Raw genomic sequence first — 57,424 nt, 5'->3', positions numbered from 1 at the left:
GACAGCGGCCTGATCGTGCCCATCGGCGAATGGGTGCTGCGCGAGGCGTGCCACCAGGCAGCTCTGTGGCGGCGCCAGCTTCGCCCGGACTTCATGATCTCGGTGAACGTCTCCTTGCTGCAGCTGGAGGATATGCATTTCGCCAGCCTGGTGGAGTCGGTGCTCGACAGCACCGGCCTGCCGCCGTCGGCGCTGGAACTGGAGGTGACCGAAACGCTGGCACTGCGCCAGTCGCCGCAGATCGAGACCAACCTGGCCCTGCTCAAGACGTTGGGGGTACGCATGGCGATCGACGACTTCGGCACGGGGTATGCCTCGTTTAGTTACCTGCGTCGTTTCCCGGTCAGCAAGATCAAGATCGACAAGCAGTTCCTCGACCAAGTGCCCACCAATCCGCACGACGCCAGCATTGCCCGCATGATCATCACCATGAGCCATGCGCTGGGGGCGGAAGTAACCGGCGAAGGCGTGGAGAACGAGGCCCAGCTGGCCTTCCTGGCGGAAGCCGGCTGCCACTATGTTCAGGGCTACCTCTTGAGCCGTCCGCTCGACGTCTCCACCATGACCCACTACCTGACGGTTCATGCCCACCGTAGCCAGCGCCAAGGCGGCCCCACTGTCAACGGCAGCGTTGCATCGATGTGACATCGTGCGCCGCAGCAACGGGCGCGGTGTAGAGTGATTGCTTTACCAAGACGTCAGCCTCGACGACACTGGTGCCACAGGGAAGTCTGTAAGGAAGCGTTGCCTGGTCGCCGGCCCCCACCGTACGAAGCGCCAAGCTACACCTGGAGAAAACGATGGAGGAGGGGTGGTACGCCGCCCACACACAAAACAGTATGCCAGACGGGGGCCGGCGGCTTCTTTCCCGCAGCGGGTTTCGGTATCCTTGGCCGAACCCTTAGCGATCCTTTCCCATGCCTATCGCACCTTCTTCCCCACGCGTCCTGATCCGCTACTGCACCGGTTGCCGCTGGTTGCTGCGCGCCGGCTGGATGGCACAAGAGCTCCTTGTCACCTTCGAGAAGGATCTGGCCGAAGTGGCGCTCGCACCCGGGACGGGCGGCGTCTTCCGCATCGAGCTGGACGGTGAAGTCCTGTGGGACCGCCACGACGACGGCGGCTTCCCCGACCTCAAGCTGATCAAGCAGCGCATCCGCGACCGCGTGGCCCCGGAACGGCAGCTGGGGCACAGCGACCGCCCGGTCTGACCTTTCCTTGCCCGGCCTGCCGTTGTGACCAGGAAAATCATCCACGTCGACTGCGACTGCTTCTATGCCGCAGTGGAAATGCGCGATAACCCCGCCTGGCGCAGCATACCGCTGGCCGTGGGTGGCCGCCCCGATGCACGCGGAGTCATCGCCACCTGCAATTACATTGCCCGCCGCTATGGGGTGCGTTCGGCCATGTCTTCGGCACAAGCGCTCAAGCGTTGTCCGCAGCTGCTGATCGTGCCGGGCGACATGGCTCGCTACCGCGAAGCCAGCGCGCAGGTGACGGGGATTTACCGCGACTACACCGATCTGATCGAGCCCTTGTCGCTGGACGAGGCGTATCTGGACGTAAGTGGACAACCCCATCTGGGCGGCAGCGCCACGCTGATGGCGGAGGAGATCCGCCGCCGCATCCGGGAGGAGGTGGGCATCACCGCCTCTGCCGGCATTGCCCCCAACAAGTTTCTGGCCAAGGTAGCGAGCGACTGGAACAAACCTGACGGCCAGCTGGTGATTCGCCCGTGTGACGTGGCCGCCTTCGTGGCGGCCCTGCCGGTGGGCCGCATCCATGGGGTAGGGCCGGTTACCACGCGCAAGCTCAACAGTCTGGGCATCCTCACCTGCGCCGATCTGGCACGCTGGTCACTGGCCGACTTGGTGCGGGAGTTCGGACGCTACGGCGAGCGGCTGCATGCGCTGGCGCGGGGAGAGGATGACCGGCCGGTGAACCCCTCCCGAGTACGCAAGTCGGTGAGCGTGGAAGAAACCTATCCGACGGACCTGCCCGATCTTGAGCACTGTCTGGCCGAGTTGCCGCCCCTGATCGACCGACTGCGGGCGCGGCTGGTGCGGGCCGGGGAGCCGGCAGTGCGGGGGCTGGTGGTCAAGCTCAAGTTTGCCGATTTCACGCAGACCACGGTGGAGCAGTCGGCGCAGGGCGTGGAGCTGGCCAGGCTGGCCTGCCTGCTGGAAGCGGGTTATGCCCGGCAGGCGCAACCGGTACGGCTCTTGGGCGTAGGGGTCAGGTTGGCCGAAGAGGGCCAGCTGCCGAGGCAGCTGCCACTGTTCGACACCCTCTAGCGTCAGCCGTTGTGACCGGCGAGCAGCGTCGCCAGTTGGGCATCGCGGTCCGCCCAGGCGCGCGCCACGCTCGGGCGCTGCCGCAGCTGGTCGAGGTAGGCGGGCAGCCCCGGCAGCTGAGCCACCAGATCCTGGCTGCCGAGGCGGCGCGAGGCAAAGGAGAGCGCCGGTAGAATGGCTGCGGCGGAGATGTCCGCATAGCCGAAGCAGTCGCCGGCCAGCCAGGTGGATTCACTGGCACGGCGGCGTACCATCGCGGCCAGTGCCCGCTCGATGCCGGCCAGCGCTGCACCACGGCTGTCCTCGGACAGGGGTGCCTGGAACAGCAGGTGGTCGATCAGCGGTTTGCAGCTGCCAAAGGCGTACTGGTCCAGGAGCGTGGCCAGCTCGCGCGCCCGGGCCCGGCCGTTGGGGGTGGGCGGCAGCAGACTGGCCGTGGGGTAGGCATCTTCCAGCCATTCCAGGATCACCGTCGACTCCGCAATCGGATGGCCATTCACCTCCACATAGGGAATCTTCCCCATCGGGCTCTTGGCGAGAAAGGGCTCCTCCTGCGAGGGGGGCGCCAGCACCTCTTCGTAGTTCACGCCCTTCTCGATCAGCGCGATCTTGACCTTGTTGTAGAACGGGGAAATCGGGCTGCCGTACAGCGTGATCATGAAGCCTCCTCTGAACCGGCGCGCATGAACGCCGCTGGCGCCGATTATGCCATCACTTTGCTGCGGCCTGCGCCATCGACTGCGCCCGTGCCTGCAGCAGCTTCTGGATGATCGGTACCGCTTGGCGTGCGGCTTTCTCGCCTTCACGGATGGCCTGGCTGCGGGCCTCGAATGCGGCGGAGCCGATGTTCTGCACCTGTGGCCGGATGGTTACATCGGCCTGGCGCAGTTCCTGTACCAGTGCAGACACGTTCATGATGTTGAGGCTCTGGTCGAGGATGGTGAGGAAGCCGGTGGCGGCACCCGCCCGCGGCCGCGCGCTGATGTCCACCGCAATCACGAAGTCCGCGCCCATCTCACGTGCCGCCGACACCGGCACCGGGCTGACCAGGCCGCCGTCCACATACTGGCGCCGTCCGATCAGCACCGGCTGGAACACGTTGGGGATGCTGGCCGATGCACGCACCGCCTGTCCGGTGTTGCCGCTGCGGAACACCACCTTGCGGCCAGTGTCCAGTTCGGTGGCCACCGCGCCGAACGGCTTTTTCAGTTTTTCGATGGGACGGTTGCCCACCTCACGGTTGATGAAGCCGGCCAACCGCTCCCCCTTGATAAACCCGCGCGAAGAAATGACCAGGTCGGTCAGGTCGGTTTCGTCCAGCTGGGTGGCCTTCTTCTGCAGCGCCAGGCCACTGTAGCCCGAGGCGTAAAGGCTGCCCACCACGCTGCCGGCGCTGGTGCCGGTGACGATGTCCGGATAGATGCCGTTCTCCTCCAGCACCTTGATCACCCCCACATGGGCGAAGCCCTTGGCGGCGCCACCGCCCAGTGCGAGGGCCACTCGCGGCTTGGGCAGCGGCTTGGGCGCTGGTGGCGGCATCTGCGGAGGAAGGGTAGCGGTCGTCGGGGCGGCGGGGACGGTGGTGGACGGCGGAGTGGGCGAGTGGGTTGCACAGGCAGCCAGCCCCAAGGCCAGGGCCCAAGGTGCAAGGCGTACGGCTAAGCGTTTCATGGATCGTGTTTTGAATGTCGGAAAAGGAAAACCGGGTCCTACCGCACCCGGCCCGTCCAAAGGTTGGCCGAAGGGGCCGCCCCCGGTAAATCAGTCCGCGCGTGGCGGCGTGCTGCGTTCGAACTGGATCACCTGGCTGCCATCGGGCAGGCGATCGGCCTTCTTCGGTTGGCCGCGCCAGGCGTGTCCGTAAACGACCTCGTAGGTGGCCGGAAGTTTCCCATCGCGGCGGAACGTTTCATACGCCGCCTCCACCCGTTGCCAGGCATGCTTGCCCATCAGGCCGCGCTTGCGCCCGGCGGTGGCGTTGTGTGCACCGATCGCCTTCAGGTCCTGCATCACCGCGCGTGCCGTGTCGTAGGTGAGCACCAGTTTCTCCATGTCCATGACCGGCAGGGCAAAGCCGGCCCGTACCAGCGCATCGCCCAGATCGTGCATGTCGATGAAGCGGTTGACATGGGTGGCCGCGTCCAGACCACCGAACGCGGCATTGAGCTCCATCAGCGTGTCCGGACCCAGCGTGGAAAACATCAGCAGGCCATCGGGCTTGAGCACGCGCCGGAACTCGGCAAAGACCGTGTCCGGCTCGTTCACCCACTGCAGGGCGAGGTTGGACCAGATCATGTCCACGCTAGCGTCGGCCAGCGGCAGGGCCTCCAGGTCGCCGCACACCTGCCAGGGCGACACGCGGCCCAGCAGACGTCCAAAGAAGCCGGCCGATTCAGTCTGCTTGCTGCGCGAGGCCAGTAGCATGCCCGGGGCCAGGTCCAGTTCCACCACCCGCGCGTCCGTGTAGCGCTGGCGCAGGGCGGCCGCGCCATAGCCGGTGCCGCTGCCCGCATCCAGGATGCACAACGGGGTGGTCTTGATCATTTCCAGCCGCTCGGCCATGCGATCGGATACTTCGCGCTGCAGGACGGCCGCGGAATCGTAACGGCGTGCCGCCCGGTCGAAGGAAGCGCGCACACGCGCCTTGTCAGTGTAGAAGTCTTGGCTCATGCAAAAAGGTCCAGATGGGGGGCGAGTGCGGCAATGAAGTCGGACTCGTGTGAAAGGAATGGGGCATGCGAGGCCTGAGCGAACAGGTGCAGCCGGGCATCGGGCAGCGTGTGCGCCAGCCAGCGTGCTGCGCCGGTGGGAGTGATGGCGTCCCTGGCCCCAAAGAACAGCCCGGTGGGACAGGCGATCTCGGGGGCCACGGCACGTGCATCCGCTTCCAGCAGGGCCTGCAGCGCTGGCATCAGGCCCTGCGGTCGACCGTGTGCAAACAGCAGGGACTGCATCGCCTCCAGCGTCTGCCGGGCGTGCGGGGCCCCCAGCGTCTGCAACGCCAGGAAGCGGCGCAGCGTTCCCTCGAAGTCGGTAGCAAGGTTATGACCTACGGTTTCGATCGCCTCGCGCGGCTGGGCGTGGGGCCAATCGGCGCTGCGCACGAAGCGCGGGCTGGTGGCTACTAGTGATAGGCTGCGCACCGTATCCGGATGGCGGGCGGCCCAGTGCTGGGCCACCAGCCCGCCCAGCGACCAGCCCACCACCTGCACAGGCAGAGGGAAGGCGAGCGCCAACTGATCGGCGATCCGGGCGATATCGAAGGTGGCTTCGGCGGGGGTGTGGCCGTGGCCAGGCAGGTCCACCAGATGCACGGTCAGCCCGCTGTCTGCCAGGTACCGGGCCAGTCGGCTGAACACGCCACCATGCAGGCCCCAGCCATGAAGGAAAACGACGTCCGGGCCACGCCCCAGCGTTTCGGTATGCAGCATCATGCCCTGTCGCGCGCGGCTGGTTTCTCCAGCAGCGCAATGCGGAAGAAGCCGTTCAGCCCGGCGGCCTCCTCGTGGACCAGATGCAGGCCGGTCTGCGCCACGATGTCGGGCAGTCGCCGGTTGATGTCGGTGGCGATGAGGCGGGTTACCAGGTTGGCCGAAGCCCGCAGCAGCCCGGCACGGCGGTTTTTCTGCAGGAACTTGTCGAACACGATCGCGCGGCCTCCGGGCCGCAGTACCCGCTCCACCTCCCGCAGGCAGGCTACCGGATCGGGGACGACCGCCAGGATGAGATGCAGCGCGGCGGTGTCGAACCCGTTATCGGCAAAGCGCAGCGCCTGCACGTCCATCACTTCGGCCTCGACCGGCTGGCCCAGCCGACGCGCCCGTGCGCGCAGGCGGTCGATCATGGCCGGGCTGATGTCCACCGCGTGTACCTTGCAGGCACGCGGGATGAACTCCAAGTCCAGGCCGGTGCCGGCGCCCACCAGCAGCAGCGGTGCATCCGGACGCGGCGCCAGCAGCTGCAGGGCACGCCTGCGCTGCGGAGCGAAGACCCGCGCCAGGCCATCGTAGAACGGCGCATACAGCGAGTAACGCCAGCGGTTGAAGCGGGTGGCCAGGTCAGGCATGGGCCATCCGCTCCGGCGTGCCCAGCCTAGCCCAGTCGATCTCGTCGGCCGGCGCTGGCCGCCCGAAGTAATAACCCTGCAGCTTGGCGCATCCCATATTGGTTAGCCGAGCCACCTGCGTGGCGGTTTCCACGCCTTCGGCGACCACGTCCAGCCCCAGCGCGGCGGCGAGCGCGAGGATGGCCCGCACGATCGCGGCCGACTCCTCCTTGCGGTCCACCTCGAACACGAAGGACTGGTCGATCTTGAGCACGTCGAAGCGGTAGCGATGCAGGTAAGAGAGCGCCGAATATCCGGTGCCAAAGTCGTCCAGCGCCAGTCGCACCCCCCGCGCCTGCAGGCGCTGCATGACAGTGGCGGCGGTGTCCGGCACGTCAATCAGCGCGCTTTCGGTCACCTCCAGATGCAGCATGGACGGCGGGAGGGCGTACTCGTCGATCAGCGTTTCCAGCCACTCCACCAGTCCTGTGTCGTGGAAGTTGGCCGAAGACAGGTTGATGTGCAGGGTGATGTTCTCGTCTACCCGCCCTTCGCTGCGCCACGTCGCCAGCTGGCGGCTGGCGGCGCGGATCATGTAGCGGTCCAGCCGCGTGATCAGGCCGCTCTCCTCCGCGATCGGCAGGAACAGGGCCGGACAGAGCAGACCGCGCGTGGGATGGCGCCAGCGTACCAGGGACTCGAAGCCGACCAGCCGGCCGCTGCAGGCGTCAACGAAAGGCTGGAAGTACGGCACCAGCTGTCCGTCCTCTTCCAGAGCCCGACGCAGCTCGGTTTCCAATGCCAGCTGGTCGGCCTGGTCGAGGCGCAGTTCGTGGTTGAACAGCGTGTAGCCGTGGCGGCCCTGCTGCTTGGTACGGTACATCGCGTGGTCGGCATCGCGCAGCAGCTCTTCGGCATCCCGGTAGTGTTCGCGATCCGCGATCACCACCCCGAGGCTGGCGGTGGTGAAGACCTCGCGCCCTGCGAGGATCACCGGCCGGTCGAATTCCGCCACGATGCGGCGGGCAATCTGCTCGCACCCTTCCAGGCTGTCCACATCGAAGAGCAGTACGGCAAACTCGTCACCCCCCAACCGGGCCAGGAAGTCCCCATGCCGCAGGCAATGGCGGATGCGGTTGCCTGCCTCGTGCAGCAGGTGATCACCAGCCAGGTGGCCCAGAGTATCGTTGACCAGCTTGAAACGGTCCAGGTCGATGAACAGCACCGCAAAGCGCGGACCGTGCGCGTGCAGAAATGCATCCCACGCGCCACGCAGCGTCTTGGCGAAGAAGGTGCGGTTTGGCAGGCGGGTCAGCGGATCGTGCTGGCTGTCGAATTCCAGCTGGGCATTGGCAGCGTCCAGTTCGCTGGTCCGGTCGCGCACCCGCTGCTCCAACTCGTTGTAGGCCACCTGCAGTTCTTCCAGCGCCCGCACCCGGGCCAAGGCGGTACCGATGTTGTTGGCCACGTATTCCAGCACTTCCTGGTCACGGTAGGTGTAGGCGGTGCGGGTGTCATAGCTCTGCACCGCCAGCACGCCTAGAAGGTCATTGCCACAGTAGAGCGGCACTCCCAGCCAGCTGTGTGGGGCTGGGTCGGCCTCTTCATGCGCCAAGGGGTTGTGGCTGCCGCGCTCGATCAGCAGGGCACGCCCGCTGTGCAGCACGCGCTCGATGCGGCCGCGCCCGGGGGGGCGCGGCGTGAGCAGGCGTGCCTGGGCATCGGCGCAATAGGGAAAGTGGATGAGGTTGGCCGCGCTGTCGTAGAGCGCTACGACACAGTTGCGCGCATCCACCAGCTCGGAGAGCAGGCGGTGCACCCCAGCCAGGAAGGCCTCCAGCGACAGGCTGGTGTTGGAGAGCTCGGCCACCCGGTAAAGCACGTTCTGGAACTGCTCGGCGCGCTTGCGCTCGGCTACCTCGGCACGCAGGCGGGCATTAACGCCTTCGAGCTCGGCCGTTCGCTGCCACACCTGGCGCTCCACCTGATGGCGGTAGAGCACACGATCCAGCGCGAAGCCGATGTGGCGGGCAATGAACAGAAAGCGTGCCTGCTCGCGCTGGGTGAAGGGCTGCCGGCCGTCACGGCTGGTGACCGCCGCGCCGATGACGGCACCGGAGGCCGCATACAGTGGCACACCCATCCAGTGCGCCGGCACGTGCCCGGGCAGAACCATGCCCTGCTCCTTGGCCAGGCTGCGCAGCTGAGCCGCGCCCAGCACCAGCATGTCGCCTTGACGCATCAGGTAGACGGTGGGGGATCCCGGGGGCTGGACGGCATAGGGTTCGGCCGCCGGGGTCTCCTGACCGGTTGCATCGATGTAGATGGGATAGCGGACCTGGCCGCTGTCCTCGTCGTAGAGCGCCATGTGAAAGTGCGGCGCATCCAGCATGCGTGCCATCAGCTGGTGCAGCTGGGCCAGGAAGGGTTCCAGCGCCGCGCACTCCCCTGCCAGGCGATTGATGTCCAGCAGGGTGTCGTGGGTGAGCCGGTTGAGCGTCTGCTCGGCGTACAGCCGTGCGGCTTCGAGGTGGCCGCAGAAGAGCGCCGCCACCTGCGACAGGCAGGCCGGCGCCTCGCCTTCCCACACCAGCCAGCCCAGACGGGTGCTGCCTGCCACGAGCGGCAGTGCCCCGAAGCCGGTTGCAACCGCCACACCACTTTCCAGTGACTCGGGCAGGGGCAGGTCGGTCTGAGGGCCGCTGGCATGTAGCCGCTGCCAGAGGCTGCCCAGCCGGGCCCAGACGGCCACGCTGGCCAGTCCGCTTTCAGCCAGCAGCACTTCTGCCGCCTGGCGTGCGGCATGTTCGAGCGAATGGATGTGTTCGGCCGGGCTGTTCATGGATTTATCATAGTCGTTGTTGGCCGCTGCGTCGGCCTGTGTGTGCGCCCCGTTCACAACAGGCTCTGGTGCAGCGCTTCGGCCAACCTTTCTATGTCTTCCGGCCGGTGTGCTGCAGACAGCGAGATCCTCAGTCGCGCTGTACCCTCCGGTACGGTGGGTGGACGGATGGCCGGTACCCGGATGCCTTGGGCCCTCAGCCGCTCCGCGCATGCCAGCGCCTGTGTGTTGGCCCCAATGATAAGCGCTTGTATCGGACTGCGCGAAGGAATTAGTTGCATTCCTAATGAATGCAGCCGCTGTTGCAGGTGATCGATGTGGCCGGCCAACTGCTGCCGGCGGTCGTCCGCGTCAGCGATCAGGGCCAGGCTTTCCGGTACCGCATGGGCCAGAGCAGGGGGCTGGGCAGTGGTGTAGATGTAGGTCCGTGCGGTGTTGACCAGCCAGTCCACCAGCAGCCGGCTACCGCCAACGCAGGCCCCGTAGAGGCCGGCGGCCTTGCCCAGCGTGGCCAGATGGATCAGGCGCGGACTTTCCAGCCCTGCGCCTGCCAGGCTGCCTCGTCCCCCGCCCCGTATTCCGAAGCCGTGCGCATCGTCCACATACAGCCAGGCATCGTGGCGCTCGGCCAACGCTAGCAGTGCCTCGAGCGGGGCTTCGTCGCCGTCCATGCTGTAGATGGCATCCACTGCGATCAGCCGGCTGGCGGCCGGGGTGTTCTTCAGCAGGTATTCCAGATGGTCCGGGTCGTTGTGGCGAAAGCGGCGGAAGGTGGCCCGTGACAAGCGTGCCGCGTCGTTGAGTGAGGCATGGTTGAGCCGGTCCCCGAACACCGCATCACCGCGCCCGGCCAAGCTGGTGATCACGGCCAGGTTGGCGCTGTATCCGGAACCGAACAGCAGCGCAGCTTCGTGCCCGGCATAGTCGGCAAAGGCGGCTTCCGCCTCTGCGTGGGCGCGGCTGTGGCCCGCCACCAAGTGCGAGGCGCCCGCGCCGCTGCCGTAGCGTGCCAAACCCGCCTCGATCGACGCAGCCAGCCGCGGGTGTGCCGCTAGGCCCAGGTAGTCGTTGCTGGCAAACGCCAGTGTGGGCGCACCGTCCAGCTGGCAGGCGGGTTGCTGTGGCCCGTCAAGCAGGGGGCGCCGTCTGAGGCGCCCTGCCTGTTCCAGCGCCGTCAGGCGGCTGCCGAGTTCGGAAGGGGTCATGCGACATCTTTCGCAGGTTGGCCGAAGGACCGCTCCGACGCAGGCTCAGAACGGCGAGAGGTCGAGTTTTGCCATGAGTGTGCGGTCAGCGTCCACTTCGGGGTTGCCGGTGGTCAGCAGCTTGTCGCCATAGAAGATGGAGTTGGCGCCTGCCAGAAAGCACAGCGCCTGCATCGCCTCCGGCATTTCGCGTCGGCCCGCCGACAGGCGGATGAAGCTGCGTGGCATCGTCAGGCGGGCCACCGCCACGGTACGCACAAACTCGGTCCAGTCCAGCGGCTCTGCCCCTTCGAGCGGTGTGCCGCTGACCTTCACCAAACTGTTGATCGGTACGGATTCCGGCTGTGGGTCGAGGTTGGCCAGCTGGGCGATCAACCCGGCGCGGTCGGTGCGGGTCTCGTTCATGCCCACGATCCCTCCGCAGCACACGGACAGGCCCGCACTGCGCACCTTGCCCAACGTGTCCAGCCGGTCCTCGTACTCGCGGGTCTGGATGATGTCGGCGTACTTCTCGGGCGCGGTGTCCAGGTTGTGGTTGTAATAATCGAGGCCAGCCGCCTTCAGCTTTTCCGCTTGGCCGTCCCGCAGCAGGCCGAAAGTGGCACAGGTTTCCAGCCCCAGCGCCTTCACTTCGCGAACCATGGCCAGCGTGGCCTCAAGATCGGCATCCTTCGGCCCCCGCCAGGCCGCACCCATGCAGAATCGCCCGGCGCCGTTGGCCTTGGCTGCCCGTGCAGCAGCTATCACTTCTTCCACCGTCATCATCGGTTGGTTTTCCACCGGCGTGTCGTGATGCACCGACTGCGGACAGTAGCCGCAGTCCTCGGGGCAGCCTCCGGTCTTGATGGACACTAGCGTCGAGAGCTGCACCTTGCTCGGATCGAAGAACTGTCGATGGATTTCGGCGGCACGGTATACCAGCTCCATGAAGGGCAGCGACAGAAGCTGCTCAACCTCTTCGGCACTCCACAGACCACTCTCCGGATGGAAGGTGGCTGGGGACTGGAAAACCATTGGGGACGATTGCATGATGGCTCCTGACAGGGAAAAGGGCTGTGCAATACACATCTATATAAAGAGTCGGAGGCATCGTGCCGTGAAGGGGTTTTTGCTGTCAAATATTGCTGGCATTGTTGTTGACAAGTGCTCTTTTTTTGAGCAAATTTGTGTGCTCTGCAAGTCATCACCCGCCCCCGGCGGACTCTGTCCGGCCTGTCTAGATATGCTTCCGCGTCACCCACAGAACCGTTGTCGGCACTGCGCGCAACCCATGCCCGCTCCGGGGGTGTGCGGCCATTGTCAGCGCCATCCGCCGTCCTTCGATGCCCTACACGTTTCATGGCAGTTTGGCTACCCCCTTTCCGGACTCATCCATGCTTTTAAATACGGAAAACGGCTGGAGCTGGCAGGGGTGTTGAGCCGCCTGATCGTGCCCCCAGTCTGCGAAAAAGGCTTTAAAATCGACTGGATATTCCCTGTTCCATTGTCAAAAGAACGACTTGCCGAGCGTGGGTTCAACCAGAGTGAAGAGCTGGCTCGGGCGCTCGCTGGTACAATGCAGATCCGGTTTTCGGCCAACATCTGTTGGCGAAAACGCAACACTCCCTTCCAGGCACAGCTCGAACGTGCCGAACGTTACCGAAATGTGAAGGATGCATTTGGCGTAAAACGCCGTCTGGACGGGCTTGACGTGCTGCTGGTGGACGATGTCGCCACGACGGGTGCTACCCTCTCAGCCTTGGCCGAAGCGGTCAAAAAACAGGGTGCAAGACGGGTCGAGGCATGGGTGCTCGCCCGCGCATGAACGCCGTTTACTTGACCAAATTTTTGATTAATTGAAACAATCCCCTCCGCCAACGATGTTCACAGTTGTTCTTTTTCAGCCGGAAATTCCGCCCAACACGGGCAATGTGATTCGTTTATGTGCCAACACCGGCTGTGAACTGCATCTGGTCAAGCCGCTGGGCTTCCCGCTGGACGACGCCAAGCTGCGCCGTGCCGGACTCGACTACCACGAGTACGCGCCGCTGGTCGTGCATGAAGATTGGGAAGCCTGCCTGCAGGCCCTGGCTGGCAGACGCATCTTTGCTGCCACGACCAAGGGTTCGGTAAGGCATGACCGGATTGGCTTTCGCCCAGGTGATGTATTCCTGTTCGGCCCCGAGTCTCGGGGTCTGCCCGACGCAGTGCTGGAAAGCCTGCCAACCGGGCAGCGCGTCAGGCTGCCGATGCGGCCTCACTCGCGGAGCATGAATCTCTCCAACGCCGTGGCCGTGACCGTCTTCGAAGCCTGGAGACAGAACGGGTTCGATGGGGGGAGCTGACAGTTCACGAGGTTGGCCAACAGCATAAGGGAAGTTCAATGCAGACTTTTTTCCGATGGCTGTGGTTGATGTTTGTCAGTCTCACGCTGGTGGCGTGTAGCAGTACGTTCAAGACCGCTAGCGCAAGCAACCAGTCCAAGAAGACCGCCGCACGCAGCGGCGCGTATTTCCAGAACGACGGTCCGGCCGACCACATTCCGGTAAATCTGGATCTGGTCCCGGATGCCGTTCCGCAGCAGGAGGCGCTGATCCGTTCGGCCAACCTGCCGTATTCGGCCTTGGGCGAGCGGTATCGCCCTGTCACCGACGTCAAGGACTACGAGGTCAAGGGCAAGGCCTCGTGGTATGGCAAGCAGTTCCACGGTCGCAAGACCTCGTCGGGTGAACGCTATGACATGTTCGCCATGACCGCCGCACACCCCACCCTGCCGATCCCGAGCTACGCCCGGGTGACCAACCTCCGGAATGGCAAGTCGGTCATCGTGCGCATCAACGACCGCGGCCCGTTCCACAAGAGCCGCATCATGGATCTGTCGTACGCGGCCGCCTACAAGCTGGGTTTCATCAGCCAGGGCAGCGCCCCGGTGAAGGTGGAACAGGTACAGCCGGATGAGGGTCGTGACCTGATGGTGGCCAAGCCCGCTGCCGAATCGCTGTTGAAGACGGTGGAAGCGCGCCCGCTGCAGAAGGCGTCGCGCTACCTGCAGCTGGGTGTGTTCGCCAAGCTCTCCAATGCAGAAGCGCATGTGCGCAAGCTGGTTGAGCGCCTGGATGATACCTATGACGACAAGCTCGGTATCGTCAACCGTGACGGGGCCTATGCCGTCCGCCTGGGGCCCTTCCCCTCCGATGACGCCATGCGCACCGTGGCCAAATCCCTCGCGGTGGAAACGGTGGCAATGTAAGCCTCGCTTCCCCGCTACAGAAAAAGCGATGCCTGAGGCATCGCTTTTTTTCTGCTGCCCCGTCCTGGCTTTGTGGAAAAGAAAAAGCCCCCGGCGGATACGGTAGTGACCGGGGGGCAAAAGGCCTTCGAACAAGGCACCCGCTCAGGGAGGTAGCGGGAGGTGAATACACCTGAAGGTTAGGTCAGTCGCTGTCCGGCAAAGTTCCGTCTGGCTGTGTGCCCGCTAGGCTTTCTCCATCTTCGGCCTGGTTTTCCGGCAGGTTCAGCGTGGCCAGCCAGTGCCCCACTACTTTTTCCACCTCTTCCGTTCCCTGCTTTTTCAGGCTGGAGAAGAGTTGCACCGATACCGACGGATAGGCCGACAGTTCGCGCTTTACGGCTGCCAGCGTCTTCATCTGCTCCTGCCGCGATAGCTTGTCGGCTTTGGAGAGCAGGATGTGCAGCGGTCGGCCGGTCGCGCCGAAGAATTCCACCATCTTCCAGTCCAGCTCCCGCAGCGGATGACGGATATCCATGATCAGCAACAGTCCGATCAGGCTCTGGCGTGTCTGCAGGTAGCGTCCGAGCAGTTCCACCCAATGGGTGCGGATCGCCTCGGGCACCTCTGCGTAGCCATAACCGGGCAGGTCAACCAGAAAGCAGGCATCGCCGAGTTCGAAAAAGTTGATATGCTGGGTACGACCGGGCGTCTTGGAGACGAACGCCAGACGGGTCCGGTTGCACAAGGTGTTGATCGCGCTCGACTTGCCGGCATTGGAGCGGCCCACGAAGGCGATTTCCGCCCGGGTGGGGGGCAAGTCCTTGAGATGATTGACGGTGGTATAAAAGCGCGCGTTCTGAAAAATAGACATAGTGGTAAGGTCGAAGGCAACTGGTATAGAATAACAGGTTTGAAATTGCCACTTTTACAGATATTTACGCAATCTCTCTCAAGGAGCGATCATGAAAGGTAAGAGGCTGTTGGCGCTGGCTGCGGCTGTCCTGGCCGGCAGTGCGCTGGCTGCAACACCGGCCGGCAAGACCGCCGATGTGGCCAAGGGCAAACAGATTGCCGAGCAGGTATGTGCGGCCTGTCACGGAGCGGACGGCAACAGCGTGGCTTCGGCCAACCCGACGCTGGCCGGCCAGCATCCTGCGTACCTCTATGCGCAGCTGCAGGCATTCAAGGCTGGGGTGCGCAAGAACCCGATCATGATGGGCATGGCCGCTCCGTTGTCCGAGGACGACATGCGCAACGTGGCTGCCTACTTCGGCAGCCAGAGCGTGAAGCCGCGCGAGGCATCCGACAAGTCCCAGATGGATCTCGGTCGCCAGATTTACCGCAGTGGCAACCCGCTCACCCGTGTGCCGGCCTGTATGGCCTGCCACGGTCCGGCCGGCAAGGGCATCCCCGTACAGTTCCCGCGCCTGGGCAGCCAGCATGCTGCCTACGTGCTCAAGCAACTGAACGACTTCAAGGCCGGGACCGAGCGCAAGAACCAGACCATGGCCGAGATCGCGTCGCGCATGAGCGATGCCGAAATGAAGGCTGTGGCGGAATACATCTCGGGCCTGCGCTGAGCGCAACTTTTGTGCCCGCCTGCGTTCAAAAGGGAGGCCCCCCGGCGGGCTTCCCTTTTTCGTTCTGAAGAAACATGACTCCATCACGCCGCCAGCCTGGGCTGGCCTACAAGGTCTACGAACTGCTCAGTTCGATGCGCTTTGCCATCGGGCTTCTGACCATCATTGCCATCGCTTCGGTGATCGGCACCGTCCTCAAGCAGAACGAACCCTATCCCAACTATGCCTTCGAGTTCGGCCAGTTCTGGTTCACAGCCTTCGAATGGCTGGGGCTGTACGACGTCTACCACTCGGGCTGGTTCCTCACCATCTTGGCCTTTCTGGTGGTCTCCACCTCGCTGTGCATCGTGCGCAACGGCCCGGGCTTCCTGCGGGAGATGAAGAGTTTTCGCGAGAAGGCTTCGGATACCTCGCTGGAGCTGATGAAACATTCCACGCTTGTGGCGGGCGAGGTCGACCGCGAGGCAGCAGGACGCTATCTGACCGCTCAGGGCTTCCGTCTGCGGCCAGGCGAGCGGGAGGATGGCTGGGTTCTGGCTGGCAAGAAGGGCGCGGCCAACAAGCTGGGTTACTTCTTTGCCCACATCGCGCTGGTGGTGATCTGCATCGGCGGGCTCATGGATGGCAACCTGCCGCTGAAGCTGGGCGAGCTGTTCGGCACGGTGGTGCCCGAGACTCGCGATCTGCCGCAGTCGCAGATTCCCGCCCACAGCCGATTGGGCAGCGGGAACCTGTCCTTCCGGGGTAATGTGACCATCGGCGAGTCGCGCAGCGCCGACGTGGTGTTCCTCAACAGCGGCAAGGGCTATCTGGTTCAGGAACTGCCCTTCATCGTCACGCTCAAAAAGTTTCACGTCGATTACTACAGCAACGGCATGCCCAAGCTGTTTGCCAGCGACATCGTGGTGACCGACAAGGCCACCGGCAAGGAGACGGCCGCGACCGTCAAGGTGAACCATCCGCTTGTCGTCGACGGCGTGGCCATCTATCAGGCAAGCTTCGGTGATGGTGGCTCGCCTCTGGAGTTCAAAGCCTGGAATCTGGCGGCTCCGCAGGCGCAACCGGTCAAGCTGGAGGGTACTTCGCTGGCCACCCAGCCCCTGCGTGTCAATGGCCAGAGCTATGCTCTGGAGTTCGGCGAGCTACGGGTGTTCAACATCGAGGAGATGGGGGGCAAGCCCCAGTCCGCGAGCCGCAGCCTGGCCGAGCGGATGCACGACGCCCGCGAAGTGAAGCAGGAAAAGAACCTGAAGAACCTCGGCCCCAGCATTACTTTCAAGCTGCGTGATGCCCAAGGCCAAGCGACCGAGTTCCAGCATTACATGGCGCCCTTCCAAGAGGAGGGGGCCAGCTACTTGGTTGCAGGCATGCGCAGCCAGGTGTCCGAGCCGTTCCAGTATCTGCGCCTGCCGCTGGATGCAGACCAGTCGTTGGCCACCTTCATGCGCCTGCGCTCCGCCCTGCTGGACCCGTCGCTCTACGACGAGATCGCCCGTCGCACCGGCGCGCGCGCGCGTGCTGGCAACGCGATCAGCGCCCAGATGCAGGGCGAGTTCGAGAACAGCGTGAAATGGATTCTGGCGCGGTTTGCCCAGGGCGGATTTGTCGCACTGGAGAAGTTTCTGGACGAGCGGGTGCCTAAGGAGAAGCGCGCGGAAGTGGCACAGACCTATGTGAAGATCCTTCAGGGCACGGTGCCGGATGTGATGGCCGTGGCCAATGCCCGTGCTGGCCTTCCCCCTCCACCCAGCGACAAGGCCACCTACCGTTTCCTGCTGGATGGTCTGGTAGCTACCAGCGCGCTCAACGATTATCGGGCGCCGCTCTTCCTGCAGCTGGAAGGCTTCCAACAGGTGCAGGCCTCCGGCTTGCAGCTGACGCGCTCACCGGGCAAGACGCTCGTCTATCTCGGGTCGCTGATGCTGGTGATCGGCATCATCCTGATGTTCTATATCCGTGAAGTGCGCATCTGGATCCGGGTGCGCAACGGAGAAACCCGCCTGGCTCTGACGTCCAACCGGCACAACCGGGATCTGGACGCGGACTTTGCCCGGCATGCCAAAGCGCTGCAACAGCTCGTACGAGGTGCATGATGGAACTGGCTTCTACTACTTTCGATCCCAAGCCGCCCTTCTACCGGCAGTTGCGGCTGACTGACTGGCTGTATGCCCTGCTGGTGCTGTCGGCGGCAGTCTTTACCTTCTATCGTTACGGCAGTTACTTGGATGGGTACGAGGCCGGCATTCTGGCCGGCAGCGCGATCGGCCTGATCGGGCTGGGATGGTTCTGGAAAGCCTGGCGCTGGTACTTCCCGCTGTCCGGTCTGGTGGCTTTGGCGGCCATTGGCCTCTATCAGGGCGACCTGGGGCGTGCACAGACGGCCTTCGGGCTGAAGTACCTGCTCTCCAGCCAGTCGTCGATCATGTGGATGTGCACGCTGTTCTTCCTAGCCACCCTGCTTTACTGGATGGCACTGCTGCAGCGCTCCGAGCTGTTGGGGCGTATCGCGGCCGGATTGACCTGGAGTGCCTCCGTGGCGGGTCTGGCGGGTATGTTCACGCGCTGGTATGAGAGCTACCTGATCGGCCCGGACATCGGGCACATCCCTGTCTCCAACCTGTATGAAGTGTTCGTGCTGTTCTGTCTGATCACGGCGTTGATGTATCTTTACTACGAAGCCCGTTTTGCCGCGCGCCAGATGGGGGCCTTTGTGCTGCTGGTGGTGTCGGCTGCGGTCGGCTTCATCCTCTGGTACACCTTCGATCGCCAGGCTCACGAGATTCAGCCGCTGATTCCGGCGCTGCAGTCGTGGTGGATGAAGATCCACGTGCCGGCCAACTTCATCGGTTATGGGGCATTCGCGATTGCGGCCATGCTGGGCGTGGCCGAGCTGATGGTAATGCGCGGCTGGCTGGCCAGCCGCCTGCCGCCGGCCGAGGTGCTGGACGAGGTGATGTACAAGGCGATTGCCGTGGGCTTCCTGTTCTTTACCATTGCCACCATCCTTGGGGCGATGTGGGCGGCGGATGCCTGGGGCGGATACTGGAGCTGGGACCCGAAGGAAACTTGGGCGTTGATCGTCTGGCTCAACTACGCAGCCTGGCTGCACATCCGTCTGGTGAAGGGCTGGCGCGGTGCGCCGCTGGCATGGTGGGCCGTGGGCGGGTTGTTCGTAACCAGCTTCGCCTTCCTGGGCGTGAACATGTTCCTCTCAGGATTGCATTCCTACGGCACGCTCTGAGGCTTCGGCCAACCCTGTTGATGATGCCCCCGCTACGCGGGGGTTTTTCATGGGCGGTCGCGCACCGGGGCAGGGGGCCGCCGTTCCGTGGCCTCCGGAGGGCCGAACAGTACCTGCACGACTTCGCCCAGGCGGCGTGCCCGTATCAGGTCGTGCAGCAAGGCGCGCCAGGCGTGAAAGGTGACGATGAGGGGATTGTGGCTGTTCACCGGCGTCACGGTGCCATAGCGGCAGGGCTCACTGTCGCACTCATCGACGTAGGTACCGAACAGTCGGTCCCAGATCACCAGCACGCCGGCGTAGTTGCGGTCGATGTAGCAGGGATTGCAGGCATGGTGGGCGCGATGGATGGAAGGTGTGTTGAACACCTTTTCCAGCCAGCCCAGCCGCGGCACAGTCTGCGTGTGTACAAAAAACTGGAAGGCCAGATTGAGTAGCACCACCCCCACCACCTGCTGCGGCGGAAACCCGAGCCAGGCAAGCGGCAGCCAGAACAGCCACATGCCGGCCACCGGATACATCAGGCTCTGGCGGAAAGCGGTGGAAAAGTTCATCCGGGTCGAGCTGTGGTGCACGCTGTGTGCCGCCCACAACCAGCGCACACGATGGCTGGCACGGTGAAACCAGTAGTAGAGAAAATCCTGTGCCAGGAACAGCAGCAGGAAGCTGGCCCAGCCAGGCGCGAGCTCCAGCAGGCGATGGTGTTGATACACCCAGGCGTACACCGGCAGCACGAACACCCAGGCCAGCTTATCCGCGCCTTGATGCAGTAGCGCCAGTGCCGCATTGCACAGGGTGTCGCGTAAATCGTAATAGGCAAGCCCCCGCCGTTGGCACCACCACGCTTCCCAAGCGACACACAGCAGGAACACCGGCGCCAGTGCCAGCAGCAGCCACTCCACGTTCATGCCCATCCCTCTCTCCTCGCGCGTTTCCCGATCGTCGCCGGGTTAGAGCTCTGACTCTATGGTAGGCGGGGGCGTGAGGTAAGGCAACCGGGATGGCGCACTCAACGGCGCTGGTGGGCGATGCTCATCAGCATGCCCATGCCGATGAACAGGGTGACCGTGGCGGTGCCCCCGTAGGAAACAAACGGCAGCGGCACGCCCACCACTGGCAGGATGCCTGCCACCATGCCCATGTTGACGAAGGCGTAGACAAAGAAGGACAGGGTAAGCGCCCCAGCCATCAGCCGTCCGTAGAGCGTGGGCGCACGCGCTGTGATGACCAGCCCACGGCTGATGATCAGGAGGTAGAGCAGCACGAGCACGATGTTGCCGACAAGCCCGAACTCTTCCGAGTACACGGCAAAGATGAAGTCGGTGGTGCGCTCCGGGATGTAGTCCAGATGCGTCTGGGTGCCGTTCAGCCAGCCCTTGCCCCAGGGGCCCCCCGACCCGATGGCGATCATCGACTGGATGATGTGGTAGCCATCCCCGAGCGGATCCTGCATCGGGTCGATCAGTGTCAGCACACGCTTGCGCTGGTAGTCGTGCAGCATGTTCCACACGATCGGCAGGCTGGCGGCAAAAGCCACCAAACCCGCCAGAATCACCTTCCACGATAGCCCGGCAAAGAAGAGCACGAAGAAGCCGGCCGCCATGATCAGGGTGGCCGTGCCCAGATCGGGCTGCTTGAGCACCAGAAGGCCCGGCGCGGCGATCAGGGCACAGGCAATCAGATAATGCCACCAGCGCAGCGATAGCTCGAAGCGCTGGAAGAACCAGGCCAGCATCATCGGCAGGGCGATCTTCATGATCTCCGAAGGCTGGATACGCGTCACTCCCAGCTCCAGCCAGCGGGTGGAGCCGTTGACGGTCACCCCGGCAAAGTGCACCGCCAGTAATAACAGCAGCCCCAGCGCATAGATCGGGGGAGCGAAGTTCATCAGCGTGTGCGGGCGCGTGGAGGCTACCAGCCACATCACCACCAGTGAAAGTACGGTGTAGACGAGCTTGTTGTCGATCTTCTGGAAGGTCTGGTCTGAGGCGGAGTAGAGCACGAACAGGCTGAGCACGAAGATCAGGCCCAGCAGCAGCATCAACCAGCCGTCGAGCGGTTCCTTGATGAGGTACCAGAGGCGCTTAACCAGCGAGGCTTGCATGGGAGGCAGTGTCCTTCTTGTCCTGTTCGGCCGGTTCGGGCGGCAAGGTCTTGAGCTGACCCTTCAGTTCGGGCGGCACCACACCGGTTAGGTAGAAGTCGCACAGGGCGCGCGCGATCGGTGCGGCGGCGGCGGCCCCGAACCCCGCATTTTCGACGATCACCGCCAGGGCGATCTGTGGTTTTTCCACCGGGGCGAAGGCAATAAACCAAGAATGGTCGCGGTACTGTTCGGCCAGGGCAGCGGCGTTGTACTTGGCCCCCTGGCGAATCTGCACCACCTGTGCGGTACCGGTCTTGCCGGCCATGGCATATTTGAGGCCTACGCCCAGGCGCCACGCGGTGCCGCCGGGGCGCATTACGGCGGCCATGCCTTCTTTCACCACGCCGTAGTAGCTTTTCTTGAACGGCAGGGTCCGCAGCGGGTTGGGTTCCACACGCCGGATCTGCCCGGTCTTGGTGTCGACCACTTCCTTCACCAGGTGCGGCTTGTAGACCACGCCATCGTTGGCAAGGATGGCGGTGGCGTTGGCCATCTGCAGCGGCGTGTAGGCGTTGAAGCCCTGACCGATGCCGACGCTGACCACGTCCGCCGGATACCAGCGGCGTACCTCCTCCCGGCTCTTGGCAAAGCGCTTGGCCTTCCATTCCTTGGACGGCAGGACGCCGCGTGCCTCGCCGTCGAGGTCGATGCCCGTCAGGCTGCCCAGTCCGAACTGGCTGACCAACGGATGGATGCGGTCGATGCCCATATCCCACGCCACCCGATAGAAGAAGGTATCGCTGGAAACGGCGATCGCTTTGCTCAGGTTGATCGCACCGTGGCCGCTGGGCACGCTGTCCCGGAACTGGTGGTTGGAGCCGGGCAGTGTAAAGTAGCCGGGAGCCGGCAGGATCTGGCCGGGGGTCAGCGCACCCGACTGCAGGGCTGCCATGGCCATGAAGGGCTTGAAGGTCGAGCCCGGCGGATACACGCCGCGCAGTGCGCGGTTCACCATCGGCTTCTGCCAGTCGGTGTTGAGCGTGTTCCAGGTCTGCGGATCGATGCCGTCGATGAAGAGGTTGGGATCGAAGCCGGGCTTGGACAGGAAGGCCAGCACACCGCCAGTTTGGGGGTCGATGGCTACCACGGCGCCACGACGTTGGCCGAAGAGCTTGTCCGCCAGTTCCTGCAGCCGGATATCCAGCGCCAGCTTGAGGTTGTGCCCGCTCACAGGCGGAGTGCTGCGCACGCTGCGGATGGCGCGACCGGCGGAGTCGGTCTCGATTTCCTCGAAGCCTGCCTGTCCGTGCAGCACGTCCTCGTAGATTTTCTCCAGGCCGGTCTTGCCGATGTGTGTGGCCCCGCGGTAGTTGGCCGTCTTTTCCTCTTCGGCCAACCTTTCCTTGTCCTTGGGGTTGATGCGGCCGATGTAGCCCAGCACGTGGCTGGTGAGCTCGCGGTAGGGGTAGTCACGGAAAAGCTGCGCGTTCACTTCCACCCCGGGGAAGCGCCAAACGTTGGCCGCCAAGCGTGCGGCTTCTTCGTCAGTAAGCTTCAGTTTGAGGGGAACCGCCTCGAAATCCTTGCTTTCCGCCAGCATCTTGCGGAAGCGGCGCATATCACGCGGCGTGATCTCTACCAGCTCGCCCAAGGCGTGTACCGTGGCCTCCAGGTCGGCGGTCTTGCTGGGCACCACTTCCAGCGTGTACGACGAATAGTTCTGGGCCAGCACCACCCCGTTGCGATCGTAGATCAGGCCACGGCTGGGCTGGATCGGTACCAGCGAGATGCGGTTGTTCTGGGCCAGGGTGGAGAAATGGTCGTGCTGCAGCACCTGCAGCCACACGAAGCGCGCCACCAGCAGGGCAAACATCAGCAGGATGAAGGCGTAGACCACCAGCAACCGCAACTGCAGCTGGCTTTCTTCGGCCTGGGCGTTCTTGAGACGGCTGGGGCGCATGGGCGGTCAGGCGGTGTGCTGCCGGTAGGGCAGCAGCAGCAGCTTGGTCAGAAGCGGCCAGAGCAGGATGCCGATCACCGGAGGCAAGAAGTAGCTGAACCCAATGAAGGCCGAACCGGTCAGCAGTCGGGCCAGCATCATGATCAGCTGGTTGGCAAACAGCAGCCCGCCGACAGCCAGCGCCTGCTGCCCCAACGTGAACATCACCAACTGGCGCTGGCGCTTGAGAGCGAAATAAGCGGTCAGGCTATAGGCCAGGGCGTGCTGACCGAAGAGGCCGGCCGTGGCCACGTCAGCGATCAGGCCAACGAAGAAGGCGGTGCCGACGCCCACCCGTCGCGGCTGGTTGATGACCCAGTAAAGCAGTACCAGCCCGATCAGGTCCGGTAGCCAGCGGGTGGAGCCGGCCGGAAGCGGAATCAACTCCACCAACAGCCCCAAGAAGAAGGTGAGCGCGATGAAGCGGCGCTTGACCGGCTTGAGCAGCTCATGCGGGCGATCCAGGGCCATCATTTCCTCCTGTGGCCTCGCCCGGCCGCTTCGGCCGCAGGCGCGGAGGCCGCCGGGCGTGCCGGCATGTCACTACGTGTCTGCATCACCAGCACAAAGCGACTTTTCTGTACCCCGGCCAGCGGCAGCACCGTCAGGCGGGCAAAGGCCGAGCCCGTGTTGCGCTCCACGTGGACCACACGGGCCACTCGCAGCCCCGCCGGGTAGACACCGTCGATGCCGGAAGTGACCAGTATGTCGCCGGTGTTCACGTCGGCGTGCGCGGGTAGGAAGCGCAGGTCCACCCCCCCTCCATAGCCGTAGAGAATCGCCCGCACCCCGGTGCGCTCGATCATCACCGGTACCATCAGGCTTTTGTCGGTGATCAGCGTTACCTCGGCCGTCAGCGGCTGGGTGCGCGTCACCTGTCCCAGCAGTCCGTCCCCGTCCACTACTGGTTGCCCCGCGCGCACAGTGGCGTCCTGGCCCTTGTCGATGATGAGCTTGTAGGAGAAGGGGTCGCGCCCGGTGTAGAGCACTTCTGCCATCTGACCCGCGCCGGGCATGCGGTCGCGCAGGGCATTGAGGCTGCGCAGCTCGGCGTGCTCGCGCTCCAGCGTCCTCAGCCTGGCCAACTGGCTGGCCATGGCCAGCTCCCGGGTGCGCAGGGCATCGTTCTCGAGTTTGAGCGTGGTCTGGGTGGTAAAGAAATCGCTGGCGTGGCGGGCTGCGGACACCGGCAGGTTGACGGCCCATTGCAGCGGATAGAGCACCACCGACAAGCCTTCCCGTGTGCGCTCCATCAGGCCGAAGCGGCTATCGCCGATGAGCAGGGCCAGCGACAGGAAGGCGCAGAGTGCGGCGCGCGCGCCAGGGCGCGGGCCGTGCCGGAAGAAGCTGGGCGAGTTGGCGAAATCCATCAGGCAGGCCGCCGCGCCTTGCGGCACGGCGGTACGGCAGGCGGGTTAGGGAACGTTGGTGAAGATCGTGCCGATCTTGCCCAGCTTGTCGAGGGCCTTGCCCGAGCCTCGGACCACGCAGGTGAGCGGGCCTTCGGCCACGAACACCGGCAGGCCGGTCTCTTCGGCCAGCAGACGGTCGATGTCCTTGAGCAGTGCACCGCCTCCGGTCAGCACCATGCCCTTGTCAGCAATGTCGGCACCCAGTTCCGGCGGGGTTTGCTCCAGGGCGATCTTCACAGCGGACACGATCTGGTTCAGCGGCTCGGTCAGCGCTTCCAGAATCTCGTTCGACGAAACGGTAAACGAGCGCGGAATGCCCTCGGCCAGGTTGCGGCCCTTCACTTCCATTTCGCGGACCTCGGCGCCCGGGAAGGCGGAGCCGATGGTCTTCTTGATTTCCTCTGCAGTGGTTTCGCCGATCAGCATGCCGTAGTTGCGACGGATGTAGTTGATGATGGCTTCGTCGAACTTGTCGCCTCCCACCCTTACCGAATTGGAGTACACCACCCCGCCCAGCGAGATTACGCCCACTTCGGTGGTGCCGCCGCCGATGTCCACTACCATCGAGCCGGTGGGCTCTTCGACCGGCAGGCCGGCGCCGATGGCGGCCGCCATCGGTTCCTCGATCAGCTCCACGCGCCGCGCGCCGGCAGCGAGGGCCGAATCCTTGATCGCGCGGCGTTCCACCTGGGTGGACCCGCAGGGGACGCAGATCACGATGCTGGGGCTGGCGGTGAAGAAGCGGCTGGGCGAAACCTTCTTGATGAACTGCTTGAGCATCTGTTCGGTGACGGTGAAGTCGGCGATCACACCATCCTTCATCGGACGGATGGCCTGAATGCTTCCCGGGGTGCGGCCCAACATCTTCTTGGCCTCGATGCCCACCGCCAGGATGGACTTTTTGTTGGTGGGGGAGTCGTGATGAATGGCCACCACGGAAGGCTCGTCAAGGACGATGCCCTTGCCACGCATATAGATCAGGGTGTTGGCGGTGCCGAGGTCGATGGCGAGATCGTTGGAAAAGTAACCGGTGAGCGAACGAAACATTGGCGATCCTGGGTTCGGTTGCGCGGGGTGGGCTGGCGTCCCGGCCCCGGGAATATCGGGTCATCACCCGCTGCCGGACGCCCGCCGAAAGGGACGGCGCCGGCAAGCGTTGCGCATTGTCGATCTTGGGTGAATCAAACGGCCTATGATACCCTATAAAACTTGAAAAATTAACGGTTTTGACGAGGTGTTCATGTCCCTGACGCATCAGGATGTGGCACGCATCGCCCGGCTGGCCCGCATCGCGGTCACCGAAGACGAAATCGCGGCCACCAGTGAAAAACTCAACGGCATTTTCGGACTGATCGAGGAAATGCAGGCAGTGAATACCGACGGCATTGAGCCCATGGCGCATCCGCAGGACGTGTTCCTGCGACTGCGCGAGGATGCCGTGACCGAGCCCAACCGCCGCGAGGCCTTCCAGTCGGTGGCCCCGCAGGTGGAGAAGGGCCTGTTCCTGGTGCCGAAGGTCATCGAATGACACTGAGGGGGCCGGTCTGGATTGGTTCCCGACGCGTGCCTCTTCGGCCAACCCTTTCCGGGCGCTTGCCTGTCGGCAGGTGCCGTTCTTGCGGAAGTCACCCTACATGATCAATGCCACTCTCAAGGAGCTGTCGCGCCACCTCACTTCGGGTGAGGTCACGAGCGTGGAGCTTGCCACCCAGTATCTGGACCGCATTAAGGCGCTGAACCCGGCGCTCAATGCCTTCATCACCATCGACGGCGAGAAGACGCTGGAGGAGGCGCGTGCGGCCGATGCTGCGCGTGCGGCCGGCGAGGCCGGCCCGCTCACCGGCGTACCGCTCGCCTACAAGGACATTTTCTGCCAGGAAGGCTGGAAGACCAGCTGTGGTTCGAGGATGCTCGACAACTTTGTCGCGCCCTACAGCGCCCATGTGGTGGAGCGCTGCCGTGCCGCGGGCATGGTGACGCTGGGTCGCACCAATATGGACGAGTTCGCGATGGGCTCGTCTAACGAGAACAGCTACTACGGTCCGGTCAAGAACCCCTGGGACTTCAATGCCATTCCGGGCGGCTCGTCCGGTGGTTCGGCGGTGGCAGTGGCCGCACGGCTGGCTCCGGCCGCGCTGGGGACGGATACCGGTGGCTCGATCCGCCAGCCGGCCAGCCATTGCGGCGTCACCGGCATCAAGCCTACCTACGGCACCGTCAGCCGCTATGGCATGGTGGCGTTTGCCAGTTCGCTCGATCAGGGCGGGCCGATGGCCCAGACCGCGGAGGACTGCGCGCTGCTGCTGAACGTGATTGCCGGCTTCGACAGCCGCGACTCCACCAGCCTCGAGCGCGCGCCCGAGGACTACACCCGGTCGCTGGAGCAACCGTTGACCGGGCTGAAGGTGGGGCTGCCACGGGAATATTTTGCCGAGGGCTTGTCCGAAGACGTGGCCCAGGTCGTGCAGTCGGCCATCGATACGTTGCGACAGCTAGGTGCCGAAGTAGTAGAGGTCTCGCTGCCCAACACCCGTCTTTCCATCCCGGCTTACTACGTCATCGCACCGGCCGAGGCCAGCTCCAACCTCAGTCGCTACGACGGTGTGCGCTATGGCCACCGTGCGGCCGAGTACAGCGATCTGGTGGACATGTACGAGCGTACCCGGGCCGAGGGCTTCGGCGACGAGGTGAAGCGCCGCATTCTGGTAGGCACCTATGTGCTCAGCCATGGTTATTACGATGCCTATTACCTGAAGGCGCAGAAGATCCGCCGCCTGATCGCCGACGACTTCCGTAAGGCGTTCGAGCGCTGCGACGTCATCTTGGGGCCGGTGGCCCCCACCGCCGCCTTCGACATCGGTCAGCTGGCGGATGACCCGGTACAGATGTACTTGTCCGACATCTACACGCTATCGATCAACCTGGCTGGGCTGCCGGGCATGAGCGTGCCGGCTGGCTTTGCGGGTAACGGTCGTCCGGTAGGTCTGCAGATCGTGGGCAACTACTTTAGCGAAGCCAAAATGCTGAATGTGGCCCACCAGTTCCAGCTGGCCACCGACTGGCACGCGCGCCGTCCGGTGCTGTAAGGGCAGCCCAAGGCTGCAGTCGCATCACACCAGGGTTGGCCGAAGGCTTCGGCCAACCCCGATCCGCAAGCATAAGGATTTCTCCACCATGAAATGGGAAGTCGTCATCGGTCTTGAAGTGCATGTGCAGCTCAACACCGTTTCCAAGATCTTTTCCGGGGCCAGCACGGCGTTCGGCGCCGAGCCCAATACACAGGCGTCCGCCGTGGAGCTGGCCTTTCCGGGTGTGCTGCCGGTAATGAACCGGGCAGTGGTGGAAAAGGCCATCCGCCTGGGGTTGGCGCTGGACGCCACCATCAACCGCAAAAACGTGTTTGCGCGAAAGAACTACTTCTATCCCGATCTCCCCAAGGGCTATCAGATCAGCCAGATGGAGCAGCCGATCGTCGAGCACGGCAGGCTGGCCATCCAGGTCGGCGAGGCTGAGAAAGTCATCCGCGTGACGCGCGCCCACATGGAAGAGGATGCCGGAAAATCCCTGCACGAAGACTTCCACGGCATGACTGGCATCGACCTCAACCGTGCTGGTACGCCCCTTCTGGAGGTGGTGTCCGAGCCGGACATGCGTTCGCCGGAGGAGGCCGTCGCCTACGCCCGTGCGCTGCACACGCTGGTGACCTGGCTGGGCATCTGCGATGGCAACATGCAGGAAGGCAGCTTCCGTGTGGATGCCAACGTCTCGGTACGTCCCTTCGGCCAGGCCGAGTTCGGCACCCGACGCGAAATCAAGAACCTCAACTCCTTCCGTTTCCTTGAGCAGGCCATCAAATACGAGATTCAGTGGCAGATCGACACGCTGGAGGATGGTGGGCGTATCCAGCAGGCCACTGTGCTGTTCGATCCGGATACCGGCGAAACCCGCATGATGCGCAGCAAGGAAGACGCGCACGACTACCGCTATTTCCCCGACCCGGATCTTTTGCCGGTGCACATCAGCGAGGCGCAGATCGAGGCTGTTCGCGCGGCGATGCCCGAGCTGCCGGACGCGATGAAAAACCGTTTTGTCGCGCTGTTCGGCGTGTCGGCGTATGACGCCGCCCTGCTGACCACCAGCCGCGCTACTGCCATGTTCTTCGAAGCGGTCGCCAGCGCCAGCGGTCAGGGCAAACTCGCCGCCAACTGGGTCAACGGTGAGATTGCCGCCCGCCTCAACCGTGAGGGCAAGGATATCGCCGAGTGCCCGATCAGTGCCGAGCGGCTCACCGGCCTCATCGTCCGCATCGCCGACAACACCCTGTCCAGCAAGCTGGCCAAGCAGGTGTTCGACGCGCTGTGGGAGAGCGATCTCTCCGCCGACGCCATCATCGAACGCGACGGCCTCAAGCAGGTGTCCGACACCGGGGCCATCGAGAAAATGGTGGAAGAAGCCATTGCCGCCAACCCCAAGGCAGTGGAGGAATTCCGTGCCGGCAAGGAAAAGGCGCTCAATGCGCTGGCAGGCCAGGTGATGAAAGCTTCCAAGGGTAAGGCCAACCCGGCCCAGGTGCAGGAAATCCTGCGCAACAAGCTCGCCGGCTGACGGGCGCTGCCCCCTCCCTCCGGGCGGGCCGATCCTCACGGGTCGGCCCGCCTGTCTTTTTCCCGCCACGAGCGGGCGACGCTTTTGGTTCCAGCGGCGTCGCCCTGTGGAAGAGCCCGTTTCGTCCGAATTCACAGGTGACTTTTAGTGCGGCTTTTAAGTAACTGATTTTAATCGTTTTTGAGCAGATGCTTATGCACTTAAGTCTTTGTCGCAAAAGGTGAAACGCCTTCTGAGCCGTGTTGACCGCCCCGGGCTTCTTTCATATAGTGGCGGGAAGTGGGGAAAAGTGGGTAAAAGTGGGGCGTAAGCCTCGTGTCTACAGGGCCATCTTGGGCGTTCATCATGTTTGGCGGTGTCAGCAGTCTGTCGCTCGATAGCAAGGGGCGCCTGGTCATTCCGGCCCGGCAGCGCGAGGTATTGCTATCGACACTTGGCCCGCGCGTGGTGGTGACTTTGGAGTCCTTCGACCATCTGCTCATTTACCCCGAACAGCACTGGAAACCCGTACTCGAGCGACTGCTCGCCCTGCCTGCCGGCAACCCCGTACTGAAGAAATACCAGCGTCTGGTGATGGGTTATGCCGAGACACTGGAAATGGATGGAGCCGGGCGCATTCTGCTGCCGGCCGGCCTGCGCGACAAGGTCCGGCTGGGGCGCGATCTGGCCTTGGTGGGGATGGGTAACCGTTTCGAGCTGTGGAATGCCGCTGATTGGGAAGCTCAGACCGACGAGGCGCTGGCGCTTGATCCGGCCGAACTTGCCGCCCATCTCGGAGATTTCACGTTGTGACGCAGGTTTCATTCGAGCACCGCACCGTGCTGCTGCACGAGGCGGTCGAGGCGCTTGCCATCCGGCCCGACGGTCTGTACGTGGACTGTACCTTTGGCCGGGGCGGGCACAGCCGCCTCATTCTGGAAAGGCTTGGGCCGCAGGGACGGCTGGTGGCCTTCGACAAGGATCCGGAGGCCGTGGCCGTTGCTGAAACGCTGGCCCTGGCCGATCCACGCTTCTCCATCGTACACGCCGGTTTCGAAACGTTGGCCGAAGCCCTGAGCGGCCGCGGCATCCGGCAGGTGGACGGCATCCTGATGGATCTTGGTATTTCGTCCCCGCAGATCGATGACGGTCGGCGGGGGTTCAGTTTCCGGTTCGATGCGCCGCTCGACATGCGCATGGACACCAGCCGCGGCCAGACGGCCGCCGAATGGCTGGCGTCGGCCGAAGAGGCCGACATAGCAGAGGTGATCAAGACTTATGGTGAAGAGCGGTTTGCTCGCAAGATTGCAGCAGCCATTGTTGCGCAGCGCTGCATCAAGCCCGTCGAGACCACGCGCGAGCTCGCCGTCCTCGTTGGGCAAAACGTCCGTACTCGCGAACCGGGCCAGGACCCCGCGACGCGGACCTTCCAAGCCATCCGGATCTTCATCAACCGTGAGCTGGAAGAGTTGAAGAATGTGCTGCCCGCAGCCGCCCGATGCTTGGCCGAAGGGGGCCGCCTGGCAGTGATCAGCTTTCACTCGCTGGAGGATCGGCTGGTGAAGCATTTCCTGCGTGATGCCTCCACCACCGACACGCTCCCGGCATGGGTGATGGTACGGGCAAGCGACTTGGCGCAGCCTCCGCTCAGCCTGGTGGGCAAGGCGGTGCGCGCCAGCACAGAGGAGGTTTCGGCCAACCCCCGCGCCCGCAGTGCGATCATGCGCGTGGCAGAGCGGACCGCCGCCCCGTGGCCGGAGACCCAGTCATGATGCATCGGCTGAACGCCATCCTGCTGATTATCGCCATCGGCTGTGCCTGGGCCGTGGTGACGTCCCAGCACGTGGCGCGCAAGCTGTACGGTGACCTGGAGCGCGAGCAGAAGTCCGCGCACCAGCTGGAGGTGGAGTATGGCCAGCTGCTGCTCGAACAGAGTACCTGGGGCGCGCACGCGGTGATCGAGCGGTCGGCCACGGCCCGCTTGGGCATGCATGTGCCCGATCCGGTGCAGATCCAGGTAGTGACACCCAAGGGAGGCACCTGATGCGCGCCTATTCCCTCAACCAGCGGACTCCGCCTGCAAGCCCGGCCCTGCGCATGACGCCCGGCCGGGTCAAATGCGTTCTGCTGGTGCTGGGCGTGCTGTTCCTGGCCCTGATCGGTCGGGCGGTGTACCTGCAGGTGGTGCAGCAGGACTTCCTGCTCAACCAAGGTGAGGCCCGCTTCCGGCGTGCCCTGGTGCTGGAGGCGAACCGGGGGGTGATCACCGATCGGAACGGCGAGCCTCTGGCCCTGAGCTCGCCGGTGCAGACCATCTGGGCGAGCCCCGCGGACATGGAGCCGGTGCCTCCGGCCAAACTGCGCGAGCTGGCGCGCCTCCTGGAAATGTCTCCTGCGGACATCGCGGCCAAGCTGTCGGACCGCAAGCGCGAATTTGTCTATCTCAAGCGCCAGATCAGCCCCGAGCTGGCCGAGCGAGTGGTGGGCCTGGGTATTCCCGGCATCGCCAAGCAGCAGGAGTACCGCCGCTTCTATCCCGCTGGCGAGGTCACGGCCCACCTGATCGGCTTTACCGGTGTCGACGGCAAGGGCCAGGAAGGCGTGGAACTGGCACGCGAGAAGATGCTGGCTGGCAAGAACGGCCGTCGCGTGGTGCTGAAGGACCGCCGTGGTCACATCATCGAGGATGTGGCCGCCATCGAGAGCCCCAAGAACGGGCAGACCCTCACCCTCTCGATCGATCACCGTATCCAGTATCTCGCCTACCGCGAGCTGAAGGCGGCCGTGGAGGAAAACAAGGCCAAGGCCGGCAGCGTGATCGTGCTCGACGGGCGCAGCGGCGAGGTGCTGGCCATGGCCAACGTGCCCTCCTACAACCCCAATAACCGCAAGGAACTCGACTTGGAGCGCCGGCGCAACCGCGCGGTAATCGACCAGTTCGAGCCGGGGTCGACGATGAAGCCCTTCCCGGTGGCGATGGCGATCGAGGCGCGCAAGGTGACACCGCATACTTGGATGGACACCCGGCCTTACATGATCGGTCCGGCCACCGTGCGCGATACCCACTCGCAGCCCAGCATGGACGTGACCACCATCATCCAGAAGTCCAGCAACGTCGGGGCTTCCAAGATGGCGCTGATGTTCCCGCCGGAAACGATGTGGCAGTTCTACGATGCGGTCGGCTTCGGCCGCGGCCCACAGTCCGGTTTTCCGGGCGAGGCCAGCGGCCGGCTGCGCAACTGGAAAAGCTGGCGCCCGATCGAACAGGCCACCATGTCCTTCGGTTATGGCGTGTCGGTGAGCCTGCTGCAGCTGGCACGGGCTTACACCATTTTCACGGACGATGGCCAGTTGCTGCCGGTGTCGTTTACCCGCCTCAACGGTGCCATGCCGGGCAAGCAGCTGATCCGGCCGGAAACAGCGCGCCAGATGCGCGAAATGATGATGACCGTGACCCAGGCTGGTGGTACGGCCACGCGTGCCCAAGTGCTTGGCTTTAACGTGGCCGGCAAGTCGGGCACCGCACGCAAGCTGGTCAATGGCAGTTATGCCGCCAACAAGCACGTGGGCCTGTTCGTGGGTCTGGCACCGGCCACCCGCCCCCGCCTGATCGTGGCGGTGATGGTGGACGAACCCACGGGTGGCAGCTATTACGGCGGTACCGTGGCCGGCCCGGCCTTCGCCAACATCATGGCTGGCAGCCTGCGGATTCTCGGGGTGGAACCCGATGCACCTTCTAACAATACATTGCTACCGGTAAGTGACATGCCGGAAGTACGGGAAGAAACATGAAAAGCCTGTTGACGTCGCTGCCGCCCTGGGACATGGCGGCGCTTGACGCTTTTGGCGCGAACTTCAAGCGCGTGGAGTCCGACAGCCGTCGGGTGCTGCCGGGCGACATTTTCCTGGCCTGCCGCGGTGAATATGCCGATGGGCGAAACTACATCGCCGAGGCTCTGGCCAAGGGCGCGGCCGCCGTGCTGTGGGACCCGGCCGACGGCTTTGCCTGGAAAGAAGAGTGGGCAGTGCCGCATCTGCCAGTGCCTGATCTTTCACAGCGGGCCGGCCTCGTGGCTGCCCACCTGTACGGCTATCCCAGCCGGGACATGGCGGTAATCGGCATCACCGGCACCAACGGCAAGACTTCCATCTCGCACTGGCTGGCGCAGGCCTTCTCGCTGCTGGGCCAGAAGGCAGCGTTGATCGGTACGGTGGGCAACGGCTTCTACGGTGCCCTGACCGAAACCACCCACACCACGCCCGACCCCGTCACGGTGCAGCAGAAGCTGGCCGAATACCGTCGCCAAGGCGCGCGTGCGGTCACGATGGAGGTCTCGAGCCACGGCCTGGACCAAGGTCGCGTGAACGGTGTGAGCTTTGCCACCGCCGTGTTCACTAATCTGACCCGAGATCATTTGGATTACCACGGCTCGATGGAGTCCTACGGAGCGGCCAAGGAAAAGCTCTTCCATTGGGAAGGGCTGAAGCATGCAGTCGTCAACGCCGATGATACTTTTGGCCGTGAACTGGCCGCTCGGATCGACCGCAGCCGCACCCAAGTGATCACCTACGGCCTGGAGCAGGGCGACGTGCGCCCGCTCAGCCTTTCGGCCAACCTGGACGGCCTGCAACTGGAAGTCACCACGCCGTGGGGTACGATCAGCTTGCGCAGTGCCCTGCTGGGGCGCTTTAACGCCGCCAACCTGATGGCCTGCCTGGCGACGCTGTGCGCCAATGGCGTACCGCTGGCCGAAGCTGCCCGGGTACTGGGTCAGATCCAGCCTGCACGCGGACGGATGCAGCGCATCGGTGGCGCCAACGAGCCGCTGGTGGTGGTGGATTATGCACACACCCCGGATGCGCTGGAAAAAGCCCTGTCCACCCTGGCGGAAATCCGTGCGGCCGATAGCCGGCTCTATTGTGTGTTCGGTTGCGGCGGCGACCGCGACCCGGGCAAACGACCGATGATGGGGGCGATCGCGGCGCGCATCGCGGATGTGGCCGTGGTTACCAGCGACAACCCGCGCACCGAAGATCCCCTGGCCATCATCGAGCAGGTGCGCGCCGGCATGCAGCGTACCGGGCATATCGAAGTGGACCGCGCCCGGGCCATCCACTGGGCGATCCGCGATGCCCGGTCCGGCGACATCGTCCTCATTGCCGGCAAAGGGCACGAGGAGTACCAGGATGTGGCGGGTGTGAAGCGTCCGTTCTCCGATTTCCGTGTGGCCGAACAGGCTCTCACCGAGTGGGAGCGCCATTGATGATGCGCCTTTCCGATGTGGCCCGCTGGACGGGTGGCAAACTGGTCGGCACCGATGCCGAGGTCGTGCGGATCGTGACCGACAGCCGTGCGGTGGAGCCGGGTGACCTGTTCGTCGCGCTCGCAGGCGAGCGCTTTGACGCCCACGAATTCGTGGCCGACGTGCTGGCCCGCGGGGCGGCAGGTGTGGTGGTGCGTGAAGGCGCAGCGGTTGCTCACGGCGCGTACGTGGAGGTGGGCGACACCCGCCTGGCGCTGGGCCGGCTGGCTGCGGGCTGGGCGGATACGCTGTCGGTGGTGCGCGTAGGGGTGACCGGCTCCAACGGCAAGACCACCGTCAAGGAGATGCTGGCCGCCATCCTCTGCGCTCACGCCGGCAACGAGGGCGTGCTGGCCACCGCCGGCAATCTCAACAACGACATCGGCCTGCCGTTGACGCTGCTGAAGCTGCAGCCGGCACATCGTTATGCCGTGCTGGAAATGGGCATGAACCACAGCGGCGAGATCCGCTATCTTTCGCGTCTGGCGCGGCCGCAGGTAGCGCTGGTCAACAACGCCATGCGCGCCCATCTGGGGCAGTTTTCCGGCGTGGAAGCGATTGCCCGCGCCAAGGCGGAGATCTTCGAAGGGCTGCCTGACGATGGAGTGGCCATCGTCAATGCCGACGACCCTCATGCCGGGCTCTTCCGCGAGGCTGCCGGCAGCCACCGCATCCTCACCTTCGGCCTGGGCAGCGGCGACGTGACCGCGCGCGACGTGGTGCTGATGGAGGATTCCAGCCGTTTCCTGCTCGTCACCCCCGAAGGGGAGTGCGACGTGCATCTGCCCTCTCCGGGCGAACACAACGTGCGCAATGCCCTGGCCGCCGCAGCCGTGGCCAGCGGGCTGGGGGTGCCCCTGCGGGCCGTAGCCTCCGGGCTCGGTGTCTTCGGCGGCGCCAAGGGGCGCTTGCAGCGTCGCAGCACGCAGCGGGGTGTGACGGTGATCGACGACAGCTACAACGCCAACCCCGATTCGATGAAGGCCGGTCTGGCCGTGCTCGGCCGCGCCATGCCGCCGCGCTGGTTCGTGATGGGCGACATCGGCGAACTGGGCGAAACCGCGCCGGCCCTGCATGCAGAAGTAGGTGTGTTTGCGCGCGAGCAGCATGTCGACGTCCTGCTCGCTCTGGGTACGCTGAGTGCCGAGGCCGTGGCGGCCTTTGGCGAGGGCGCCCTGCATTTCGACAGCATCGAGGCGTTGAATGCCCATCTTGATGCGCATCTGCCTGCCGGTGCGACCGTACTGGTAAAAGGGTCGCGCTTCATGCGCATGGAGCGGGTGGTGGACCATCTGCTCGCAGCAGAACAAGAAAACAAAGTGGGAGTTTGAACAAGTGCTGCTCTGGCTGGCTGGTTGGCTTGGCGAATACGTCCGGGCCTTTAATGTTTTCAACTACGTCACCCTGCGCGCGGTGATGGCCACGCTGACAGCGCTGACCATCTCACTGCTGATGGGGCCGTGGGTCATCCGCAAGCTGACCGAACTGAAGGTGGGGCAGGCCGTTCGCAACGACGGCCCGCAGACGCACCTCATCAAGGCTGGCACCCCGACGATGGGCGGCTCGCTCATCCTGCTGTCCATCGGCCTGACCACCCTCCTGTGGGCGGATCTGGCCAACCCGTACGTCTGGCTGCTGCTGGCCGTCCTGTTCGGTACCGGCGCGCTCGGCTTCTACGATGACTGGCGCAAGGTGGTTTACAAGGACCCGAACGGTGTCTCGGCCCGCTTCAAGATCGTATGGCAGTCCTCCATTGCCATTGGCGCGGCGCTCTTCCTGATCCTGACCGCCCGGCTGCCCGCCTCCACCGAGTTCATCGTGCCTTTCGTGAAAAACATCGCCTATCCGCTAGGCGCGGTCGGTTTCTGCGTGCTGACGTATTTCGTGATCGTGGGCACTTCCAATGCGGTTAACCTCACCGACGGGCTGGATGGGCTGGCGGCCCTGCCGGTGGTGCTGGTGGCAGCCGGCCTGTCGATCTTCGCCTATGTGGCCGGCCACGCGGTATTTTCCAAGTACCTCGGCCTGCCGTTCATCCCGGGGGCGCATGAAGTAGTGGTGTTCTGCGCCGCCATCTGCGGGGCCTGCCTGGGATTCCTGTGGTTCAACGCCTATCCGGCGCAGGTGTTCATGGGTGATGTCGGCGCACTGGCCCTGGGCGCGGCGCTGGGAACGGTAGCCGTCATCGTGCGCCAGGAAATTGTACTGTTCATCATGGGCGGGCTGTTCGTGGTGGAGGCCCTGTCGGTCATGATCCAGGTCGGCTCGTTCAAGCTGACCGGCAAGCGAGTGTTCCGCATGGCCCCGCTGCACCACCACTACGAACTGAAGGGCTGGAAAGAGACGCAGGTGGTTGTGCGCTTCTGGATCATCACCATGATGCTGGTGCTTGCCGGCCTCTCCACCATCAAGCTGCGCTGAGGCCGAGATGAACCTTGCCGAACGCCACATCATCGTCGTCGGGCTCGGAGACACCGGGCTTTCGGCCGCGCGCTGGCTGCTGGCGCAGGGCGCGCGCGTGACGGTGGCCGACAGCCGCACTACCCCGCCCAATGCCGACAGGTTGGCCGAAGCGCTGCCGGGCGTGGCACTGCGTGCCGGGGTGTTTGCCGACAGCACCTTCAGCGATGCGGACATGCTGGTGATCAGCCCGGGGGTGCCGCTTTCGACACCGTCCATTGCCGCCTACCGCCAGCGCGGCGGCGAGGTGGTGGGGGATGTCGAACTCTGGGCGCGGGCTACGCGCGGCAGTGGCGCCCGCGTGATCGCGATCACCGGTTCCAACGGCAAGACCACCGTCACCAGCCTGGTAGGGCATTTGTGCCAGTCCGCCGGGCTGGACACCGTGGTGGCCGGCAACATCGGTCTGCCGGTGCTCGATGTGCTGCTGGAGCGGGCCGGTAGCCGCCAGCCAGATGTTTGGGTCCTCGAACTGTCGAGCTTCCAGCTGGAAACCACCCGCAGCCTTGCGGCCGATGCCGCAGCGGTGCTCAACATCTCCGAAGACCATCTGGACCGCTACAACGACCTCCTGGACTACGCGCATGCCAAGACTGCCATCTTCAGCGGCGAGGGCGTGCAGGTGCTTAACCGGGACGATGCCTTCTGCCGGGCGATGGTACGCGCCGGCCGCCCCGTACGCTGGTTCTCGTTGAAGGACCGCACCGCCGATTACACCCTCCTTGAGGAGGACGGCTGCCACTGGCTGGCCACCGCCAGCGGCGAGCGCCTGCTTGAGGCCGGGGCGCTGCAGCTGCAGGGCCTGCACAATGCGGCCAACGCCCTGTCGGCCCTGGCACTGACCGAGGCCATCGGTCTGTCGCGCCCGGTGCTGCTGGCGGCACTGTCTACCTTCCGGGGGTTGCCGCATCGCGTGGAGTTCGTGGCAGATGTGGCAGGGGTCACTTTCATTGACGACTCCAAGGGCACCAATGTCGGCGCGACCGAGGCGGCGCTCAACGGCATGACCCGCCCGGTGGTGCTGATCGCCGGAGGCGACGGCAAGGGGCAGGACTTTTCGCCGCTGGCGCCGGCCTGTGCACGCATCGCCCGGGCCGTGGTGCTGATCGGCCGGGATGCCCCGCAGATCAAGGCCGCGCTCGCTGACAGCGGCGTGCCTCTGGTAGAGTGCGCCACCCTGGAGGACGCCACCCGGCAGGCCGCAGGGTTGGCCGAAGCCGGAGACGTGGTGCTGCTATCACCGGCGTGCGCCAGCCTGGACATGTTCCGCAACTATGCCCATCGCGCCCAGGTATTTATCGACACCGTGCGCAGCCTGGAAGCGGAGACCGCACCATGATGGTCAACAGCGCCCGCCGCTACAGCCCAATCACCGCGCTCGATGAAGCGCTGGCCTGGGCGATCGCGCTGCTGTTGTCGATCAGCCTGGTCATGGTGTATTCGGCCTCGATCGCTTATGCCGAAGCGGATGCGGGCACGCACAACCGATACTTCTACCTGATGCGCCATGTGCTGTTCATGGCCGTGGGGCTGGGCGTGGCCTACGGGGTCTTCCAGTTTCCCACCGCTTTCTGGCAGAAGAATGCAGGCAGGGTGTTCCTGATCGGCCTGGTGCTGCTGATCCTGGTGCTCATTCCCGGGATCGGCAAGGTAGTCAATGGCTCACGGCGCTGGATCTCGCTGGTGGTTTTCAATCTCCAGCCCTCGGAGATCATGAAGTTCGCCACCGTGATCTATGCCGCGGACTACACCGTGCGCAAAAGCCACAAGCTGCACAGCCTGAAGGAAGGCTTCGCGCCGATGTTCATGGCGATGGTGGCGGTAGCCTTTCTGCTGCTGCGCGAGCCGGACTTTGGTGCGCTGATGGTGGTGATGACCATCGCGATGGGCATCCTGTTCCTGGGTGGCATCAACCTGCGCATCTTCAGCGGGCTGGCGGTAATGGCCGTGACCGCGGTAGTGCTGCTGATCGTACTGTCACCGTACCGGCTCAAGCGGGTGCTGGGCTTCATGGACCCGTGGGACGACCCCTACGGCAAGGGCTACCAGCTCAGTCACTCGCTGATCGCCTTCGGGCGGGGCGAATGGTTCGGTGTTGGGCTCGGCGCCAGTGTGGAGAAGCTGTTCTATCTGCCCGAGGCGCATACCGACTTCATCATGGCGGTGATCGCCGAGGAGTTTGGCTTTGCGGGGATCTGCCTGATTGTGGGCCTGTATGCCTGGCTGGTGCGCCGTGCGTTCCACATCGGCATGGAGGCCCGCAAGCTGGAACGGTATTACCCCTCGCTGCTGGCGCAGGGCGTGGGCATCTGGCTGGGCATCCAGGTGTTCTTCAATATCGGTGTGAACATGGGCCTGCTGCCGACCAAGGGGCTGACGCTGCCCCTGATGTCGTTCGGGGGATCGGCCATGGTGATGAATCTGGCCGCGGTAGCGCTGCTGCTTCGGGTGGATTGGGAAAACCGACGCATCATGCGCGGTTACAAGGTATAGCAGTACCTGCGACGGACCGGGCACGATCGCCCGGACGCGAAGAACAGGCAGCCCGAGGCTGCAGGACGAGAGAAGCATGGCAACGAAGACGGCGATGATCATGGCAGGCGGGACCGGGGGGCACATCTTCCCGGGGCTGGCCGTGGCCCGTGAGCTGACCCGGCGCGGCTGGAAGGTGTTCTGGCTGGGGGCGGAAGGCGGCATGGAAACCAAGCTGGTCCCCCAGCATGGGCTGCCGATCGAGACAGTGCGGATCGCCGGTGTGCGGGGCAACGGGTTGCGGCGCAAGCTGGCCATGCCTTTCCGCGTGGCGACGGCCCTGATGCGCAGCGGGTCCATCATCCGGCGCCACCGCCCCGATCTGGCCATCGGCTTTGGCGGTTACACCGGCTTTCCCGGCGGCGTGATGAGCCGCTGCCTGGGGTTGCCGCTGGTAGTGCACGAACAGAACTCCGTGGCCGGCCTGACCAATCGCCTGCTGTCACGCATCGCCAGCCGGACACTGTATGCCTTTCCCGGCGCATTCGACCAGACGGATGGCCTGGTGGGCAACCCGGTGCGCAGCGAAATCGCTGCGCTGCCGACGCCGGAGACGCGTTTTGCCGGGCGTAGCGGGCCGTTGCGGTTGCTGGTGGTGGGCGGCAGCCTGGGCGCCAAGGTGTTCAACGATCTCGTGCCGCAGGCGCTGGCCCGACTGCCCGAGAGCACCCGCCCGCTGGTGACGCATCAGGCTGGCGCCAAGCAGATCGAAGCGCTGCAGGCCAACTATGCCGCAGCGGGTGTCGCGGCCGACTGCCGTGCCTTCATCGACGACATGGCCGATGCGTATGCCAGTGCCGATCTGGTGATCTGCCGGGCCGGTGCGTTGACGGTGGCGGAGCTTGCCGCTGCCGGCGTGGGCAGCCTGCTGGTGCCCTATCCGCATGCGGTGGATGACCATCAGACCGGCAATGCGCGCTATCTTGCCGCGGCCGGTGCGGCGGAACTGGTGCCGCAGGGTACGCTGAGCGCCGAAGGGTTGGCCGAAACGCTGCGCACCCTGACGCGGGCGCGCTGTCTGGAAATGGCCGTGGCCGCCCGCAAGCTGGGCATCGCCGATGCAGCCGTCCGCGTGGCGGACGTGTGCGAGGCACTGACGAACGAACGATAAATCGCCCGGACAGGTATCCGAGCTACGAGAACAACATGAAACACAGGGTCAAACACATCCATTTCGTCGGCATCGGTGGTGTCGGCATGTGCGGCATCGCAGAGGTGCTGCTCAACCTCGGCTATACCGTGTCCGGCTCGGACGTGGCCGACGGCAGCGCCACCCAGCGTCTGGCCGCAGCGGGCGCTCGCGTGTTCTTCGGGCACGATGCCACCTATATCGACGGGGCTGACGTGGTGGTGACATCCACGGCGGTGAAGGCGGATAACCCGGAGGTTCAGGCTGCCCGGGCGCGTCAGATCCCGGTCATTCCGCGGGCGATGATGCTGGCCGAACTAATGCGTTTCAAGCAGGGGATCGCGATCGCGGGCACCCATGGCAAAACCACCACCACCAGCCTGACAGCCTCGGTGCTGGCCGCGGCCGGCCTGGACCCCACCTTCGTCATCGGCGGCAAACTGACTGCGGCCGGCACCAACGCGCGGCTGGGGTCGGGCGATTACCTGGTGGCGGAAGCCGACGAGTCGGATGCTTCCTTCCTCTACCTGGCGCCGGTGATGGCCGTGGTGACCAACATCGACGCCGACCACATGGACACCTACGACCACAGCTTCGACAAGCTCAAGCAGGCGTTTGTGGATTTCCTGCACCGCCTGCCGTTCTATGGCCGGGCGGTGCTCTGCGTCGATGATCCAAACGTCCGCGAGATTCGGCCGCGTATCACCAAGCCCGTTACCACCTACGGCCTCGACGCTTCGGCCGACGTGTATGCGGAGAATGTGCGTGCCGTGGGCGGCCAGATGCACTTTGACGTGGTCGTGCGTAACGGTACACAGCAGCGTTTCGCGGTGGTGCTCAACCTGCCGGGGCGACACAACGTGCTCAATGCGCTGTCTGCCATCGCCATCGGGTTGGAGTGTGGTGCGAGCATCGAGGCCATCCAGAAGGGGTTGGCGGAGTTTGCCGGCGTGGGCCGCCGCTTCCAGCGCTACGGAGAAATCCCTGCCCGGGATGGGGGGCACTTCACCCTGGTGGACGATTATGGCCATCACCCGGTGGAAATGGCTGCCACGCTCGCGGCCGTGCGGGGTGCCTTTCCGGAGCGGCGGCTGGTGCTGGCCTTCCAGCCACACCGCTATACCCGCACGCGTGACCTGTTCGAGGACTTCGTCAAGGTGCTTTCCTCTTCCGACGCGCTGCTCCTGACCGAGGTGTACGCCGCTGGTGAAACCCCCATCGTCGCCGCCGACGGACGTGCCCTGGCGCGCGCAGTGCGGGTGGCCGGGAAGGTGGAGCCGGTGTTCGTCGAGGCGATCGGCGACCTGCAGGAGACGATTCTTTCCACCGCGCGTGCAGGCGACGTGGTGGTCACCATGGGTGCCGGCTCGATCGGGGCCGTACCCGGCCGCATCGCCAGCCAGGCGTAAGAACAACCATGGGCCCGCGTCACGAGCCGGGCCGGCAAGGAAAGAAGATGCAGCAGTTTGGCAAGGTGGCAGTGTTGATGGGCGGGCGCTCCGCCGAGCGCGAGGTCTCGCTGATGAGCGGTAGCGGCGTGCTGGGTGCGCTACGCAGCCGGGGGGTGGACGCTCACCCCTTCGACCCTTCGGAAAAGCCGCTGTCGGCTTTGCGTGAGGAGGGGTTCGAGCGGGTGTTCAACATCCTGCACGGCCCGTTCGGCGAGGATGGCACCCTGCAGGGGGCGCTGGAGACCATGGGGCTGCCGTACACCGGCTGCGGGGTGATGGCCTCGGCCATCAGCATGGACAAATGGCGTACCAAGCTGCTCTGGAAAGGAGCGGGGCTGCCGATCCCGGCCTTTGAGCTCTTGACGGACGACACCGATTTTGAAGCGGTGGAGGCCCGGCTGGGTTTGCCGATCTTCGTCAAGCCCTCGACTGAGGGGTCGAGCATCGGAGTGACCAAGGTGAAGGCGCCGGGGATGCTGCGCGCCGCCTATGAGGAGGCGCGCCGCTACGACAGCATCGTGATCGCGGAACAGTTCATCGGCGGCGGCGAGTATACCTGTGCGGTGATCGATGACCGGGCGTACCCCACGATCAAGATCGAACCGGCCACCGAGTACTACGACTATGAGGCCAAGTATTTCCGCGACGATACCGTGTACCGCTGTCCGTCCGGCTTACCGGATGACTTGGAGGCTCGGGCACGAAACCTGGCACTGCAGGCGTTCCGTGTGCTCGGTTGCCGCGGCTGGGCTCGAATCGACTTCCTGATGGACGAGGCAGGGGGTATCTACCTGCTGGAAGCCAACACCAACCCGGGCATGACCAGCCACAGTCTGGTGCCGATGGCTGCCCGGGTGGAGGGACTGAGCTACGAAGACCTGTGCCTGAAGGTTCTGGCAGCGGCCCATGTGGGATAACCACCGTCTGCTGCGTGGGCTGGCGAACCTGCTGCTGCTGGCATCGCTGGGCATGGTGCTGTACGCCGCCGGGTTCTGGGTGACGCATGCGCCGGTGTTCCCGGTCAAACGCATCCTGATCCAGGGCGAGATGAAGCGGGTGACCGCCGAACAGCTGCGCTTCATCGCCGAACACGAGCTGACGGGCACCTTTTTCACGCTCGACATCGACAAGACGCGGGCAGCCTTCGGCAAGTTGCCGTGGGTGCGGGACGCACAAGTACGCCGTCGCTGGCCGGACACGCTGGAAATAGCGGTCGACGAACACAAGGCACTGGCGCGCTGGGGAGAGGACGGCCTGGTCAACACCCATGGCGAGCTGTTCGATGCCGCCACCGACCAGACCCTGCCGGTGCTGGTGGGGCCGGCGGGAAGCGAGAAGGACATGGTGGCCATGCTCGGTCGCCTGAGAAGCACGCTGGCCGATGTCGGGCTGGCGCCCAGCCGGCTGTTTCTGTCGGACCGTCGTGCATGGCGGGTGGCGCTGGACAACGGCGTGATGCTGGAGCTGGGGCGTGGAGAGGTGGATCTTCGTACCGCGCGCTTCGTGGACAACTGGAAGACGACGCTGACCTCGCTGCCCTACCGGATCGAGGCGGTGGACATGCGTTACCCCAACGGATTTGCGGTGCGGATGCCGGACTACAAGGCGCCGCCCGCGCACAAAAAGTAATCGAGAGCTGGAGCGACAGGTGAGCAAACCGAAGGAAAGCAAGAACATGTTGGTGGGCCTGGATATCGGCACGTCCAAGATCGTTGCGATCGTGGCGGAAGTGCTGGATGACGGGCAGCTCAACATCATCGGGATGGGTCATGCACCGTCGCGTGGCCTGAAACGGGGCATGGTGGTCAATATCGAGTCGACGGTGCAGGCCATCCAGCGCGCGCTGGAAGAGGCCGAGCTGATGGCCGACTGCAAGATCCACGAAGTCTTTACCGGCATCGCCGGCAGCCACATCAAGAGCGTGAATTCGCACGGCATGGTGGCGATCAAGGATCGCGAGGTCACCCAGATGGACATCGATCGCGTGATCGAGACCGCGCGTGCGGTCACGATCCCGCCGGATCACCAGGTGCTGCACATCCTGACCCAGGAATACAGCATCGATGGTCAGGAAGGTGTGCGCGAGCCGATGGGCATGAGCGGGGTAAGGCTGGAAGCCAAGGTGCACATCGTCACCGGGGCCGTGTCGGCGGCACAGAATGTGACCAAGTGCGTGCGACGCTGTGGCCTGGAGGTTTCCGATCTGGTGCTGCAGCCGATGGCCTCGGCCATTGCAGTGCTGTCCGAGGACGAGAAGGATCTGGGTGTGTGCCTGATCGACATCGGGGGCGGCACCACGGACATCGCGGTATACGCCAACGGCGCCATCCGCCATACCGCCGTCATCCCGATCGCCGGTGATCAGATCACCAACGACATCGCGATGGCGCTGCGCACTCCGACCAAGGAAGCGGAAGACATCAAGATCCAGCACGCCGTGGCGCTGGTGAGCATGGCTGACCCGGCCCAGATGATCGAAGTGCCCGGCGTCGGTGAGCGGGGTCCGCGCCAGATGTCGCGTGCCACCCTGGCCGAAGTGGTGGAGCCGCGGGTCGAGGAGCTGTTCCAGCTGGTGCAGCAGGAGCTGCGTCGCTCCGGTTTCGAGGACATGCTGTCGTCCGGCATCGTTCTCACCGGCGGGGCCAGCCTGATGCCGGGCATGGTGGAGTTGGCCGAAGAGGTCTTCCACATGCCGGTGCGGGTGGGCGTGCCCAAATATGTGGGTGGCTTGGCCGAAGTGGTCAAGACACCGCGTTTTTCCACCGGGGTGGGGCTGCTGCTGTACGGCAAGGACCAGATCCATACCCCGGCGGGACCGCGTACGGACAGTGCCGGCGTCGGCCACATGTTCGCACGCATGAAAGCTTGGTTCGCCGGCAACTTTTAAGGCCGGCACAACATTTTTGTCCGGTCAGTGCAGGCGGCCGGACAGGGTTTTGAATGCTCATCTTGTTGAGGAGAGGAAAATGAGCGGCATGGTGTTCGAGGTAATGCAGGAGACGGCTCAGGAAGCCGTCATCAAGGTGATCGGCGTTGGCGGCGGTGGCTGCAACGCGATCGACAACATGATCGAAGGGCATGTGCACGGCGTCGAGTTCATCTGCGCCAACACCGATGCTCAGGCACTCAAGCGCAACAAGGCGGCGCAGAAGCTGCAGTTGGGCAACAACCTGACCAAGGGTCTGGGTGCCGGTGCCAACCCCGAGGTGGGCCGCAATGCCGCCCTGGAGGATCGGGAGCGTATCGCCGAGATGCTGCGTGGCGCCAACATGGTGTTCGTGACCGCAGGCATGGGGGGCGGCACGGGCACGGGAGCCGCGCCGGTCGTGGCCGAAGTGGCCAAGGAGCTGGGCATCCTCACCGTGGGCGTGGTCACCCGTCCCTTCGAGCATGAGGGCAAGCGCATGAAGGTGGCGCAGTCGGGCATCGACGACCTCAAGAAACATGTGGATTCGCTGATCGTCATCCCTAACGAGAAGCTGATGGAGGTGCTGGGTGAGGACGTCACCATGCGTGAAGCCTTCCGTGCAGCGGACGACGTGCTCAAGGGCGCCGTGGCCGGGATCGCCGAAGTGATCACCTGCCCGGGCCTGATCAACGTCGACTTTGCCGACGTGCGTACCGTCATGGGCGAAATGGGTCTGGCCATGATGGGCTCGGCCTTCGCCTCGGGCATCGACCGTGCGCGTGTGGCGGCCGAGCAGGCCGTGGCCAGCCCGCTCCTGGACAACATCACCCTTGAAGGAGCGCGTGGCGTACTGGTGAACATCTCTACCGCGCCGGGCTGCCTGAAGATGAGTGAGTACCGTGAGATCATGGGTATCGTGCGTCAGTACGCCGACGAGGACGCACAGATCAAGTTTGGTACCGCCGAGGTGGCTGATATGCCGGAGGATACGATCCGCATCACCCTGATCGCCACCGGCCTGGGCCAGAAGAAGGCCCAGCGCGAGGAGCGTCCGGAGTACATCAAGATCGTCAAGACCGGCACCGACGACCGTCCGATGGAAGTCATCAACTATGACGATCTGGATACGCCGGCCATCATGCGTCAGGGCCGCCGTCGCACTCCGGCCTCAACCGATTTCTCCAACCCGGAGGTGAGTGATTCCTTCGACATCCCGGCTTTCCTGCGCAAGCAGGCTGATTGATTTGGACTATTTAATCCTTTTCGTCAATCAATAAAAGCTGCATGGAGGTTATGATAAGATTGGCTGCCTAGGCCATCCACAAGGTGAACGCCACATGATTTTGCAGCGCACGCTCAAGAAAGCGATCAGTGCGACCGGGGTCGGCTTGCATTCCGGGGAGCGGGTCAAACTCACCCTGCTGCCCGCGCCCCCGGACAGCGGCATCGTCTTTCGTCGGACCGACCTGCCGGGCTCGCCCGAGGTCAGGGCGGAGCCCTCGCTCGTGAACGATACGCGCCTCTCCTCCACGCTGGTGACCGACACCGGCGTGCGTATCGGCACGATCGAGCACCTCATGTCGGCGTTTGCCGGACTGGGCATCGATAACCTCATCGTCGAGGTGACGGCAGCGGAAATACCCATCATGGATGGGTCTTCCGCGCCGTTCATCTATCTTTTGGAAAGTGGCGGTATCGTCGAGCAGGACGCCTACAAGCGCTTTATCCGCGTGAAGGAAACCGTGCGCGTGGAAGAGGGGGACAAGTGGGTGGTGCTGGAGCCGCACGAGGGCTTCAAGGTGAAGCTTGCCATCGAATTCAACCATCCGGCATTCAACCGGGCGCCGCAGACGGTGGAAATCGACTTCGCCTCGCATTCGTATATCGATGAGATCAGCCGCGCCCGTACCTTCGGCTTCATGCACGAAGTGGAGTACATGCGTAACCACGGCCTTGGCCGCGGGGGCAACCTCAACAACGCCATCGTGATCGATGACGAATTCGTCCTCAATCCGGAGGGCCTGCGCTTCCCGGACGAGTTCGTGCGGCACAAGATCCTCGATGCGATCGGCGACCTCTACATCATTGGTCACCCGTTGATTGCCGCGTTTTCCGGCTGCAAGTCGGGCCATGCGCTCAACAACAGGCTGTTGCGCCAGCTGCTGGCCACCCCTTCCGCTTGGGAATACGTGAGCTTCAAGGACCCCTTGGACGCCCCGTCCAGCTTCCATCGCTTGCCCGAGGCCGCCTGAGGCCGCCCATGCTCTGGCTGCTGCGGCTGTGGGTGATCGGCATGATCCTGATGCTCGGCTGGGCCGCGCTCAGCTATGTGCTGACCCGTAATACCGTGTATCTGGCACGGGCGCGTACCGCGCTGCGCTATTCGCTGGGGGTGATCGTGCTGGTGGGGTTGATCGCCTTTGTGCAGCGACTGGCCGGGGTAGGCTGAGTCCTTCGGCCAACCTTGGGCATGGCTATGGGTCAATCTATGGTCAGGCCGCCTTTACCGGTCCCTCGGTTGTGGACTTTTCGCCGCTGCTGAGTGCTACGGCAACCAGGATCAATACTCCGCCTGCCAGCTGCAGGCCGGAAAGATGCTCCCCGAGCAGGATCCAGGCCAGCACGATGGTGACCACCGGCTCGGCAGTGGAGATCAGCGAAGCCCGGGTGGCGCCCACCTTCTCCAGTCCCTTCAGGAACAGGGTGATGGCAACCACAGTACACAGCAACGCCATCGCCAGACTGGCAGCCCAGCCCTTCAAGCTTTCTGGTCCCTGAAACCCCGCGCCCATCAAGAGTTGCAGCCCATTGCAGGCTGCGGCCGATGCAATCACCACCGCACTGGCCGCCAGGGGGTGCGTTCCCTGCGCGAAGCGGCTGCCTGCCAAGATGTAGAGCGCATAGATCAGGGCCGAACCCACGCCTAGAAGCAGACCCAGCGGTCGGGCCGACAGGTCGGTACCCACGGTGATGGCCAGCCCTGCCAAGGCCAAGGCCAGCGTGAGCAGGCGGCGCCCGGTCAGTCGTTCCTTGAACAGCACTGCCGAAAGTAGGAGGACAATGGCGGGGAACAGGTACAGCAGCAGCGCCACCGTGCCGGCCGAGGCGTGGTTGAGCGCGTTGAAGTAGCAGGCCGACATGCCCGCATATCCCAACGCACCCATCAGGAACAGTGCTAGCAGGGCGCGTCCGCGCGGCCAGGCGAGTCGTGCCACCACCACCCATGGCACCAGCACCAGCGCCGCCAGCAGGAAGCGCAGGAAGAGCAGGGTGGCCGGCGAGACCCCATCGGCGTAGGCCCACCGGGCAAAGACGGCCATTGCGCCGAAGGCTGCGGCGGCGCCGAGCACTTCCAGCGCGCCGGTCGTGGAAGACGACATGCAGTTCATCCTGAAGGGCCAGGCAACCCGGCACACAGGGCCACCTGGCAGGTCACGGTCAGTGCACGGTGTCAGTTCGCACCGCGCAGCAGCTTGACGGCCTGCTCGCGGCCGCTGGGGGGCATGTACTCATCGCAGAAGGCAGCGAACAGGGCGCGTCGCACCTTGTCGTCGTAGGCGATGGCGCGCCAGTCTTCATTGAAGGAGGCCATCCATTTCTTGCCCGCGGCATCGCCAAAGGCATAGGTGCGGTAGGTCTTCAGCTTGCAGTTCAGGCCCTCGACCGCCAGGTTTTCCACACCGCTGGGGCTGACCACACGTGTAATCATGCGCAAGGCGGCGTCACTGCCCACGCCCAGCGTGGTCTCATCCACGAACAGCTTGTTGGTGTAGCTGCCGCCCACGGCTACCGGGCGCCACAGGGCAGTGCTGGGATAGCCAGGCAGGGTGTAGCTTTCTTCCGTCCAGACCTTCTGGTCGTCATCTTCCACCCAATACTTGGGACTGTTGTCGTGCTTCTTGGCGGCAAATGCGGGGGCCGTGGCCAGTACGGCCATCACGGCCAGCAGGAACTTCTTCAAGGGATTCTCCTTGGTACAGGGGCGGGCCGCAGCGAAAAGCGTCGGTCCCCGGTGGGGCGACCGGCCAGCCCATAGCTGCGCTCGCAGAAAAGGATGTCGCCACGTGTGCTGACGGTCAGCAGCATCGAGGCGCGGGTACCGTAGTCTCGCCCCCGGATGAAGACCGGGGACAGCATTTTCTCCAGAGCCAGGCCGACGCCGGTGTTGGGCAACTGCTCTGGCGCGGCCGGTGTCGGGTCCGCCAGCCAGTCATAGGCATCCCGCTCGCCAGGAGGCCGGCGCGCGTTCCGCAGGTGCGCGGCCAAGCGCTCCGACTTGAACCAGGGCGTATCCAGCGTGGCATTGGACAAGGTGTGCACACCGGGCGTCAGCCGGGTCAGACGTTGTGTGCGGCTATGGAAGTGAAAGAGGTCGTCCACTTGGCCGAAGAGCAGGTTGAAGGGCGCATACTGGTCGTGCTCGGCCGCCAGCGTGCGCGCGAAGTCCAGGGCGGACGCGTCGCCGGTGACGAAGCGCACCACCAGTTCCCCGCGCGAGCGTGCGGCCTGCACGGGACGGCCGTCGCGGATGTTGGTAACGGCGGCGAACCGGCCCCGCGCATCCACCAGGAGCCAGCTGCCGCCCGAGACATCGTCGCGCCCGCCAAGGGTTTCCGTTCCGGTCGGCCAGCGGTCGAGCGGAGCCGTTGCCCGCGCATAGGTCTCGTCGCGGTTGGCCACGAGCACCAGCGGCCCGAGGGCGGGCGTCTTGTAGGCGAGGGCGATGACACACATGCGATGGGGGCAGTCCGGTAATGGGAAAGTTGGGCGCGGTGCGCGGGTCGGCCTTAAAATGGCCAAATCCATTGTAACCGATTGTGGCGGCAAGATTGCCGCGGCGGAGAGTGCCATGCAGATAGACCGTTCCATCGACCTTTCCGGGCTGAACTGCCCCTTGCCCATTTTGCGCGCCAAGAAGGCCCTGGCCGAACTCGAGAGCGGCCAGGTGCTGGAGGTGCTGGCCACCGACCCGGGGGCACCCAAGGATTTCGAGGCGTTTTGCCGTCAGACCGGTAATGCATTGCTGACATCGGAAACCACGCCCGACGGCAAGTTCCGCATGGTGCTCAAGCGCAAGTAAGCGCTGGTCAATGTTATGCTGTAACACTTCCTGCCCTGCGAGAGAACCCCGTGCATCTGACCCTTACCCGTCCCGACGACTGGCACCTGCACCTGCGCGACGACGCAGCCATGGCCGCTGTCCTGCCCGATACCTGCCGCCAGATGGGCCGCGCCATCGTGATGCCCAACCTTAGACCGCCCGTCACCACGGTGGAGGCTGCCGCAGCCTACCGAGCGCGCATCCTGGCCGCGCGGCCTGCGGGCAGCCGCTTCGAGCCGCTGATGACGCTGTACCTCACCGACAATACGTCGGCCGAAGAGATCCGTCGTGCACGCGCCAGCGGCTTCATCCATGGGGTGAAGCTCTATCCGGCCGGTGCCACCACCAACTCCGACGCGGGCGTTACCGCGATCGACAAGGCGATGCCCGCGCTGGAGGCGATGGCCGAGTCGGGGCTGCCGCTGCTGGTGCACGGCGAAGTGACCGACCCGGACGTCGATGTGTTCGACCGGGAAGCGGTGTTCATCGAGCGTGTATTCGAGCCCCTCGTGCGTCGCCTGCCGCAACTGCGCGTGGTGTTCGAGCACATCACCACACGCGAGGCGGCCGAGTATGTGGCGCAGGCTTCGGCCAACGTTGCGGCCACTATCACCGCGCACCATCTGCTGATGAACCGCAATGCGCTCTTCACCGGTGGCATCCGTCCGCATCACTACTGTCTGCCGGTACTCAAGCGCGAGCAGCACCGCCAGGCGCTGCTGAAGGCCGCCACGTCCGGCTCGCCCCGTTTCTTCCTCGGCACTGACAGCGCACCGCACGCGCAGGGCGCCAAAGAGGCGGCCTGTGGCTGCGCCGGCATGTACACTGCCCACGCAGCCCTCGAACTGTACGCCGAAGCGTTCGAGGAGGCAGACGCCCTGGACCGGCTGGAAGCGTTTGCCAGCTTCCACGGACCGGACTTCTACGGTCTGCCGCGCAACAGCGAGACCGTGACGCTGGTGCGGGAGAGCTGGCCGGTGCCGGCTAGCCTGCCGTACGGCGATACCGTGCTGGTTCCACTGCGGGCGGGAGAAACCCTACGCTGGAAGCTGGCCGACTGACGGCCGTGCTCCGCCAGCAAGCGCCCGGGTTTACCCGGGCGTTTTCGCTGGAAAATGGTTAACGACTGTGAACCCCTCTCACGCTTGTCATGGGCCCCGGGCTAAGATGCCCGCCTTCCCTTTCCACTTCCACTCTTTGCGGACCGCCATGCGTCTCTTCACCCTCTGCGCGCTTGTAATGGTACTGACTGCCTGTTCTGGCAAACCGGCCGGCGAGAACGGCACGGACAAAGGCGGTGGGCGCAAGAAAGGGCCGCCGCCGGTTACCGTGACGGTGGCCCCTGCCGCCGAGCGACCGCTGGCGCAGACGGTGCGGGCGTATGCGGAGATCGAGGCACGTGACACGCCGCAGGTCGCTGCCGAGGTAGGGGGGCGGGTGCTGAGTGTTGAGGTCCAGGCCGGACAGTCGGTACGTGCCGGGCAGGTGCTGGCCCGGCTGGATGCCGCCACCCTGTCCGACACGCGCGTGGCTGCCGAGGCGGAGGTGGCACGCCTCGTTGCGCTGCTGGCCGACCAGACGGCCAAGACCCGGCGTGACGAGGCCCTGCGGGCGCAGGGTTTCGTGTCGGAGGCTGCCGTGACCACCTCGCGCGCGCAGCAGGCCGCGCTGGAGAAACAATTGGCTGCGGCACAGGCCACCGCTGCCAGCCGCCGCCGCGATACGGCCCGGGCAACCGTGGTGGCACCGGTGTCCGGGGTAATCGAGACGCGTGAGGTCCAGCCGGGTGACGTGGTTAGCACCGGGCGGGTGCTGTTCCGCCTGCAGGGCGCCGGCGCACGACGCGCCCGCATCGCCGTGGGCGGTAGCGCGGCCGACCGTCTGGCACCGGGGATGACGGTGGTGCTCGGCGAGGACGGAGCGCAGGTGCGCACCCGCTTGGAAGAGGTGCGCGCCACGCTGGATACGGCCAGCCGTGCCCGTATTGCCTATGCGTCCCTGCCGGCGGGGTTCGCCTTGGCGGGGACCACACTACCGGCCGAGGTGAGGTTGGCCGAACGCACCGGTCTGGCCATCCCTGCCCTGGCAGTGGTCGAGCGCCCGGCCGGGCGCGTGGTGTACTTGGCGCGGGGGGAGCGGGTTGAGGAACGCAAAGTGTCCACCGGCCTGGAAAGCGACGGCTACGTGGAGATATTGGCCGGCCTGAAGGCAGGCGAACGTGTAGTGGTGGATGGTGCCGGCTTCCTCTCGCCTTCCAGCCGCATCCGTCTTGTAGCACCGCCGGGCGGCAAGCCCGGCCGGAAAGGCGCGTCGGCGCCGCAGGAGGCCCGGGCGTGAACCTGATTGCCCTGTTCGTACGTCGGCATGTGCTGGCGTTCGTATTGTCCGCGGTGGTGGTGCTGCTTGGCGTGGTGGCCTACCAGCGCATCGGGGTGGACCGCTATCCGGCCATCGAGCAGCCTACCCTGTCCATCACCACCACGCTGACTGGTGCCTCGCCCGACGTGATCGACCAGAGCGTCACCCAGGTCATCGAAGCCGCGGTCAACAGCGTCCCGGGCATCGACATTCTCGAGTCCACCTCGTCGATCGGTCGCTCAACGGTGCGCATCACCTTTGCCCTCGACAAGGACATCGACGTGGCCTTCAACGAGGTGCAGGCCAAGATGGAGCGTGCGCGGCGGCGTCTGCCCGACGAGGCCGACGCACCGGTCATTACCAAGACCGATGCCAATGCCTCGGCCATCATGTACCTCACTCTTACCGGCGACCGCACGGAGCGGGAGCTGTACCGCTACGCCGATAGCGTGATTCGCAAGCAGCTGGAGACGATCGACGGCGTCGGTGAAGTGCAGGTGCGAGGCCGGGGCGAGCGCGTGATCCGCGTCGAGGTGGATCCTGTGCGACTGGCCGCCTACCGGCTGACGGCGCAGGATATCAAGAACGCCTTTGCCCGCGAGCATCGTCAGGAAGCGGGTGGCTATCTCACCGCCGGGCCGCGCGAATATCTGGTGGACCTGGATCAGGAGTTCCACTCGGTGCGCGCGCTGGAGGGCCTGGTCATCGGTTGGCGGGGCGAGGCGCCGGTGCGCCTGTCGGATGTGGCGCAGGTGATCGACGGCGAGGGTGATGTGCGCAGTTACGCACGGCTGGACGGCAAGCCCACGATCAGCATCGGCATCGTTCGCATCCCCAACACCAATACGGTGGCGATTGCCGCCGAAGTGTTGCGCAGGCTGGATACGCAGGTCCGTCCGGCCTTGCCGTCCGGGCTGTCGCTGACCGTGGCCTCCAACACCGCCGACTTCATCAACGAGATGGTGGCGGCCCTGAAGGACCATCTTGTGGAGGGCACGCTACTGGCCGCACTGGTGGTGTGGCTGTTCCTGCGCAACTGGCGCGCGACACTGATCATCTCGCTGGCCATTCCGGTATCCCTGCTGGGCGCCGTGGCTCTGATGTACTTCATGGGCTACACCTTCAACACCATCACCCTGCTGGCCCTGCTGCTGCTGATCGGCGTGGTGGTGGACGACGCCATCGTGGTGCTGGAGGCGATTCACCGCCGCGAGGAGGCCGGCGAGGCACCCGAGCCGGCGGCCATCCGGGGCGCCAGCGAGGTGGTGTTCGCCGTGGTGGCGGCCACGCTGTCGCTGGTGGCGATCTTCCTGCCGGTGATCTTCCTCACCAGTACCGTTGGACGGCTGTTCAACACCTTTGCTGTGGTGGTGTCGGTGGGCGTGCTGGTGTCGCTGGTGGTGTCTGTGACGCTTACACCGATGCTGTGCTCGCGCTTCCTCAAGGCAGCGACTGGTCACGGCCCGCTTTACCGCTGGTTCGAGCGACAGTTCGAGCGACTGGAATCCGGCTACCGCCGCCTCTTGGCTTGGGCGCTGGCCCGCCGCGCCGCGGTGCTGGGGGTGTCGCTACTGCTGGTAATGGCCGGTGCGGCGATCGGACTGGTGCTGAAGGCCGAGTTCTACCCACAGGAAGACGAGAGCCGCTTCATGGTGTCGGTACGCACCCCGGTGGGGTCCAGCGTCGCCTACACGGATAGCCGCACCCGCCAGGTCGAGGCACTGTTGCGGCGGGTGCCTGAGGTGGAGAACGTGCTGTCGATTGTCGGCGGCTTCACCGGCACTTCGGCCAACCAGACCAACATGATGGTGCGCCTCAAGCCGCGCAGCGAGCGCCACCGCAGCCAGGCCGAAATCATCGATGCCCTGCGGCGACCGCTGGCGGGCGTGGCGGGTGCGCGCATCATGGCCAACCCCTATCCGCGCGTGGGCGAAAGTCGCGGCGGCAAGCTGAAGTTCGCCATCGTCGGGCCCGACCTGGAAAAGGCCCGGCAGGGCGCCGCCGCCCTGAGCGAGCGGTTGGCCGAAGTTCCGGGGCTGGGCCGCCCGGACACCGACAGCGAAAGCCAGTTGCCCAAGCTTTCGGTGCAGGTGCGCCGCGAGGCGGCCGCCCGTGCCGGCTTCTCCACGCGCGACGTGCTCGATGCCATCAATCTGCTGACTGCCGGCAGCGACGTGGGCAACTTCTCCGACGGCGATGGGGAGCGCTACTCCATCCGGCTCAAGGCCACGGATACCGCGCTGACCCGTCCGGAAGACCTGTCGGCCATCTACCTCAAGGGTGCCGGCGATGTGCCGGTGCCCCTGTCGAGCGTGGCCGATATCCGCCCGGTGCTGGGGTCCAACCAGATCGAGCGCATGGCACTGATGTATTCGGTGGGGCTCTCGGCCTCGCCGGAACTGCCCTTGGCCGAAGCCATCGACACGGTGCGCACGGTGGCCAGCGACACCCTGCCGCCCGGCTATCGGGTCGAGTTCACCGGCGAGGCGCGCGAGCTGACACGCACCGGTGGCGAACTGCTGCTAGTGTTCGGGCTCGCCTCGCTAATGCTCTATCTGATCCTGGCCGCACAGTTCAATTCCTTCGTGCAGCCGGCCGTGATCATGCTGGCCGAACCGCTGGCGCTGGTGGGCGGGCTGGCCGCGCTGTGGCTGGCCGGACAGACCCTCAACGTCTATTCGGTCATCGGCCTGGTACTGCTGATCGGGCTGGTGGCCAAAAACGCCATCCTGCTGGTCGACGTCACCAACCAGTATCGCGCCCAGGGGATGCGGGTGGACGAAGCACTCGGTGCAAGCTGCCCCGTGCGTCTGCGCCCGGTGCTCATGACGTCGCTTACCGTGGTGCTGGCGATGCTGCCGGCTGCACTGGGCTTCGGTGCCGGGGCCGAAACCAACGGCCCTCTGGCCGTGGCCGTGATCGGCGGCATGGTGTCTTCCACGCTGCTGACGCTGCTTGTAGTGCCATGCGCGTATTCCGCAGTGGAAAATGCTTTCCTGAATCAGCAAAGTAGATGAAACGCTACGACCTGCGTCAAACCTTTGTCACATTCTTCTGGCAGGGGTTGAAGTGGCCGAAAAAGCGGGCGCATAATTGGCCGCCCCACTCCGGTAGACAATCGAGTGGAGACAATTCACCCAAACCCGTGAATCCGGGGCTCACACTACAAAACAGGAGAGTAGGCGAATGACGCACAAGACCGCGCTTCGTATGGTTGCTGCATCGGTTGCACTGGCTTTGGCTGGCGTTTCGGGTGCTGCCCTCGCCGCCAAGGTACCCGCTGGCGTTCAACTCAGCCCCAAACAGGAGCTGGTTCGTAACAACGGTTCCGAAACCGAAACCCTGGATCCGGCCATCGCCGAGTCCGTAGGGGCCAACAACCTGACCCGTGACCTCTTCGAAGGTCTGACCGCGACCGATGCCGACGGCAAGGTCGTGCCGGGCGTGGCCGAAACCTGGAAGCAGAAAGATCCGACGACCTGGGTCTTCAACCTGCGCAAGAATGCCAAGTGGTCGGATGGCACCCCGGTGACCGCCGATGATTTCGTCTACGGCTGGCAGCGTTTCCTCGATCCGAAGACTGCTTCGCCGTACGCCAGTACCTACGGCACGTTCGTCCTGAACGGCCTGGAAGTGGCCGAAGGCAAGAAGAAGCCGGCCGAGCTGGGTATCAAGGCCCTCGACAAGTACACCCTGGAAGTGAAGACTCCGTATCCGGTCGCCTTCCTGCCGGACGTTGTCTCCAACCTGAACCTGGGCCCGGTGCCCAAGGCCGCTGTCGAGAAGTACGGCAAGGACTGGACCAAGCCGGGCAAGATGGTGAGCAACGGCGCCTTCGTTCTCAAGGACTGGCAGGTCAACAGCAAGGTGGTCCTGGAAAAGAACCCACAGTATTGGGATGCCAAGAACGTCCAGCTGACCCGCGTCACCTATCTGCCGGTTGAAGACGGCTATGCCGATGTGAAGCTGTTCCAGTCGGGTGAGAACGACTGGGTCTACCAGCTGCCCCCCGGCACCTACGACAAGTACAAGGCCGAGTTCCCGAAAGACATCCGCAATGCGCCGATGCTGGGCCTGCGCTACTACAGCTTCAACAACAAGGATCCGCTGCTGAAGGACGTGCGTGTGCGCAAGGCGCTGTCGATGGTCATCGACCGTGACATCCTGGCCAAGAAGATCACCGCCGACGGTCAGGTTCCTGCCTATGGCGTGATCGTGCGCGGCACCAGTGGCGCCGATGTGACCACCTACGACTGGGCCAGCTGGCCGATGGCCAAACGTGTCGAGGAAGCCAGGAAGCTGCTCGCCGCTGCTGGCGTGAAGCCGGGCACCAAGATCAAGTTCACCTACAACACCAGCGAATACCACAAGAAGATGGCGATCTTCGCCGCTTCCGAGTGGAAGACCAAGCTCGGCCTGGATACTCAGCTCGAGAACATGGAATTCAAGGTGCTGCTGAAGAAGCGTCATGACGGTGACTTCCAGATCGCCCGTAACGGCTGGGTGGCTGACTACAACGACGCAACCACCTTCCTCACGCTGGTACAGTGCAAGTCCGACCAGAACGACAACTTCAACTGCAACCCGAAGGCAGAGGAGTTGATCAAGCAGGGTAATGCCTCGCAGGATGCGGCCAAGCGCAAGCAGCTGCTGACCCAGGCAGCCAAGCTGGTGATGGAAGACTATCCGATGCTGCCGCTGCTGCAGTACACCGTGCCGCGTCTGGTGAAGTCGTACGTTGGGGGCTACTCGCTGAAGAACCCGATGGACCGCTATCGCAGCAAGGACCTGTACATCATCAAGCACTAAGCCTGCACACCAGGTTCCGGCAGCTGCCCGCTGCCGGATTCGCACTGAGCCCGGGGTTCTCACGAACTTCCGGGCTCTGCCCTGAAGCGCTACCGAAGTCTTGACGGACCGGACGTGTCCCGCCCGGTCCTTCTCTTTCACGGCCTGCCCACAAGGCTAGCCCGGTTAAGGAGACGAGACTGTCACGGATGGAGTTCTCTCACCCATGTGGTCCTATACTTTCCGACGCGTCCTGATGACGATTCCGACGCTGCTGCTCGTCATCACCGTGTGCTATCTGATGCTGCACGCCACGCCGGGCGGTCCGTTCGACGGCGAACGCAAGGTGTCCGCTGCCGTGATGGCCAACCTGCAGGCGAAGTATCACCTCGACCTGCCCCTGTGGCAGCAATACCTGTATTACCTCAAGAGCCTGCTGCAGGGCGACTTGGGCGCATCCTTCCGCTATGCGGACTGGAGCGTGAACGATCTGGTGGCCAAGGCCCTGCCCGTCTCGCTCACCATTGGTGGCGGTTCGCTGCTGATCTCGGTGCTGATCGGCGTGCTGCTGGGTACCGTGGCCGCACTGCGTCAGAACAGCATCGTGGATTACTTCGTGATGCTGCTGGGCAACGTTGGCAGCGCCTTCCCGTCCTTCGTGATCGGCCCGGTGCTGATCTTGGTGTTCGCCATCTGGCTGGGCTGGATGCCGGCTGGCGGCTGGGACGGCTTTGACGTGCGCTACATGATCCTGCCGATGGCCCTGCTCACCTTCATCAATGTGTCCACCATCGGACGCGTGATGCGTGGCAGCCTGATCGAGGTGCTCAACAGCAACTTCATCCGCACTGCCCGTGCCAAGGGGCTGCCGCTGCGCACCATCGTGGTGCGCCAT

The 57,424-nt window shown here is 64.5% G+C and carries 53 protein-coding genes (2 of these 53 cut by a window edge); 35 read left to right on the top strand and 18 right to left on the bottom strand.

Annotated features, from left to right (window positions below; all coding sequences use genetic code 11):
• The 3 genes from EV669_RS03620 to dinB form a co-directional block, all read left to right on the top strand.
• Positions 1-645 carry the 3' end of a bifunctional diguanylate cyclase/phosphodiesterase gene (locus EV669_RS03620; protein ID WP_132097902.1) on the top strand. 2,133 nt of this gene lie to the left of the window's left edge, so the window shows 645 of its 2,778 coding nt (coding positions 2,134-2,778); the start codon falls outside the window, past its left edge; it ends in the stop codon at positions 643-645.
• A 272-nt stretch (positions 646-917) separates the two neighbouring features.
• On the top strand, positions 918-1,211 hold the full coding sequence (locus EV669_RS03615) for a SelT/SelW/SelH family protein (RefSeq protein ID WP_054285237.1): 294 nt from the start codon (positions 918-920) through the stop codon (positions 1,209-1,211).
• 24 nt (positions 1,212-1,235) lie between these two features.
• On the top strand, positions 1,236-2,294 hold the full coding sequence (dinB, locus tag EV669_RS03610; RefSeq protein ID WP_055433932.1) for a DNA polymerase IV: 1,059 nt from the start codon (positions 1,236-1,238) through the stop codon (positions 2,292-2,294).
• Positions 2,295-2,296: 2 nt separating this feature from the next.
• Here the strand turns inward: dinB and EV669_RS03605 are convergent, their stop codons facing one another.
• The 8 genes from EV669_RS03605 to bioB form a co-directional block, all read right to left on the bottom strand.
• The gene (locus EV669_RS03605) at positions 2,297-2,953 is read right to left on the bottom strand and encodes a glutathione S-transferase family protein (RefSeq protein ID WP_132097901.1); all 657 of its coding nucleotides are present in this window, start codon (positions 2,951-2,953) and stop codon (positions 2,297-2,299) included.
• 52 nt (positions 2,954-3,005) lie between these two features.
• Entirely contained in the window at positions 3,006-3,965 is a 960-nt protein-coding gene (locus tag EV669_RS03600; protein WP_132097900.1) for a patatin-like phospholipase family protein, read from the bottom strand.
• 90 nt (positions 3,966-4,055) lie between these two features.
• Positions 4,056-4,964 (bottom strand): malonyl-ACP O-methyltransferase BioC, encoded by a 909-nt coding sequence (gene bioC, locus EV669_RS03595; RefSeq protein WP_054285233.1) that lies wholly within the window; start codon positions 4,962-4,964, stop codon positions 4,056-4,058.
• On the bottom strand, positions 4,961-5,728 hold the full coding sequence (bioH, locus tag EV669_RS03590; RefSeq protein WP_132097899.1) for a pimeloyl-ACP methyl ester esterase BioH: 768 nt from the start codon (positions 5,726-5,728) through the stop codon (positions 4,961-4,963). Before bioH ends, bioC begins: the two co-directional genes overlap by 4 nt.
• A complete protein-coding gene (locus EV669_RS03585) occupies positions 5,725-6,360 on the bottom strand; it encodes a class I SAM-dependent methyltransferase (protein WP_054285231.1) in 636 nt (211 codons plus the stop codon). The genes bioH and EV669_RS03585 overlap by 4 nt, the downstream gene beginning before the upstream one ends.
• A complete protein-coding gene (locus EV669_RS03580; protein ID WP_318271298.1) occupies positions 6,353-9,238 on the bottom strand; it encodes a putative bifunctional diguanylate cyclase/phosphodiesterase in 2,886 nt (961 codons plus the stop codon). Before EV669_RS03580 ends, EV669_RS03585 begins: the two co-directional genes overlap by 8 nt.
• The gene (gene bioF / locus EV669_RS03575) at positions 9,235-10,386 is read right to left on the bottom strand and encodes an 8-amino-7-oxononanoate synthase (RefSeq protein WP_132097898.1); all 1,152 of its coding nucleotides are present in this window, start codon (positions 10,384-10,386) and stop codon (positions 9,235-9,237) included. Before bioF ends, EV669_RS03580 begins: the two co-directional genes overlap by 4 nt.
• 45 nt (positions 10,387-10,431) lie before the next feature.
• Positions 10,432-11,415, bottom strand: coding sequence for a biotin synthase BioB (gene bioB / locus EV669_RS03570; RefSeq protein ID WP_132097897.1), 984 nt, complete (start codon positions 11,413-11,415; stop codon positions 10,432-10,434).
• Between bioB and EV669_RS03565 the strand changes: the two genes are divergently transcribed.
• Genes EV669_RS03565 through EV669_RS03555 form a run of 3 tightly spaced genes read left to right on the top strand, consistent with a single transcriptional unit; the run spans position 11,414 to position 13,615 of the window.
• Complete coding sequence (locus EV669_RS03565; RefSeq protein ID WP_318271297.1) at positions 11,414-12,190, top strand: ComF family protein; 777 nt, start codon at positions 11,414-11,416, stop codon at positions 12,188-12,190. The two genes, bioB and EV669_RS03565, sit on opposite strands and share 2 nt — an antisense overlap.
• Before the next feature lie 55 nt (positions 12,191-12,245).
• Positions 12,246-12,710, top strand: coding sequence for a tRNA (uridine(34)/cytosine(34)/5-carboxymethylaminomethyluridine(34)-2'-O)-methyltransferase TrmL (trmL, locus tag EV669_RS03560; RefSeq protein ID WP_132097896.1), 465 nt, complete (start codon positions 12,246-12,248; stop codon positions 12,708-12,710).
• A 38-nt stretch (positions 12,711-12,748) separates the two neighbouring features.
• A complete protein-coding gene (locus EV669_RS03555; protein ID WP_054285227.1) occupies positions 12,749-13,615 on the top strand; it encodes a septal ring lytic transglycosylase RlpA family protein in 867 nt (288 codons plus the stop codon).
• Between the two features lie 184 nt (positions 13,616-13,799).
• Here EV669_RS03555 and yihA read toward each other — a convergent pair whose 3' ends face one another.
• A complete protein-coding gene (gene yihA, locus EV669_RS03550; protein ID WP_054285226.1) occupies positions 13,800-14,468 on the bottom strand; it encodes a ribosome biogenesis GTP-binding protein YihA/YsxC in 669 nt (222 codons plus the stop codon).
• 91 nt (positions 14,469-14,559) lie between these two features.
• On the opposite strand from yihA, the gene EV669_RS03545 reads away from it, so the two are divergent.
• From EV669_RS03545 to ccsB, 3 genes are all read left to right on the top strand, one after another.
• The gene (locus tag EV669_RS03545) at positions 14,560-15,177 is read left to right on the top strand and encodes a c-type cytochrome (RefSeq protein WP_054285225.1); all 618 of its coding nucleotides are present in this window, start codon (positions 14,560-14,562) and stop codon (positions 15,175-15,177) included.
• Positions 15,178-15,251: 74 nt separating this feature from the next.
• Entirely contained in the window at positions 15,252-17,270 is a 2,019-nt protein-coding gene (locus tag EV669_RS03540; RefSeq protein ID WP_132097895.1) for a cytochrome c biogenesis protein ResB, read from the top strand.
• On the top strand, positions 17,270-18,418 hold the full coding sequence (gene ccsB / locus EV669_RS03535; protein WP_054285277.1) for a c-type cytochrome biogenesis protein CcsB: 1,149 nt from the start codon (positions 17,270-17,272) through the stop codon (positions 18,416-18,418). The genes EV669_RS03540 and ccsB overlap by 1 nt, the downstream gene beginning before the upstream one ends.
• A gap of 47 nt (positions 18,419-18,465) precedes the next feature.
• On the opposite strand, the gene EV669_RS03530 is transcribed toward ccsB, so the two are convergent.
• The 6 genes from EV669_RS03530 to EV669_RS03505 all read right to left on the bottom strand — a co-directional run bounded on the left by EV669_RS03530 (position 18,466) and on the right by EV669_RS03505 (position 24,962).
• Positions 18,466-19,332, bottom strand: a complete 867-nt coding sequence (locus EV669_RS03530; protein ID WP_132097894.1) for a sterol desaturase family protein — start codon at positions 19,330-19,332, stop codon at positions 18,466-18,468.
• Positions 19,333-19,427: 95 nt separating this feature from the next.
• Complete coding sequence (rodA, locus tag EV669_RS03525) at positions 19,428-20,522, bottom strand: rod shape-determining protein RodA (RefSeq protein WP_132097893.1); 1,095 nt, start codon at positions 20,520-20,522, stop codon at positions 19,428-19,430.
• Positions 20,503-22,464, bottom strand: a complete 1,962-nt coding sequence (gene mrdA, locus EV669_RS03520) for a penicillin-binding protein 2 (RefSeq protein WP_055433941.1) — start codon at positions 22,462-22,464, stop codon at positions 20,503-20,505. Before mrdA ends, rodA begins: the two co-directional genes overlap by 20 nt.
• 6 nt (positions 22,465-22,470) lie before the next feature.
• On the bottom strand, positions 22,471-22,974 hold the full coding sequence (mreD, locus tag EV669_RS03515; protein ID WP_054285276.1) for a rod shape-determining protein MreD: 504 nt from the start codon (positions 22,972-22,974) through the stop codon (positions 22,471-22,473).
• A complete protein-coding gene (gene mreC / locus EV669_RS03510) occupies positions 22,974-23,873 on the bottom strand; it encodes a rod shape-determining protein MreC (RefSeq protein WP_132097892.1) in 900 nt (299 codons plus the stop codon). The genes mreD and mreC overlap by 1 nt, the downstream gene beginning before the upstream one ends.
• A 45-nt stretch (positions 23,874-23,918) precedes the next feature.
• Positions 23,919-24,962, bottom strand: coding sequence for a rod shape-determining protein (locus EV669_RS03505; protein ID WP_054285219.1), 1,044 nt, complete (start codon positions 24,960-24,962; stop codon positions 23,919-23,921).
• A gap of 193 nt (positions 24,963-25,155) precedes the next feature.
• Between EV669_RS03505 and gatC the strand changes: the two genes are divergently transcribed.
• From gatC to EV669_RS03405, 20 genes are all read left to right on the top strand, one after another.
• Positions 25,156-25,443 carry an Asp-tRNA(Asn)/Glu-tRNA(Gln) amidotransferase subunit GatC gene (gene gatC / locus EV669_RS03500; RefSeq protein WP_054285218.1) on the top strand — a complete coding sequence of 96 codons (288 nt, stop codon included), beginning with the start codon at positions 25,156-25,158 and terminating at the stop codon, positions 25,441-25,443.
• 106 nt (positions 25,444-25,549) lie between these two features.
• The gene (gene gatA, locus EV669_RS03495; RefSeq protein WP_055433943.1) at positions 25,550-27,001 is read left to right on the top strand and encodes an Asp-tRNA(Asn)/Glu-tRNA(Gln) amidotransferase subunit GatA; all 1,452 of its coding nucleotides are present in this window, start codon (positions 25,550-25,552) and stop codon (positions 26,999-27,001) included.
• 88 nt (positions 27,002-27,089) lie between these two features.
• Positions 27,090-28,520: an Asp-tRNA(Asn)/Glu-tRNA(Gln) amidotransferase subunit GatB gene (gatB, locus tag EV669_RS03490; RefSeq protein WP_054285216.1), complete on the top strand. Its 1,431-nt coding sequence runs from the start codon at positions 27,090-27,092 to the stop codon at positions 28,518-28,520.
• Positions 28,521-28,865: 345 nt separating this feature from the next.
• Complete coding sequence (gene mraZ / locus EV669_RS03485) at positions 28,866-29,312, top strand: division/cell wall cluster transcriptional repressor MraZ (RefSeq protein ID WP_132097891.1); 447 nt, start codon at positions 28,866-28,868, stop codon at positions 29,310-29,312.
• Complete coding sequence (gene rsmH, locus EV669_RS03480) at positions 29,309-30,271, top strand: 16S rRNA (cytosine(1402)-N(4))-methyltransferase RsmH (RefSeq protein WP_132097890.1); 963 nt, start codon at positions 29,309-29,311, stop codon at positions 30,269-30,271. The genes mraZ and rsmH overlap by 4 nt, the downstream gene beginning before the upstream one ends.
• Complete coding sequence (gene ftsL / locus EV669_RS03475) at positions 30,268-30,543, top strand: cell division protein FtsL (protein WP_318271296.1); 276 nt, start codon at positions 30,268-30,270, stop codon at positions 30,541-30,543. Before rsmH ends, ftsL begins: the two co-directional genes overlap by 4 nt.
• Entirely contained in the window at positions 30,543-32,291 is a 1,749-nt protein-coding gene (locus tag EV669_RS03470; RefSeq protein WP_054285213.1) for a peptidoglycan D,D-transpeptidase FtsI family protein, read from the top strand. The genes ftsL and EV669_RS03470 overlap by 1 nt, the downstream gene beginning before the upstream one ends.
• Positions 32,288-33,763 carry a UDP-N-acetylmuramoyl-L-alanyl-D-glutamate--2,6-diaminopimelate ligase gene (locus EV669_RS03465; RefSeq protein WP_132097889.1) on the top strand — a complete coding sequence of 492 codons (1,476 nt, stop codon included), beginning with the start codon at positions 32,288-32,290 and terminating at the stop codon, positions 33,761-33,763. The genes EV669_RS03470 and EV669_RS03465 overlap by 4 nt, the downstream gene beginning before the upstream one ends.
• Positions 33,763-35,133: a UDP-N-acetylmuramoyl-tripeptide--D-alanyl-D-alanine ligase gene (locus EV669_RS03460; protein ID WP_132097888.1), complete on the top strand. Its 1,371-nt coding sequence runs from the start codon at positions 33,763-33,765 to the stop codon at positions 35,131-35,133. The genes EV669_RS03465 and EV669_RS03460 overlap by 1 nt, the downstream gene beginning before the upstream one ends.
• A gap of 4 nt (positions 35,134-35,137) precedes the next feature.
• Entirely contained in the window at positions 35,138-36,223 is a 1,086-nt protein-coding gene (gene mraY / locus EV669_RS03455) for a phospho-N-acetylmuramoyl-pentapeptide-transferase (RefSeq protein ID WP_054285210.1), read from the top strand.
• Between the two features lie 7 nt (positions 36,224-36,230).
• Positions 36,231-37,601, top strand: a complete 1,371-nt coding sequence (murD, locus tag EV669_RS03450) for a UDP-N-acetylmuramoyl-L-alanine--D-glutamate ligase (RefSeq protein ID WP_055433948.1) — start codon at positions 36,231-36,233, stop codon at positions 37,599-37,601.
• Positions 37,598-38,755 (top strand): putative lipid II flippase FtsW, encoded by a 1,158-nt coding sequence (ftsW, locus tag EV669_RS03445; protein ID WP_200906440.1) that lies wholly within the window; start codon positions 37,598-37,600, stop codon positions 38,753-38,755. Before murD ends, ftsW begins: the two co-directional genes overlap by 4 nt.
• Before the next feature lie 76 nt (positions 38,756-38,831).
• A complete protein-coding gene (gene murG / locus EV669_RS03440) occupies positions 38,832-39,905 on the top strand; it encodes an undecaprenyldiphospho-muramoylpentapeptide beta-N-acetylglucosaminyltransferase (protein ID WP_318271295.1) in 1,074 nt (357 codons plus the stop codon).
• A 35-nt stretch (positions 39,906-39,940) separates the two neighbouring features.
• Positions 39,941-41,332 (top strand): UDP-N-acetylmuramate--L-alanine ligase, encoded by a 1,392-nt coding sequence (gene murC, locus EV669_RS03435; protein ID WP_054285207.1) that lies wholly within the window; start codon positions 39,941-39,943, stop codon positions 41,330-41,332.
• 47 nt (positions 41,333-41,379) lie between these two features.
• On the top strand, positions 41,380-42,291 hold the full coding sequence (locus EV669_RS03430) for a D-alanine--D-alanine ligase (RefSeq protein ID WP_054285273.1): 912 nt from the start codon (positions 41,380-41,382) through the stop codon (positions 42,289-42,291).
• Complete coding sequence (locus EV669_RS03425) at positions 42,281-43,003, top strand: cell division protein FtsQ/DivIB (protein WP_054285206.1); 723 nt, start codon at positions 42,281-42,283, stop codon at positions 43,001-43,003. Before EV669_RS03430 ends, EV669_RS03425 begins: the two co-directional genes overlap by 11 nt.
• A 19-nt stretch (positions 43,004-43,022) precedes the next feature.
• On the top strand, positions 43,023-44,261 hold the full coding sequence (gene ftsA, locus EV669_RS03420; protein ID WP_054285205.1) for a cell division protein FtsA: 1,239 nt from the start codon (positions 43,023-43,025) through the stop codon (positions 44,259-44,261).
• A 79-nt stretch (positions 44,262-44,340) separates the two neighbouring features.
• The gene (gene ftsZ, locus EV669_RS03415; RefSeq protein ID WP_054285204.1) at positions 44,341-45,525 is read left to right on the top strand and encodes a cell division protein FtsZ; all 1,185 of its coding nucleotides are present in this window, start codon (positions 44,341-44,343) and stop codon (positions 45,523-45,525) included.
• Between the two features lie 97 nt (positions 45,526-45,622).
• Positions 45,623-46,534: a UDP-3-O-acyl-N-acetylglucosamine deacetylase gene (lpxC, locus tag EV669_RS03410; RefSeq protein ID WP_054285272.1), complete on the top strand. Its 912-nt coding sequence runs from the start codon at positions 45,623-45,625 to the stop codon at positions 46,532-46,534.
• An 8-nt stretch (positions 46,535-46,542) separates the two neighbouring features.
• Positions 46,543-46,731, top strand: a complete 189-nt coding sequence (locus EV669_RS03405; protein ID WP_054285203.1) for a hypothetical protein — start codon at positions 46,543-46,545, stop codon at positions 46,729-46,731.
• Positions 46,732-46,774: 43 nt separating this feature from the next.
• Here the strand turns inward: EV669_RS03405 and EV669_RS03400 are convergent, their stop codons facing one another.
• From EV669_RS03400 to EV669_RS03390, 3 genes are all read right to left on the bottom strand, one after another.
• Positions 46,775-47,662, bottom strand: a complete 888-nt coding sequence (locus EV669_RS03400; protein ID WP_132097887.1) for a DMT family transporter — start codon at positions 47,660-47,662, stop codon at positions 46,775-46,777.
• 71 nt (positions 47,663-47,733) lie between these two features.
• Complete coding sequence (locus EV669_RS03395) at positions 47,734-48,243, bottom strand: CNP1-like family protein (protein WP_132097886.1); 510 nt, start codon at positions 48,241-48,243, stop codon at positions 47,734-47,736.
• On the bottom strand, positions 48,240-49,016 hold the full coding sequence (locus EV669_RS03390; RefSeq protein WP_132097885.1) for an NRDE family protein: 777 nt from the start codon (positions 49,014-49,016) through the stop codon (positions 48,240-48,242). The genes EV669_RS03395 and EV669_RS03390 overlap by 4 nt, the downstream gene beginning before the upstream one ends.
• A 115-nt stretch (positions 49,017-49,131) precedes the next feature.
• On the opposite strand from EV669_RS03390, the gene EV669_RS03385 reads away from it, so the two are divergent.
• The 6 genes from EV669_RS03385 to oppB form a co-directional block, all read left to right on the top strand.
• The gene (locus EV669_RS03385; RefSeq protein WP_054285270.1) at positions 49,132-49,362 is read left to right on the top strand and encodes a sulfurtransferase TusA family protein; all 231 of its coding nucleotides are present in this window, start codon (positions 49,132-49,134) and stop codon (positions 49,360-49,362) included.
• A 50-nt stretch (positions 49,363-49,412) separates the two neighbouring features.
• Positions 49,413-50,444, top strand: coding sequence for a dihydroorotase (gene pyrC / locus EV669_RS03380; protein WP_054285200.1), 1,032 nt, complete (start codon positions 49,413-49,415; stop codon positions 50,442-50,444).
• A 148-nt stretch (positions 50,445-50,592) separates the two neighbouring features.
• Complete coding sequence (locus tag EV669_RS03375; protein WP_132097884.1) at positions 50,593-51,720, top strand: efflux RND transporter periplasmic adaptor subunit; 1,128 nt, start codon at positions 50,593-50,595, stop codon at positions 51,718-51,720.
• Positions 51,717-54,758: an efflux RND transporter permease subunit gene (locus EV669_RS03370; RefSeq protein ID WP_132097883.1), complete on the top strand. Its 3,042-nt coding sequence runs from the start codon at positions 51,717-51,719 to the stop codon at positions 54,756-54,758. The genes EV669_RS03375 and EV669_RS03370 overlap by 4 nt, the downstream gene beginning before the upstream one ends.
• Positions 54,759-54,927: 169 nt before the next feature.
• Positions 54,928-56,550 (top strand): peptide ABC transporter substrate-binding protein, encoded by a 1,623-nt coding sequence (locus EV669_RS03365; protein WP_054285198.1) that lies wholly within the window; start codon positions 54,928-54,930, stop codon positions 56,548-56,550.
• Positions 56,551-56,755: 205 nt separating this feature from the next.
• On the top strand, positions 56,756-57,424 hold the 5' portion of the coding sequence (oppB, locus tag EV669_RS03360; RefSeq protein ID WP_055433955.1) for an oligopeptide ABC transporter permease OppB. The gene runs 252 nt beyond the window's last position; 669 of the gene's 921 nt are visible here — the first part of the coding sequence; the start codon lies at positions 56,756-56,758; the stop codon falls past the right edge of the window.

It is taken from the genome of Gulbenkiania mobilis (assembly GCA_004346645.1).
Lineage (GTDB): Bacteria > Pseudomonadota > Gammaproteobacteria > Burkholderiales > Chromobacteriaceae > Gulbenkiania > Gulbenkiania mobilis.
The sequence above is the reverse complement of the archived record's forward strand: the minus strand, read 5'-3'. Positions and strand labels throughout refer to the sequence as shown.

Coding starts and splice junctions, on each gene's coding strand:
- EV669_RS03615 (WP_054285237.1), top strand. CDS start 918: ATGCCTATCGCACCTTCTTCCCCACGCGTCCTGATCCGCTACTGCACC.
- EV669_RS03605 (WP_132097901.1), bottom strand. CDS start 2,953: ATGATCACGCTGTACGGCAGCCCGATTTCCCCGTTCTACAACAAGGTC.
- EV669_RS03600 (WP_132097900.1), bottom strand. CDS start 3,965: ATGAAACGCTTAGCCGTACGCCTTGCACCTTGGGCCCTGGCCTTGGGG.
- bioC (WP_054285233.1), bottom strand. CDS start 4,964: ATGAGCCAAGACTTCTACACTGACAAGGCGCGTGTGCGCGCTTCCTTC.
- bioH (WP_132097899.1), bottom strand. CDS start 5,728: ATGATGCTGCATACCGAAACGCTGGGGCGTGGCCCGGACGTCGTTTTC.
- EV669_RS03585 (WP_054285231.1), bottom strand. CDS start 6,360: ATGCCTGACCTGGCCACCCGCTTCAACCGCTGGCGTTACTCGCTGTAT.
- bioF (WP_132097898.1), bottom strand. CDS start 10,386: ATGACCCCTTCCGAACTCGGCAGCCGCCTGACGGCGCTGGAACAGGCA.
- EV669_RS03565 (WP_318271297.1), top strand. CDS start 11,414: ATGATGGCTCCTGACAGGGAAAAGGGCTGTGCAATACACATCTATATA.
- bioB (WP_132097897.1), bottom strand. CDS start 11,415: ATGCAATCGTCCCCAATGGTTTTCCAGTCCCCAGCCACCTTCCATCCG.
- trmL (WP_132097896.1), top strand. CDS start 12,246: ATGTTCACAGTTGTTCTTTTTCAGCCGGAAATTCCGCCCAACACGGGC.
- EV669_RS03555 (WP_054285227.1), top strand. CDS start 12,749: ATGCAGACTTTTTTCCGATGGCTGTGGTTGATGTTTGTCAGTCTCACG.
- yihA (WP_054285226.1), bottom strand. CDS start 14,468: ATGTCTATTTTTCAGAACGCGCGCTTTTATACCACCGTCAATCATCTC.
- EV669_RS03545 (WP_054285225.1), top strand. CDS start 14,560: ATGAAAGGTAAGAGGCTGTTGGCGCTGGCTGCGGCTGTCCTGGCCGGC.
- EV669_RS03540 (WP_132097895.1), top strand. CDS start 15,252: ATGACTCCATCACGCCGCCAGCCTGGGCTGGCCTACAAGGTCTACGAA.
- ccsB (WP_054285277.1), top strand. CDS start 17,270: ATGGAACTGGCTTCTACTACTTTCGATCCCAAGCCGCCCTTCTACCGG.
- EV669_RS03530 (WP_132097894.1), bottom strand. CDS start 19,332: ATGGGCATGAACGTGGAGTGGCTGCTGCTGGCACTGGCGCCGGTGTTC.
- rodA (WP_132097893.1), bottom strand. CDS start 20,522: ATGCAAGCCTCGCTGGTTAAGCGCCTCTGGTACCTCATCAAGGAACCG.
- mrdA (WP_055433941.1), bottom strand. CDS start 22,464: ATGCGCCCCAGCCGTCTCAAGAACGCCCAGGCCGAAGAAAGCCAGCTG.
- mreD (WP_054285276.1), bottom strand. CDS start 22,974: ATGGCCCTGGATCGCCCGCATGAGCTGCTCAAGCCGGTCAAGCGCCGC.
- mreC (WP_132097892.1), bottom strand. CDS start 23,873: ATGGATTTCGCCAACTCGCCCAGCTTCTTCCGGCACGGCCCGCGCCCT.
- EV669_RS03505 (WP_054285219.1), bottom strand. CDS start 24,962: ATGTTTCGTTCGCTCACCGGTTACTTTTCCAACGATCTCGCCATCGAC.
- gatC (WP_054285218.1), top strand. CDS start 25,156: ATGTCCCTGACGCATCAGGATGTGGCACGCATCGCCCGGCTGGCCCGC.
- gatA (WP_055433943.1), top strand. CDS start 25,550: ATGATCAATGCCACTCTCAAGGAGCTGTCGCGCCACCTCACTTCGGGT.
- gatB (WP_054285216.1), top strand. CDS start 27,090: ATGAAATGGGAAGTCGTCATCGGTCTTGAAGTGCATGTGCAGCTCAAC.
- mraZ (WP_132097891.1), top strand. CDS start 28,866: ATGTTTGGCGGTGTCAGCAGTCTGTCGCTCGATAGCAAGGGGCGCCTG.
- ftsL (WP_318271296.1), top strand. CDS start 30,268: ATGATGCATCGGCTGAACGCCATCCTGCTGATTATCGCCATCGGCTGT.
- EV669_RS03470 (WP_054285213.1), top strand. CDS start 30,543: ATGCGCGCCTATTCCCTCAACCAGCGGACTCCGCCTGCAAGCCCGGCC.
- EV669_RS03465 (WP_132097889.1), top strand. CDS start 32,288: ATGAAAAGCCTGTTGACGTCGCTGCCGCCCTGGGACATGGCGGCGCTT.
- EV669_RS03460 (WP_132097888.1), top strand. CDS start 33,763: ATGATGCGCCTTTCCGATGTGGCCCGCTGGACGGGTGGCAAACTGGTC.
- murD (WP_055433948.1), top strand. CDS start 36,231: ATGAACCTTGCCGAACGCCACATCATCGTCGTCGGGCTCGGAGACACC.
- ftsW (WP_200906440.1), top strand. CDS start 37,598: ATGATGGTCAACAGCGCCCGCCGCTACAGCCCAATCACCGCGCTCGAT.
- murG (WP_318271295.1), top strand. CDS start 38,832: ATGGCAACGAAGACGGCGATGATCATGGCAGGCGGGACCGGGGGGCAC.
- murC (WP_054285207.1), top strand. CDS start 39,941: ATGAAACACAGGGTCAAACACATCCATTTCGTCGGCATCGGTGGTGTC.
- EV669_RS03430 (WP_054285273.1), top strand. CDS start 41,380: ATGCAGCAGTTTGGCAAGGTGGCAGTGTTGATGGGCGGGCGCTCCGCC.
- EV669_RS03425 (WP_054285206.1), top strand. CDS start 42,281: ATGTGGGATAACCACCGTCTGCTGCGTGGGCTGGCGAACCTGCTGCTG.
- ftsZ (WP_054285204.1), top strand. CDS start 44,341: ATGAGCGGCATGGTGTTCGAGGTAATGCAGGAGACGGCTCAGGAAGCC.
- EV669_RS03405 (WP_054285203.1), top strand. CDS start 46,543: ATGCTCTGGCTGCTGCGGCTGTGGGTGATCGGCATGATCCTGATGCTC.
- EV669_RS03400 (WP_132097887.1), bottom strand. CDS start 47,662: ATGTCGTCTTCCACGACCGGCGCGCTGGAAGTGCTCGGCGCCGCCGCA.
- EV669_RS03390 (WP_132097885.1), bottom strand. CDS start 49,016: ATGTGTGTCATCGCCCTCGCCTACAAGACGCCCGCCCTCGGGCCGCTG.
- EV669_RS03385 (WP_054285270.1), top strand. CDS start 49,132: ATGCAGATAGACCGTTCCATCGACCTTTCCGGGCTGAACTGCCCCTTG.
- EV669_RS03375 (WP_132097884.1), top strand. CDS start 50,593: ATGCGTCTCTTCACCCTCTGCGCGCTTGTAATGGTACTGACTGCCTGT.
- EV669_RS03365 (WP_054285198.1), top strand. CDS start 54,928: ATGACGCACAAGACCGCGCTTCGTATGGTTGCTGCATCGGTTGCACTG.